Here is a 47,756-nt window from a genome sequence, read left to right as displayed (position 1 = left end):
TGGCCCTCGTCGGGCAGCACCCTGGCCAGGATCGGGCCGACGGCCCCGAGCAAGGCCGGAAGGAGAGCGACGAACTCCATGGTCAGGCACCCTTCTCATGTTGTGGCGGACGGCATCCCGCAGCCACAGCCACCAAGATTCGGCAGGGACGGCCGGCCTGCCGGTGATCGGCGCCAGCGGGTCGGGGCGCGCGGGCGCGATCGGTGTCGCGCCGATCGGCGCGCGCACCGGCTCGCGGTCGCCCCGGCGGGCGTAGACGGCGCCATAGGCGGCTAGCGCGGCTTGGTCGCGCTCACCCTGGCGGCGGATGAGGATCGAGCCGGGCCGGTCCCACATCAGGAAGGCCTCGACCGCGCGGGCAAGGTCGCCGGCATTGGCCAGCCGCACGACGCTGGAATGCGCGAAGTTCGGCTGGCCGATGTTGAAGCACAGCGAGCAGCAGGCGTCGAAGAACGGCTGCGGCACCGGCTTGGCGAGCGCGGCGCGTACGGCCGCGACGTAGGGCTCGAGGTCGGCGACGCGGGCGTGCACCCGGCCGCCGTCGCCGGGCGCGATCGCCCCGCGGGTCACGACCGAGGTGACATGGCCCGGGATCGTCGCGGCGGCGGCGTCGGCACGGGTGGTGAAGGTCAGGCTGTCCGGGTTCTGGACCCGGCTCTCGACCGCCGCCACGCGCGGCCCGAGGTTCTGGCTCTCGATCGCGGACAGGCGCGCCAGGGCGTCGGTCGAGACCGGATCGAGGCTCAGCGCATCGGTGAGGTCGCGCACGACGATCACCGCGATGTCGGTCAGGCCGTCGGCGCCGAAGGTCTGCACGAACGGCCGCGCGTAGACCGCGTTCGGCGGCGCCGCGATCAGCACCGCCGCGCCCGGGCTCGCCGCGAAGGTGGTGGCGACTTCCTGCCGGCCGGCCGAGGCCAGCAGGTCGCGCAGATCCTTGACCACCGTGAAGGCCCGCGCCCCGGGCAGGACGTTCTTGGCTTGGTCGAGCCACGCGATGGCGAGGCGCACGGTGTCGTTCGAGGGGTCGGAGGCGTCGGCGCGGCGCCGGACGACGAACCGCGCCCGGTACACGCGGCCGGGCTCGACCGGATACGCGACGCGGCTGCCGATCACACTGGATCCGCGCACCCGGGCGACGCTGCCGTCGGCCCCGAACGCCAGCGCGTCCGCGGCGAGCCGCGGCAGTGCGCCGGTGTCGCCGCCGAGCTGCGCCGCGTCCGCGACCAGCGCGAAGGCGAGGCCGCCCTGGCCGGGCCGGTCGGTGCGGCCGGTATAGGCGAGCTCGGCGCCCGCCGCCCGAAGCGCGGCCGACGACACGCCCGCCTGGAGCGCCTCGACGCGATCGAGCGGGGCCTTGTCGGCGGTGGCGGCGTTCGCGGTGGCGGAGGCGATCGACCGCACGTCCTGGCCGACGGCGGCGGCGGCGCGCTGGGCGTTGGTGGCGAGGCCCTGGAGCGACGCATCGAAGCCGTTGCTGTTGGCCGCGCCGCCCGACATGGCGACGCCGATCGAGGTCATGTTGCCGACGATCTGGGCGGCCAGCGTCGCCATTGCACCCTGGGCGCGGGAGGTGTCGGCCGCGAAGGAAATGACGAGCGGTTCGGCCATGCGAAGGGTCTCCGGGTCGGGGCCGCGGATATCTGCGTCGATCGGGTTGTGCTTCGGCGCGTTGTCGCGCGGGCGCTCGACGGTGGCGGGCGCTCACCTGCCGAACTCGATTGGCAAGAGTCCGCTAAGGGTGGATTTCAGCCGGTCCGCTTCCGAGCAGTGATAGCGCCGACGCGGACATCATCTGTAGACCGCCCGGTGCGCGTGGTCGCTATACGCACAGCCTGCACCAAACCGTCCACGTCACTTGCTGCACGGTTCACGCCCTACCTTCAAATGCATGAAAAAGAAGGAACATAAGGTATAGCAAGAGGAGCTTCACGTGCTAACGCTGAGCCTGATTAGCTTGAATGTAGGCGCGTGCGGCCAGGGACGATAATGGACGGCTGAATAGAAAACCTTGTACCTGCCCGCAGCCTTCGCGACGTACAAGCTCCAGCTGCTCTGCGGTCTCGACACCCTCGGCGACAATGCCCATACCGAGACGTTCGCCGATACTGACCACAGCCCTCACGATAGCCGCCGCGTCAGGGTCGGCGATGTCGCGGATGAATGATTTATCGATCTTGATTTTGTCAAAGGGGAAGCGGCGTAGGTAGCCCAACGACGAGTACCCCGTGCCAAAATCGTCCAATGCGACGACGATACCGAGGGATCGCAGTCTATGAAGGCAGGCGATCACAGCATCTCCGTCCTGCATCAGAACGCTCTCGGTCACTTCCAGTTTGAGGCGATTGGCTGGCAGGCCCGTGTCGGCAAGTGCGGTAAGTACCGCTTCCTCCAAACCGCTTCGGAACTGCACGGCAGATACATTGACACCGACAAGGAGTGTCTCTGGCCAAGTCAACGCTTCACTACAGGCCTCGCGCAACGCCCAAGCGCCCAGCGGCACGATCAGGCCGTTCTCCTCCGCCAGCGGGATAAACTCCCCGGGCGAGACGCCGCCGCGAACGGGGTGCTGCCATCGCATCAGCGCTTCCAAGCTGACCACGGCTCCGGTGGTGGCGTCCACGACTGGTTGGTAGACGAGGTAAAACTCACCGCGCCGAACCCCCTCCTTCATATCGAGCCCGAGTTGACCGCGACTTGCAACACGTGCTCCAAAGTCAGGGCAGAAGATACGGTACGTGTTGCGCCCCTCAGCCTTAGCTTCGTAAAGCGCCATATCGGCCCGCTTGAACAGTTCGTCTGCATCCCGGTCGCGCTCTGTGGCGATCGTTAAACCGATGCTCACACCAACTTCCACGATTTGCCCGTCGAGGTGGATAGGTGCTGCCACGGCGGCTATCAGCCGCTCGGCGACAACATCCGCGGCACAGGGTTCGTCGAGATAGGTCAAAACGATCGCGAATTCATCGCCGCCGACGCGAGCGACTGTGTCATAGGGGCGCAGTACGGATCGCATCCGCACAGATACTTCGCGTAGAAGAGCATCGCCCGCTGGGTGACCCAAACTGTCGTTGATCGCCTTGAAGCGGTCGAGGTCACAGACGAGCACGGCAGTCGGGCTGCGCGTTCGCGCTGTTTGGGCGATGGCTTGATCTAGACGATCGTGGAATAACGCGCGATTGGGCAATCCGGTCAAAGCGTCGTGCAAGGCTAGGTAGTGGATCCGGTCCTCTGCTTCCCGACGCACTGACACATCGCGAAGAACGGCAATGTAGCCGGAAAGACTGTCCGCATTTCCCTCATGAAGCCGGCTCACGGATGCTTCGATCCAAACGTGGTGGCCATCTTTGTGCTTGTACCGAACGCAACAGGTTGGTCGCTCATCGATGCCGGCCAGCACCTGCGTCCAGTGCTCGGCGAAGATGTGAGTATCGTCGGCGTGAATCAGGTTGAATGCCTGTGCGCCAATCAGCTCCTCGGGCGTGTACCCGAGAATATTCCGTACCGCGGCTGAAACGTAGGTGCGACGCATGTCCACGTCGCAGAGGACGAAGATATCATTTGCGCTGTCGGCGATAAGGCGGAAGCGACGCTCGCTGTCAACCGCCTGCCGTTGCGCACGATGTGTCACGTGATGTGCGATCCGCCCGCGCAGGGCAGCTTCAATGAAAACAGCAAGATCGGAGAGGCGTTCCCGATCCTTTGCGTCGAACACCGCCCGCGGCACGGTATCGGCCACGCACACGGTCACCTTATTCGCCGCGCCATCGTCGAGTGAGATCGGGACGCCGGCATAGAAGCGGAGGTGCGGTTCGTCCGTGACGTATGGGTTACGGACGACGCGATGATCGGCCAGGGTGTCGAGGATGACAAGGGGGATGTGTTGCTGTCCGACAGCTGTGAGCGCACAGAGTGCGTCAGAACGTGACGATGAATTGAGCGACAAGCCCTCGCTGCCTAGGAGAAACTGACACGCCTCGTCGAGCCGCGACACATATGCATAGCGAACACCGAAAAGCCCTGCGGCGACGCGGCAAATGGCGTCGAGCTGCGGGTCGCGAGGCGAGGTACGCCAATTCGCACTGTTGGCGGTTTCAGAGGACGCACAGGGACGCTGGGCCATCGACATCTCAACCCGATTGAATTGCACCCCCATGTTCGAGGAGAACGTTTAACAATCTACGGCATGTATAAAACCGAGATACAGAGTCTATTCGACTCGCGCATCAGACCATTTGTCGCTGTATGGAGTTGCCCCCATCAAACCGGACACGGGACTGGTTGCATCTGAGCACGGATGAACTCACGCGGCGAGCGCATGGCGAGCCCGCGATGGGGATGGTGTTCGTTGTAGTCGGTGAGCCAGGCGCCGATCCGCGCCAGGACGGTGTTGGCGTCGGGCCGGGGTTGGACGCGGGTATAGTCGCGCTTGAGCGTCTTCACGAACGCCTCGCTCACCCCGTTGCTCTCGGGCGAGCGCACCAAATTAACTGCTGTTGATCACCCTAGTGCTCTGACGCGTTCACTTCGTTCATGCGAGTGAGCACTAGTTCTTTGGGTTTCCATCATTTTTTCCGGACTCGGCTGACGCCTCCGTCTGGATTGATGCACTAGGGTGTCGACCAGGGTCATCTCGTCCACAACCCGATCGCCACGTTCGAGCGCGCCTACCGGTCGGATCGCTCCGATCAGATCTGGATGCCCGAGCATGTCGCGGCCTTCGCCGAGGCGGCCACGCCTGAGATCTGGCTCGCGATGATGCTCGCGCTCCATACGGGCCAGCGGCAGGGGGATCTCCTGGCGTTGCCTTGGAGCGCCTGGGACGGACGCGCGATCACGCTGCGCCAGGGAAGAGCCGGCGGCTCATCTATCTACCGGCGACGCGCGCCTTGAAGGCTGCGCTCGATGCGGCGCCGCGCAGGGCTACGACAATCCTCGTGGCAGTTCGCGGGGCAGCCTGGCGCAAGCGCCGATACCACGCGGTATGGAGCGAGACGTTCGCGGCCGCGCGGATCACGGAGGACCCGCACCTCCACGATCTCCGGGGACGGCAGTGACGATGCTGGCCGAGGCCGGTTGCACGGTCCTGGAAATCGCAACGATCACCGGGCACAGCCAAGCGCACGCTCAAAAAATCCTGGACCGCTATCTCGCCTGCATGCGCAGCCTCGCCGAGTCAGCGATCGCGAAGCTCGACGATCACCGCCGGATCCGGGACAGTTTGCAAACGGACCTGCAAACGGCGTGATGTGCGGTTCCGGAAAGACCGCTAAGCCGTTGAAGGTAATGGTCGGAGTGGCCGGACTCGAACCGACGACCCCCTGTCCCCCAGACAGGTGCGCTACCGGGCTGCGCTACACTCCGACGCCCCATGGGCTCGGCGCTCTTAGCCGTCGCGCAGCGCCTGTGCAAGTCCTTCGCGCGGTCTGGCCCGGGGCCGGAAGCGCTGGCGCTCCCGGCTTGCGGCCGCTACGGGGTGCGCGCGTCCCCGACAGCACTGACGGTTCATGACCGACCGACCGATTGCCTTCGATCTCACGCGCCTGGTCACGCGCCTGCGCCACGCGAGCCCGTCCGGAATCGATCGCGTCGATCTGGCCTATGCCCGCGCCTACCTCGGTCGCGACAGCGTCGGTGTCGTCTCGACGGCGGCCGGGCCGCGGATTCTGGATCGGGATCGCGCGCGTGCGATCGTCGAGGCGGTGGCGGCCGGATGGGTCGAGGATTGCGAGGCGCCAGACGATCCGGTCTATCGGCAATTGGCATTGCGCTGCGGCGCGTCGGCCGTTGCGCCCATTAACGAGGTTGCGCGGGCCGGCACCGGGGCACGGCGCCGGATCCAGGCCCGGACAGCGGCCGAGATCGCGTTGCGCGGCCGAACGGTCGATGCGCTCCCTCGGGGCGCACTCTATCTCCATACGTCGCACCTGCGCCTGGACGATCCCCGGCGCTTCGACTGGCTCTACACCCGCCGGGACGTGCGCAGCGCCTTCTTCGTTCACGACCTGATCCCGATCACCCACCCCGAATACGGCCGCGCCGGCGAGGCCGACCGCCACCGGGCGCGCCTGCGCACGATCGGGCGGCACGCCGCCGCCATTCTGGTGAACTCCGCCGATACCGGACATCGCACCCTGGATCACCTCGCCGCCGAGGGCTTCGGCCGGCCGCCGGTGGCGGTGGGCCATCTCGGCGTCGAGCCCGCCTTCGGGCGCGTGGGGCCGCGCTTCCAGCCTGACCGGCCGACCTTCCTGGTCTGCGGCACCATCGAGTCGCGTAAGAACCACCTGCTTCTCTTCCAGATCTGGCGGCATCTGGCCGAGCGGCATGGGGCGGCCACACCCCGGCTGATCGTGGTCGGGCGCCGGGGCTGGGAGGCGGAAAGCGCCATCGATATGCTGGAGCGGTGCCCGGGCGTTCGCGCGCACACCATCGAGGCGACCGGCCTGTCCACGCACGGCCTTGCCGCGCTGATGCGCAGCTGCACCGCGCTGCTGATGCCGTCCTTCACGGAGGGCTACGGGATCCCGCTCGTGGAGGCCGCCGCCTCCGGATTGCCGGTGGTCGCCTCCGACATCCCGGTCCACCGGGAGATCGCCGAGGGCTTCGCCCTCTTCTGCGATCCCCTCGACGGTCCGGGCTGGATCCAAGCAATCGAATCGCTGGCGACACCGGCCTCACCGCTGCGGTCCGACCTTGCCGGCCGCCTCGATGGATACAGGCCGCCGAGTTGGGTCGCCCATTTCGACGCTGTGGGGCCGACCCTCGCGGCGCTCTGAGGTCGATCGCGCTCGGCAGGCCCTGGACGCCAAGTTGCACGGGTCGGGCCTGACGAATATGGAAAAGCATCAGTCCGACAGACTGACGAATCTCAGGCAGAACGGAGATCCTGCCGATGCAGGTGGTCGACCTCGATCGCGATGCGGTCAAGCGCGGGCTTGACGACGGCTCGATGCTGGTCATCGATGTGCGGGAGCCGCACGAATACAGCGCCGGACATATCCCCGGGGCGGTCTCGCATCCGCTTTCCAGCTTCGATCCACAGGCCGTCGCCGCCCTGGTGGCCGAGGATGGGCGGCAGCCGGTCTTCTCCTGTGCCTCGGGTATCCGGTCGGTTCATGCGCTGATGGCGGCGCAGCAGGCGGGCCTCGATATCACCCGACACTACAAGGGCGGCTTCAAGGATTGGTACGGCGCGGGCGAAACCATCGAGTAGCCTGCCGGATCAATCCGGCCTCCGGGGCCGTCATGTGCGCGGGCGCACAAGCAACATCGTTGCTTGCGGGTTACGGCGCGCTGGCGGCGGAACTATCGTCAAGCTCGGCGCGACCGATGGTCGGCCTATGGACAGCAGGACCCGATGCGCAGCCGGCTTCTCAGCCTTCTCACCGTGCTCTCCGGACTGGCCGTCGGCCTCGCCGCGGGGCCGCTTTCGGAGCCAGCTCACGCCCAGGCGCCGGGCGGCCCTCCGCCGAAGGTCACCGTGGCGAAGCCCGTGGTGCGCCAGATCATCGAGCAGGACCAGTATACCGGCCGCTTCGAGGCGATTGATTACGTCGAGGTTCGTGCCCGGGTCACCGGCTACCTCGAGAAGATCAACTTCGTCGACGGCCAGACCGTGAAGAAGGGTGACGTTCTGTTCGTCATCGACCGCCGTCCCTACAAGGCGGCCCTGGAGCAGGCCCAGGCGGCTGTGGCCTCCGCCAAGGCGCGCCAGTCCTTCTCGCAGACGGATCTCGAGCGTGCGCAGACCCTGTCGCGCAGCGGCAACATCTCCGAACAGGTCACGGACCAGCGCCGGCAGGCTTCGCAGACCGCCCAGGCCGACGTCGACAGCGCCCAGGCCGCCCTCAACAACGCCCAGCTGAACTACGACTTCAGCGAGGTGAAGGCGCCGATCAACGGCCGGATCAGCCGGCGTCTGGTCACCGAGGGCAACATCGTCAGTGCCGATCAGACCATGCTGACGACGATCGTGTCGCTCGACCCGATCTACTTCAGCTATACGGTCGATGAGAAGGCGTTCCTGAAGTACCAGAGCAGCCTCGGCATCGGCATGGGCCAGACCCAGCAGGGCAAGGGCGTGCCGATCCTGATTGCATTGTCGGGTGAGCCCAAGCCGACCCGCAAGGGTACGCTCGACTTCGTCGACAACCGCGTCGACAACGCCACCGGCACGATCCTGCTGCGGGCGACCGTCCCGAACGCCGATTTGTTCATCAAGCCCGGTCTGTTCGGCATCGTCTCGATGCCGGCAACGAAGTCGTTCGAGGGGGTCATGATTCCCGACGAGGCGGTGGCCGCCAATCAGGACAAGCGGATCGTCTACCTCCTCGGGCCCGACAACGCGATCCAGCAGAGGGACGTGGTGCTCGGGCCGAAGGTCGATGGCTACCGGGTGATCCAGTCGGGGTTGAAGGGCGACGAGCTGGTCGTGGTCAACGGCACCTCGCGGGTGCGGCCGGGCGTGAAGGTGACGCCCGACACGATCGAGCTGCCCCCGAGCAAGACGTGAGCCTGACCGGCTCGCCAGGACTGCCTTCGCGCGCGCCGAGCGGCGCGCCCCGCACCGACGACGCAGGGCCCCGTCCGGGAGACCGGCGGGCCTCAGAGGTTTGACCGATGCGTTTCGCCCATTTCTTCGTCGACAGACCGATCTTCGCGTCCGTCACGTCGATCGTGTTCCTCATCCTCGGCTTCGTGGCCTACGAGAGCCTGCCGGTCTCGCAGTACCCCGAGATCGTGCCGCCGACCGTGACGGTGCGCGCCTCGTACCCGGGCGCAAACGCCGAGACCGTGGCCGCCACGATCGCGACGCCGATCGAGCAGGAGGTCAACGGCGTCGACAACATGCTCTACATGACGTCGTTGTCGACCAACGACGGCAACATGCTGCTGACCGTGACCTTCAAGGTTGGCACCAACCTCGATATCGCCAACGTGCTGGTGCAGAACCGGCTCTCGGTGGCCCAGCCCCGCCTGCCGCCGGACGTGCGCAACCTCGGCGTCACCGTGCGCAAGGCCTCGCCCGACCTGATGCTGGTCGTGCACCTGCTCTCGCCGAACAAGACCTACGACCAGAACTACCTCGCCAATTACATCTACCTGAACATCCGCGACGAGCTGCTGCGCCTCGACGGCGTCGGCGACATCACGATCTTCGGCGGTAACGAATACGCCGAGCGGATCTGGGTCGATCCCAACAAGCTTGCCGCCTACGGCCTCTCGGTCACCGACGTCACCACGGCGTTGCAGGAGCAGAACGTCCAAGTGGCGGCCGGGCAGCTCAACGGCCCGCCCGCGGCCAAGAGCGAGGCGTTCCAGCTGGTCGTCCAGTCGCAGGCCCGCTTCAAGACGCCCGAGCAATTCGCCGAGGTGATCATCAAGGCGCAGGACGGGCGCCTCGTTCGGGTGAAGGACATCGCCCGCGTCGAGATGGGCCAGAAGGACTACACCACCAACTCCTACCTCAACGACACGCCCGCGGTGGGCATCGGCGCGTTCCAGCGGCCAGGCACCAACGCGCTGGACGCGGCGGCGTCGGTCAAGAAGGTGATGGAGACCGTCAAGAAGAACTTCCCGCCGGACGTCGAGTACCGCATCGCCTACAACCCGACCGAGTTCATCGAGGAGTCGATTCACGAGGTCTACAAGACCCTGTTCGAGGCGGTCGGCCTCGTGGTGATCGTGGTGCTGGTGTTCCTCCAGAGCTGGCGGACCGCACTGATCCCGGTGATCGCGATTCCCGTGTCGCTGATCGGCACTTTCGCGGCGATGGCGGCCTTCGGTTTCTCGCTCAACAACCTGACCCTGTTCGGGTTGGTGCTCGCCATCGGCATCGTGGTCGACGACGCGATCGTGGTGGTGGAGAACGTCGAGCGCAACATGGCCGAGGGGCTCTCCGCGGGAGACGCCGCCCACAAGACCATGGACGAGGTCGGCGGAGCGGTCATCGCCATCGCCCTGGTGCTGGCCGCGGTGTTCGTACCGACCGCGTTCATCCCGGGCATCTCGGGCCAGTTCTACAAGCAGTTCGCGCTGACCATCGCGGCCTCGACGCTGATCTCGGCGTTCAACTCGCTCACCCTGTCGCCGGCGCTCTGCAAGCTGCTGCTGGTGCCCCACCATGCCCGTAAGGAGCCGAAGTTCTTCCTGACGCGGTTCGTGGCTTGGCTGGCGAACGGCTTCAACCGCGCGTTCGACGCGACCTCGAACGCCTATGGGCGGACCATTCGCGTCCTGACCGGCGGGATCGTCGGTTTGGGCGTGATGCTGCTGATCTACGCCGCGGTGATCGCCGGCACGCTGCACCTCGCGCAGACGACGCCGACGGGCTTCATCCCGGACCAGGACCAGGGCTACCTGATCGGCGTCGTGCAGCTCCCGTCCGGCGCTTCCCTCGACCGCACGACGGACGTGATCCTGCGCGCCGCCAAGCAGGCCCGCACGGTCGACGGCGTGGCCAATGCGGTGATCATCGCGGGCTTCGACGGCGCGACCTTCACCAACACCACCAATGCCGGCGTGATGTTCCTGACGCTCAAGGGCGCGAAGGAGCGTGCCGAGACCGGACGCAGCGCTGGGGCGATCACCGGCGACGTGCTGAAGGCTACCTCGGACATCCAGGAGGCCCGGGTGATCGTGATCCCGCCGCCGCCCGTCCGTGGCCTCGGCAGCGGCGGTGGCTTCAAGATGCAGATCGAGAGCCGGCAATCGTCGGAGATCGGGCCGCTGATGGCCGCGGCTGGCGCGGTGATCGGTCAGGCGAACCAGAGCTCCGACGTGCAGCGCGTCTTCACGACCTTCGACAACTCGACGCCGCAGCTCTTTCTCGACATCGACCGCACCATCGCGCGGATGCTGAACGTGCCGCTCGCCAACGTGTTCTCGTCGGTTCAGGCGGATCTCGGCGGCACCTACGTCAACGACTTCAACACCCTGGGCCGCATCTACCAAGTGCGCTTGCAAGGCGACGCCGCCTTCCGCACGTCGATTCAGGACATTTCCCAGATCAAGGTCCGCTCCTCCACCGGCGCGCTGGTGCCGATGGGCACGCTCGCCTCGGTGCGCGACGTGACGGGACCGCAGATCGTTCAGCGGTTCAACCTGTACTACTCGGTGCCGGTGCAGGGCGTGGCCAAGCCAGGCATCTCGACCGGTCAGGCGCTCGACGCCATGGAGGAAATCGCCAAGAAGAACCTGCCCGACGGCTATTCCTACGACTGGACTGAGATCGCCTATCAGCAGAAGGCGGCGAGCGGCACGGCGGGCGCGGTCTTCGCCCTGGGCGTGCTGCTGGTCTTCCTCGTGCTCGCCGCGCAGTACGAATCCTGGGCCCTGCCGCTCGCGATCCTGCTGGTGGTGCCGACCGGCGTGCTCGCGGCGCTCGCAGGCGTGCAGTTCCGCGGTCAGGACAACAACATCCTGACCCAGATCGGCCTGATCGTGCTGATCGGCTTGGCTGCCAAGAACGCGATCCTGATCGTGGAATTCGCGCACGACATCGAGCAGCGCGAGCATCTGAGCCCGGTCGACGCGGCGGTGGAGGCCTGCCGCCTGCGCCTGCGCCCGATCCTGATGACCGCCTTCGCGTTCATCCTCGGCACCCTGCCGCTGGTGATCGCCACCGGCCCCGGCGCCGAGATGCGCCAGGCGCTCGGCACGGCGGTGTTCTTCGGGATGATCGGCGCGACCTTCTTCGGCCTGTTCCTGACGCCGGTGTTCTACGTGGTGATCCGCCGCTTCTCGCTCTGGCTCGGCCGGTTCCGGAAGAAGCACACGCACGGCGATCACGGGGACGCTGCGCCGGCCCACGGCTGACGCGCCGCTCCGGCTTCTGGAAGCCGCGTCCGATCCGCCAGGATCGGGCGCGGCTTTCGCGCGACGGGAGGACCTGTCCGGTGTAGAGGCTGGCGGCATGCACGCCCTCGGCCGTCTGTTCCTTGGCGCCCTCGCCCTCGTTTTCGCCGTTCCGGTTGGCTGCGCCGTCCTGGTCATGGCGCTCGTCGTCGATCCGGCTGCGCAGGCTTGGCTGACCGGCGGCGCGCTCGCCGGCCTCGACATGGCCCTGTCGGACCTCTCGGCCGGCCTGCCGCCGGAGGGACTTGTCCTGTTCATTGCAGGCCTTGCCCAGGCGCTGTTCGTCCTGCTGGCCGTGCCGCCGGCCTTCGTGGGTCTCTGCGGAGAGGTCCTCGGGCGGCGCGGCCTGATGTGGTACGGCGCCGGCTGCGGCGCGCTGACCGCTGCTCTCCCCTGGCTCACCCGCGGCGTGCTTCGCTCGGGCGAGGCCGGCCGCAATCCAGGTCTCCTCGCGGCCGAAGCGCGGCTGACCCTGATCCTGTTCGTGGTCGGTGCGAGCGCCGGCCTCGTCTACTGGCTGATCGCCGGTCGCCGGGCCGGCCTCGTCCGGGACGATCGCGCGAGGGAGGCTGCCTGAAGCTGTTGTCGCGGGACGCCGTCGACCAAGTTCGCTTGGCCGCCGGTATCCCGCCGCGCTACAGGAAAGGCGCCCAGCCCCGGATTCCGATGCTCGCCCTGCGCTCCCTCGCCTTCAACATCTGCTTCTATGCGCTCACCACGGTGCTGGCGGTCGCCGGCTTACCGACCCTGGTCTCCGGGCGGGCTGTGATGCGGCTGGCTTATCTCTGGGGACGGATCACCCTCTGGCTGCTGCAGACGGTCGCTGGCACCCGGGTCGAGTTCCGCGGACTGGACAACATTCCCCCGGGGCCGATGCTGGTGGCGGCCAAGCACCAGTCGGCGCTCGAGACCCTGGCGCTCTGCACGGTTCTGCCGAACTTCGCCTACATCCTGAAGCGTGAGCTGCTCTTCATTCCGCTGATCGGCTGGTACCTGTCGCGCAGCGGCATGGTGGCGATCGACCGTTCCAAGGGCGCGCGGGCCATGAGTCTGATGAACGCCGCCGCCGTCGAGGCCATCCGGCAGGGCCGCCGGCTGATCATCTTCCCGGAGGGGACCCGTCGTTCCGTGGGGGCCCCGCCGGCCTACAAGCAGGGCCTGTCGCACCTCTACACCGCGTTGCACGTCCCCTGTCTGCCGGTCGCGCTGAACACCGGCTTGTTCTGGTCGCGCAACAGCCTCGTCCGGCGGTCGGGGACCGCGATCATCGAGTTCCTGCCGATCATTCCCCCCGGACTGCCCCGGCAGGAGTTTCAGGTCCTGGTCCAGGACCGCCTGGAGGCGGCTTCGAGCGCTCTGGCCGATGGAGCACGCCACGGCCTCGACGCTGCGGCGCATCCGGTTCCGGACGCCGAGTCCACACCGTTCCGATCCCGTCGCTGAACCGTCTGCGCGTCGCCCGCCACACATGATCCCGGCTTGTGGATAACGGGCATCATCCCCACATCCTTTCCTAGGAACGTCGCCCTTGACGGCTGTGGATATCGCAGGCTAGGTTGGAACAAATGGCGAACAGAAGAGCCCTGTCCTGGTCGGCCGCGCTTCGCGACCTGAAGGACGATCGCACCCGGAGGCAGGATGTGCGTGAAGAACGCCTCAAGACGAATGCAGGCCTGCGCGGCGCGCCTGCGCTGCCGCTCTCGGCTTGGCGGGGCCGCTCCGGCCGGCGCTACGTGGTCGGGGTTCATCCGGCCGGGGGCTTCGATGTCGACGAGATGGCGGAGGCCGTGGTGATCGCCGTGCGCCGCGACGATACCGGCATCGCCAAGATGGTGTCGGTTGCCACCTCGAAGGAGAGCCCGCGGGATCACCTCTGCCGGACGTGGCTGGAGCGTGTCCGCAACGGCGGTGCCACCGAGATGCATGTGCATCGCCTCGCCGATAGCGAGGCCGACCGGATGGCGATTGCGGACGATTTGAAGGCGGATACGGTGGAGCCGGCTCAGGTCTGAGCGCGGGGCCGACGGGTCCCTCCGTGCCGTTCGATCCGCGTCGCCGTCGGTCCGGGTCGCCGTTGCCCCAGTTTCGCCCCTTGCGTGGCCTCATGGCGGGGTCGTGACGTCCCTGTAGGGGATCGAGGCGGGAGCGGAACGCATGGTGCAGGATCGGACACAGCCGGAGCATGCGGCGCAGACGTACCCGCGCGGCGACAGGCGTCGCTCACGTCTCGGGCTGTTTCTCCCCTACATCCTCCTCACCCTCGTGGTGGTGGCTTGGTCGATCGGCTGGTTCTGGATCCGCGGCCGGGCGGTCGGTGAGATCGACGGCTGGATGGCGCGGGAGGCGGCTGCGGGCCGGAACTGGGGGTGCGCCGACCGGACCGTGACCGGCTATCCCTTCCGCATCGAACTGCGCTGCAGCGCCGTGACCCTGGACCGCTCGGACGGCCGCTTCCGCCTCGGGCCGACGACCGCGGTGGCGCAGGTCTATCAGCCACGCCTCGTGGTGTTCGAGAGCGCGGGTCCGTTCCACGTCGAACAGGGTGGGTTGACGGGTGACGCGTCCTGGCGGGCCCTTCAGGGCAGCTTTCACGGCGCGTCGGATGGATTCACCCGAGCGTCGGTGGTGATGGACGACCCGAAGGTCGCGGTGACGGGCGTGCCGACCGGACCGATCGACGTCTCGGGGCAGCATCTGGAACTGCATGCCCGGCCCGATCCCGGCCGATACACATCCGAAGGCGCCGTGGATCTCAGTCTGCGCCTGACACGGGCGGAGGTCCCACAATTCGACGTGCTCACCGGTACGCAGGATCCGGCCGACCTCGTGCTGGACGCGGCGCTGTCTCAAGCCACGATCCTGCGCACCGGGCCCGTGCCGCGGGAGCTGGAGCGCTGGCGTCAGGCCGGCGGAACGCTGGACATTACGGGGCTCTCCCTGGCCAAGGGCCAGCAGCGCATCCAGGCGAAGGGCAGCCTCGCCCTCGACGCGGCTCACAGGCCGGCCGGACAGCTCAATCTCCGGGCGGCGGGGATCGATACGCTCGTCGGCAGCATCGTGGGACAGCGCTTCGGCTCGGAACGCGGCGCCCTCGTGAGTCAGCTTGTCGGCGGCCTTCTCGGATTGAGCCGTCGCCCGCAGCCCGATGCGCCGGCCGATGCGGCACCGCTGAAGGATCTGCCGCCGATCCGGCTGGTCGACGGCAAGGTCGTCTTCAGCGGCTTCCCGATCCCGAACGTCTACCTGCCCGCCTTGTATTGAGGGCTCCGACGCTACGCGCATGCTCCCGGCATCCGGATCGGCTATAAGGCGCCCATGGCTTCCGCGACCGCTTCCCAAGCCCGCATCAAGATCTGCGGGCTCAGTACCGAGGACACCCTGGACGCCGCCCTGGCGCTCGGGGTGGATTGGATCGGCCTCGTGCATTTCCCGCGCAGTCCGCGCCACGTGAATCTTGCCCGCGCCGCCGCCCTGTCGTCCCGCGCGAAGGGGCGTGCCGAGCGCGTGGTCCTGCTGGTCGATCCGGACGATACCCTGTTGGCCGACGCGATCGTGGCGATGGATCCCGACCTGATTCAGCTGCATGGCCGGGAGACGCCAGAGCGCGTCGCGGCGATCCGCGCTTCGACCCGCCGTCCTGTGATGAAGGCGCTGGGCCTCGCGACACCGGCGGATCTCGCGCCGCTTGCAGCCTACGCAGCGGTGGCCGACCGCATCCTCTTGGACGCCAAGGCGCCCGTAGATGCGGCGCTACCCGGCGGCAACGGCCGGCGATTCGACTGGACGATCCTGGCCGACCGCGACCTGCCGCAGGGCACGATGCTCTCCGGGGGGCTCGACGCCGACAACGTCGCCGAAGCCCTCTCACGGACGCGGCTCGATGCCGTCGACGTCTCCTCCGGGGTCGAAGCGGCGCCGGGGATCAAGGATCCCGAGAGGATCGCCGCCTTCGTCGTAGCCGTGCGGGGAGCGCGCTGAGTTTACCGGGGCGCCGGCAGCGCCGCCCGGCCGATATTCGGGACCGTGTAGGGGCCCGGCGTCTCGCTATCCGGCGCGTAGGTGCGCAGCCGTGTCGCTTCACGCTCGTAGCGCACGGCCTCCCGACGGTGATAGCGGGCCTGCGCCCGGGTCTTGCCCTGGCCGAGCCAGGTGAAGATGCCGCCGACGATGATGCCCAGCGCCACCGCCCCGAACAGGATCGCGTAGAGCGGCAGATCCACGCTGAAGACCGGCGCATCGACGTTGAACGGATCGAACGAGAGCCGGACCGGCACGCGATTGGCCACCGCCAGCAGGATCACCAAGGCGGCGATCGGCAACAGCACGAGGCTCTTCAGGAAACGGATCATCGCGCTCAGGGCTCCTTGCTACTCTGCGGCCGAGGCGGTCTCGCCGATACCGGCCGCGTTGAGGCGCTGGCGCATCTCCTTGCCGGTCTTGAACACGGGGATCGCCTTCTCGGACACGGCAACGGCCTCACCCGTGCGTGGGTTGCGTCCCCGACGCGCCTCGCGGCGCTTGACCGAGAAGGCGCCGAAGCCGCGCAGCTCGACCCGGTCGCCGCGGGCCAGCGCATCCGAAATGGTGTCGAGGATCGCGTTGACCAGGATCTCCACGTCGCGCTGATAGAGATGCGGGTTCTGCTCGGCGATCTTGAGGACGAGCTCCGACTTGATCATGGCGTTTGAGTCTTCTCGCGGGATCGGGGCGGGCGCTGTGTCGACGGCCGTTCAGGGTTCGGGGCGCCAGAGGGCGAGCAACCCGCCGCGGGCGGCCTGCGCCTCCGCGCCGACCATGCGAAGATGGCTCGCCACGCCCTCGAAGCCGAGCAGATCCGCGCCGATCCCGGCCGCCGACCAGAGCGAGAAGTCGCTCTCCGATTTGGGCTTCCAATCCTTGACCGGCAGATCCTTCGTCACGCCCCGGGCGCTCTCCAGCCAAGCGACCGCCTGACGCTCGCTGCCGAGTTCGTCCACGAGCTTCAGGGGCACACTCTGGCGGCCGCTGAACACCCGACCGTCCGAGACGGTCTTCACCTGGTCGGCATCCATGCCCCGCCGTTCGGCGACGAGACCTTTGAACCACGCGTAGGTATCGCCCACCACGGCCGCCAGGGCGGCGCGCGCCTCCGGCGAAGTCGGCGTGAAGCCAGACGGTTCGGCCTTGAGCGGCGACGACTTCACCGACTCGACCTTGACGCCGACCTTGTCGAGAAGGCCCGACACATCCGGGTACTGGAAAAGCACGCCGATCGAACCGACGAGGCTGGTCTCCCGCGCGACGATGTGGTCGGCCGCGATGGCGGTGATGTAGGCGCCGGACGCGGCCGTGCCGTCCACGAAGGCGACGATCGGCTTCTTGGCGGCGAGCGCCCGCAGGTTGCGGAAGATCTCCTCCGAGCCCGTCGTCGTGCCGCCGGGCGAATTGATCGAGACGATGACGGCCTTCACCGCATCGGCGTCGCCGACCCGCTTCATCAGCTTGGCGGTGGCCTCGCTGCCGGCGATGAAGCCGGAGACCGAGATGCGGGCGATCTGGGGCTGGACGGCGAAACCGCCCTCCGCGCCGGTACGGACGCGGTAACCCAGGGCGCCGACCGCCACGATCAGGCCGCCGATGCCGAGCACACGCCAGAGGGACAACCTTCGGCGAAGGCGCCGCCGGTCAATCAGCAGTTCGGCGTCGGCTGCCATGCTGTGCCTTCCCTGAAGCCCCCGGGCCGGCCCCTCGACGGGGTGCGGGAGCCACGCCCCGCGCCGGGCAAGTCCTTGGTTTCGTTCGGCTCACCCGATCCAAACCGGGTGAGGCCGGTGTTCTAAGCATTTACCGCGAGCATGGATACGGGGCGCGCAAAGAAATTGCGGTGCCGCAGGCCAACCGTGAAGGCGGAGCTGTCGCAGGCCGCCTCGCAGCTGAGGATCCGACCTGTTTCCCGGCGATCTGCGCCCGCAGGCGGCAGGTCGTCGAGGCGCTGGAGACTGAGCGCGGACTCACGGTGCCGAACAGCGTTTCCGTGCGGGTCGCCATGGCTGGCGTAACCCGTTGCCGCTCGGCAAACAGATCGTAGAGGATCTGGCGCGATACGCCTCCGCGCACAAAAAACCCGCGCAGGACGCGGTCCCACGCGGGTTCGAGATCTTGGATCTGCCGCCCGAACGGGCCGGGCGGCAGGCGTCAGATGCTCACTCGTCGTCGGTGCGCTTCTTGTTGAACGCCGCACCGAGGATGTCACCGAGCGAGGCACCCGAATCGGCGGAGCCGAACTGGGCCATGGCTTCCTTCTCCTCGGCGACCTCGAGGGCCTTGATCGAGACCTGCACGCGGCGGGCCTTCCGGTCGAACTGCACGACGCGGGCGTCGAACTTCTCGCCGGTGGCGAAGCGCTCGGGGCGCTGGTCGCCACGATCGCGGGCGAGCTCGGCCCGGCGGACGAAGGTGGTCATATCGGTGTCGACGATCTTCGCCTCGACGCCCGAATCCTTCACCTCGGTGACTTCGCAGGTGACGATCTGACCCTTCTTGATCTCGCCGGCCTCGGCGAAGGGGTCACCGCCGAGCTGCTTCACGCCCAGCGAGATCCGCTCCTTCTCGACATCGACGTCGAGAACCTGGGCGCGGACCATGTCGCCCTTCTTGAACTCCTCGATGACCTGCTCGCCGGGACGGTTCCAGTCGAGATCCGACAGGTGGACCATGCCGTCGACATCGCCTTCGAGGCCGATGAACAGGCCGAACTCGGTCTTGTTCTTGACCTCGCCCTCGACCTCGGAGCCGACCGGGTGCTTCTCGGCGAAGCCCTCCCAGGGATTCTGCAGGGTCTGCTTGAGGCCGAGCGAGATGCGGCGCTTGACCGGATCGACTTCCAGGATCTGGACCTCGACCTCCTGAGAGGTGGAGACGATCTTGCCCGGATGAACGTTCTTCTTGGTCCAGCTCATCTCGGAGACGTGGATCAGGCCCTCGATCCCCGGCTCCAGCTCCACGAAGGCGCCGTAATCGGTGATGTTGGTCACGCGGCCCTTGAGCTTGGCGCCCTCAGGGTAACGGGCGGCAATGCCCTCCCACGGATCGGCGAGCAGCTGCTTGATGCCGAGCGAGATGCGGTGCGTCTCGTGGTTGATCTTGATGATCTTGACCTTGACCGTCTGGCCGATGGTGACGACCTCGGACGGGTGGTTCACGCGGCGCCACGCCATATCGGTGACGTGCAGCAGGCCGTCGATGCCGCCGAGATCGACGAAGGCGCCGTACTCGGTGATGTTCTTGACGACGCCGTCGATGACCTGACCTTCCTCAAGGTTGGCCACCAGTTCGGAGCGTTGCTCGGCGCGGCTCTCCTCGAGCACGGTCCGGCGCGACACCACGATGTTGCCGCGGCGGCGATCCATCTTGAGGATCTGGAACGGCTGCGGGGTGCCGAGCAGCGGGGTGACGTCCCGGACCGGGCGGATATCGACCTGCGAGCGCGGCAGGAACGCCACGGCGCCGTCGAGATCGACCGTGTAGCCACCCTTGACCTGGTTGAAGATCGTGCCGGTGACGCGGTCGTTGTTCTCGAACGACTTCTCGAGCTTGACCCAGCTCTCCTCGCGGCGCGCCTTGTCGCGCGAGATGACGGCTTCGCCGAGCGCGTTCTCGATGCGGTCGACGTAGACCTCGACCTCGTCGCCGACCTTCAGCTCGCCTTCCCGGCCGGGACCGGTGAATTCCTTGAGGGCGACACGGCCTTCGGTCTTGGCGCCGATGTCGATGACGGCCACGTCCTTCTCGATCGCGACGACGCGACCCTTGACGACGGACCCTTCGGTAATCTCGTGTTCGAGGAAACTCTCCTCGAGAAGTGCGGCGAAATCGTCGCGGCTCGGGCTATGCCCCAGAGCGGTACCTGCGGTCATTCCATCTCCTGAACGGCCTCCCTCGGAGGCCCGTTGCGCCGGCGGCTCGCGTTGCAGGCACCCCTGTCCGCCGCGGCCCCACCCTGCATTTCCCGGGAGAGGCGACCGGTCCCAGAGGGATCGGCTTGCCGACGCGTCGATACGGATGACGAGGGCGGTCTATCCGGCGGCTCGGCGTGCGCGCCGAAAAGACGAGCGCGCGAGAGCGGGTCCGGTAAGACCCGCGTGCCATACAGCAACACCGTCAAGAGTTCAACCGAACCCGCTGATGCCTCGGATGGCATGGCGCGACCGCAGCCGCGTCTCAGGCTTGCCCGCTTGGACGGGAGCGCGGTACCTCTCCCGCGCGACGGATAAAGCGTGACGGATCCATTGGCGACCAGGGGCGGGTCGTTGCCGGCCGCGTTTGGGCAACGGCTTACACGGAGGCGGCAGCGCATGCTTCGGAGTGTTGGCGATGTCCGGGCTGCACTGCCCTCTACGAGAGGTATATCCGCGCGGCGTCTCGTAACCGAACTGTTCGAGGCCTGACCGCTCGATGCCGACAACTTACACCATGCCGATGGAGCTTTTGGCGCGAAAGCTCGACAGCTGCGCTGAGCTGACCGATTCGGACCGCGCCGCAGTCCTGGGCTTGTCCCACACGGTGCGGGCCCTGCCGGCGCGCCACGACATCGTCCGCTTCGGCGAGCGACCGGGCCAGTGCTGTCTGGTGCTGCAGGGCTGGGTGTCGCGCTACGCCGCGTTGTCGGAGGGCGAACGGCAGATCCTTTCGTTCTACATTGCCGGGGACATGCCCGATCTGCAGAGCCTGCATCTGCATCGGATGGACCACCACCTCGCGACACTGACTGCGTGCACGATCGCGTTCGTCACCCACGACGAACTTCATCGCGTCTTCCGGCACCATCCGAATCTCATCGGCATCTTCTGGCGGGACACCCTGATCGACGGCGCCCACTATCGCGAGCGGATCACCAGCCTCGGTCGGCGGCAGGCCCTTGGCCGCGTGGCCCACCTGTTCTGCGAACTGTACCTGCGCCAGCGTGCGATGGGTCTCACGAGCGGCTTGAGCTGTCCCCTGGCGCCCAAACAGGCGGAGCTGGCTGACGCCCTGGGCCTGACCAGCGTTCACCTGAACCGGGTTCTGCGGACGCTGCGGACACGCGGTCTCGTCACCCTTGGCGGAGGCGTCCTCACGATCGAGGATTGGGACGAGTTGGCCGCGGTAGCCGAGTTCGACCCGACGTTCCTGCACCAAACCGGATATCGCACGCCCGCAAGCGAGCCGGCCGAAACGGTCTGACGTAGCGCGTCAGGCGGCCTCAGGCCGCCTGGGCCAGGGACTCCGCCGTCGCGAGAACCTCGTCGGTATGGACGTCGAACCGCGCCAGAAGCGCCGCGCCGAAGCTCGTGGTCAGGGCGCAGTCGGTCGCGTCGCGCCCGCGGGCCATGACGATGCGACCGATGCGGGGGCGGTTGTGGCGGGCGTCGAACGTGTACCAGCGCGGCCCGGACGGTCCATCGAGATAGACCTCGAACCAGGCGGAGAAGTCCATCGGTGCGGGGTCCTTGGGCACGCCGATGTCGCCGAGATAGCCGGTGGCGTAGCGGGCCGGAATGTTCATGCACCGGCACAGAGTGATGGCCAGATGGGCGAAGTCGCGGCAGACGCCCTCACGCTGCATGAAGCCATCATGGGCGGTGCGGGTGGCGTCGGCACGCTGGTAGTCGAAGCGCAGCCGCTCGTGCGCGTAGTCGACGATCGCCTGGACGCGAGCCCAGCCCTCAGGTGTGGAGCCGAACAGCGACCACGCGGTTTGGGACAGCTTGTCGGTGTCGCAGTAGCGCGAGCCGAGCAGGAACATCAGTACGGCGTCCGGCAAATCCTGCACCGGGATCTGCCGCGCCTCGGGCTCCACCACATCCGGCTCGCCCGTATCGGCGATCGTAAAATCCGCACTCATCGTAATTCGGCCGCCCGGGGCGACGATCCGGGTCGACACGTTCCCGAACGCGTCGACGTTCTGGTGGGCCGGAACCGGCGGGTCGAAGGTGACCACCTCCGGGGTGATCAGGTCGGGACGGCGCTCCGGATGCACATGCAGGAGCAGGTTCATCGGCGTCGGGCCGAACGTGTCGAAACCGATCGTGAAGCCGGTGCGGATATGCATTCGCGTAGACCGTATTGGGCGTCGGCACGACGCCAAGCAGGACAGGGTAAAACAGTATAAGGTTCTAGAAAGCTCGAAGCTTCGACTGGTTCCGCCCTGGCGTGCTGTTTCGGCTGCGGAACTGCCGGCCTGCTCGGCGCACCGCCGATGCCGTGGGTCGAGGACTTCGGCATTTCGGGGACTGACACGGTCCGCTCCGGCATTGCCGATCAGCCACCGGGCTTGTTGCATCGCACTGGACGGACTCGTATCCGTGCCGAGCAGCCATCAGGGCCGGCGGCCGTCCCGTCGCCGTCACCCATTGCCGAACGATCGATTGCGATGACACCCGAAAAGCTCTCCCTGCCAAAGGACAAGATCCGGGTCCTGCTGCTCGAAGGCATCAACGACAGCGCCGTCGCGCTCATGCGCGCTGCCGGCTACGCCAATCTGATCCGGCTGCCGAAGGCGTTGGACCGCGAGGCCCTGCACGAGGCGCTTCAGGGCGTGCACATGCTGGGCATCCGCTCACGCACGCAGCTCGACGCGGCGGCGTTCGAGGCGGCGGACCGGCTGCTGGCGGTGGGCTGCTTCTCGGTCGGCACGAATCAGGTGGATCTGGACGCGGCGCGCCACCGCGGCGTCCCGGTGTTCAACGCGCCGTTCTCGAACACCCGTTCGGTGGCCGAACTCACGATCGGTGAGATCGTGATGCTGCTGCGTCGGATCGTGCCGCGTTCGGTGGGCGCTCATGCGGGCCGCTGGGACAAGTCGGCGGTGGGCTCCCTGGAAGTCCGCGGCAAGACCCTCGGCATCGTCGGCTACGGCAACATCGGCACGCAGCTCTCGACGCTCGCCGAGGCCATGGGCATGCGGGTCCTATTCTACGACCACACCGATAAGCTGCGCCACGGCAACACCGAACCGACCAAGACGCTTCACGACCTCCTCGCCCAGAGCGACGTGGTCTCGTTGCACGTGCCGGAGACCGAGGCCACCAACAACATGATCGGCGAGGCCGAGATCCGGGCGATGAAGCCCGGCGCGATCCTGATCAATAACGCCCGCGGCACCGTGGTCGACCTTAATGCCGTCGCGGCGGCCCTGCGCGACGGTCATCTCAAGGGTGCGGCGATCGACGTCTTCCCGGTGGAGCCCGGGTCCAACGCCGACGCGTTCGTGAGCCCGCTCCAGGGGATCGAGAACGTGATCCTGACCCCGCATATCGGCGGCTCGACCGAGGAAGCTCAAGAGCGCATCGGCTCCGAAGTGGCGCGCAAGCTGATCGACTATTCCGACATCGGTTCGACGGTCGGCGCCGTGAACTTCCCGCAGGTGCAGCTTCCCGCTCGGCCGACCGGCACGCGCTTCATCCACGTCCAGCGCAACCTGCCCGGCATGCTGGGCCGACTGAACGACGTGTTCTCCCGCGGACACGTCAACATCGCGGCGCAGTTCTACCAGACGGATGGCGAGGTCGGTTACGTGGTCCTCGAGACCGATGCTACCAATGCGGATGCCGAGGTGCTGCTGACGGAGATCCGGGCCATCCCGGGCACGATCCGCGCCCGTTTGCTCTACGAGCGGCGCTGAGCACGGTTCTTACACCGCCATCGATCATATCGATGCTGCGTGGATGAACGCGCGCGGTGTTGCCGCGTTCGTCTTGCGCGGTCACCTCGGCCGCGGTTCAAGTAGAACGCGGCCAATACGGGTCGAGTGGTCGTCCGGCGGAGGATTTGCGGTGACGAAGCGTGTTTGGTGCGCCTGGGCCGGCATCGGGTTCGCCCTCGCGGCTTTAGCCGCGATCCCATCATCCGCTTCGGCGGATTGCCTGCGCCGGGTCTACAACCGATCGAGCCTGGTTCTGGTGGCACGTCAGGATGGCGGCCCGCCCGCGGTGCTTCTCCCGGGGCAATCCGTGACGATGCGGCTCGCGCGGCCGGGCCAGATCGATCTCGCGGCGTATTGCGGCATCCCGCAGGCCGGCGGGGCGCCGGTCGAACAGCAGACCTTCGACTATGAGGCGGTACTCGACCGCTGCTTCGTGCGGTTCGGCGGTGATCTCTTCGTCCCGCAGCTGGGACGTGGCTTCATCGGCCTTCAGGGCACCGCGCCCTTCACCGTCAACAACCCACAGCAGGGCGATATCGTCCTGGGGCCCTCGGCGCAGCCGGCCTGCGCCGTCCCCGGAGCCGTGCTGAACCGGCGTGGCTGATCGTTAGAGATAGTGGCGGAACACCACGCCTCCGCCCTCGACAGCGTCGGGGGACGGGGGTGTCGTCGGTCCGATGATCGGGCTGAGCAGACGCAGTCCGATCAGACCGAGGGCGGCGAGGACCGGGGCGACGAAGCGGAACGGGCGGATCAACATCAGCGCCTCCGTGACGCACGCGCTGGCCCGGGGATATGTCTCGCCGACATGTCCTGCCTGCACCTCCGGCGTGCTGGGAGAACATCGCACGGTCGCTTCGCACCCGAGGTGCAATTGCGCACATCGATGGCGGCTGGGCGTGAAGCGGCATCCGCACGTCAGGTCTTTGTTACGGCTGGCCGCTTGCGTCGACGGCATCCCTGGCGTGTGCGGCTGCGCCCTCTTATGCTGACGGACTGGGGAGCCGTCCGCGACATGCGGCATGGGACGCGGCATGGGCAGGAACGACGCGCTCTCCAGCGAACCGACTGCGTGAACGAGGACGCGCGTATGCTGAACCAGGCCGGTACTTCGATCGTACGAGGCGATCTCGGCGTCGAAGAGACGATCGAGTCCGACAATATCGTCCGCTGGGATGGGGAGAGGCTCTACGTCGAGCAGGACGTCTTCCACAACGGCCAGCTGGTTCACCGCAAGTACCGTCGCACCGTTACCGAGCCGGTGGCCCGGGCGCTCTGGACGATCATCAACCGCGCGAAGCAGTGAGCCGCGCACACCACTCTGCGCCGCGCGTCGGTTCGGCCTGACTGGGACGCGCGGTGCCGCAACGGACGGTGAACGGACGTCGTCAAGCCTGATCGCTTCGTCCGAAAGCCCTTTGTCCGTGTTGCCTCGGATCCAGCTGTCTCCGTCGCCTTCAGCGGCTGCGCGGAGACAGCTTCGCATTCTGTGCTCGTTTCAAGATGCAGAGTGTTTCGGGCGTTTAAACCTCGAATCGATTGATCACGGCGTATTCGCGCGGTTCTGCTTAATTACGCCGATCCAAGAGCAACGGCATGCTCAGGCAATGACCGACGAGCTTACGTTACATTTGCCGTCGATTTAATGTTGCTTTCGCGTTTTGGTGTAAATTAATTCGCAACGTACTGCTTAGCCATAGATAAAAATATTTCATCTCAAGTATTAATCAATCGCTGTCCAATCGTTGTCTTCAATGCGATCATCGCGCTGACGCTCACATTGGCCATGTGGGAGATCGCATCGCTGCTCTGGGGCGCCGGATATCTGGATCATGGCGCGATCCAGGAAGCCGGTCATCCGATCGAGGGGCTGGGCTTCGTCCTGATCGGCTGGGGCGTGGTGCAAGAAGAGCGCAACGGCATGAGCCGGCTTCTCGGGGGCGGAACGCGCAGCGAATCCGTTCACGCTGCGGGCATCGATGCCGTGTGCCACTACGCCGGCTTATCGTTGCTGGTGCTCGGCCTGATCGCCGAGATTCTCGTCCAGTGTGGAGGTTCCCAGCTACATCATAAAGACGGATGGGCTCGCACGCGTCGTCCTCACGGTCGGAGATGCGTTCCTCATGTCGGGGCTTGCCGCGTTGATCCGGCTCTCAGCACGCCTCGCGACGCTTCGGAACTCCAAACCGGCCGCGAGTTCCGATGTGGCGATATCCGTGGCGCGATCACACGACCACTGACCTGACCCCGTCGCTCTCCGCCTGCCCGAATGCCGGTTCCGCACAAGAGGGCACGTTACGGCGGAAGCTGCGAGCGAGGCCGGATGGCCGCGTACCTGCGCGCCGCTCTACGCAGCAACCGCAGGCGCCGTCTCCACGAGGGCGAGCTTGGGCGGGGCGAGCAGGTCCAAACGGTCGTGCGCGGTGTCGAAGGCGGCCCGGATCGTTGCCGTCGCATCCTCGACGGCGACGAGAACCGCCAGCTTCTGCGCACTCGCGCGATCGGCCAGGCCGCGTGCCGTCGCGACCAGGGATTGCTCCAGGTTCAGCAGCTCGGCTTCCACGTCCTGCCCGGCCCCGCGTGTCGCGGCCGTCAGGCGTTCGAGGACAGCTTGAAGGGCATGACGCAAGACAAGCGTCCGCACGCGCTCCTGCAGGAGCGCCCGTTCGTCGATCTTCATCGGAGTCTGTCCGTGTTCCGGGAGCACGGTTAAGTTGTCATACCTTGGCTGCCCATGCAGCCACCTTTTTGCAACAGCGAAACCGGCTCGGCCATCGCAGCGTAACTTGGCGTCGCGCGGTGTCTTCGAGGCTGCGCCCGCCGCGTTTCAGTCAGTCTTCGACCCGAACGGCGTGCCGCGCAGGCGGCGCCGACATGAACGTCGTCAATAGGGCGTTCCGCGCTGGCGCCGCGCGCCGAGCGCCTCCGCCTACCAGGTCAGCTCGTCGAGAAAGCGCCCTGCAGAGGCTTCGAGCCGCGGTTCACTGGGGGTCCCCGCCTCCGTGATGGCATTCTGCAGCCGAGGAATGGGCAGCAGGGCGGGGATGCTCGGCATGCCCATCTCGGCCAGCATGGCCCGCAGCGGCATAGCTGCGCGGACGCCCCCGAACGCCCCGGCGGAGTAGCAGCAGATCGCCGACGGCCGCCAATAATACTCCTCGAGGAAATGATCGAGCGTGTTCGAGAGTGCCGGCGGTACACCGTGGTTGTACTCGGCCGTCACGACCAAGAAGGCGTCCGATCGCCGGTAGAGTATGGCGAGCCGTTCCAGTTCATCCGGCGCGGTACCGGGTGGGTATTCCTTGTACATTCGGTCGGGAAGCGGAAGCTTCAGCTCGGCCGGATCGACCAGGGGGGCTTCATGACCGCGCGCTTCGAGCTGCGCGATCAAGTAACGCGCCGCCCGGATTCCGATGCGATCGCTGCGAACGCTGCCGAGGATAACGGGCACGGTGAGGGGCATGACGACCTCCGACTACGCCGATCACGCCAGCGACAGGCGCGTCACTCCAGGCTGCTTCAACCTGGAAATGATTCAGGCCTTCGAGCTCGTCAGTGCGGAAGCCGCGATGCCGACGGGGCCGCCCATGGCGTAGGCGGCGATCGCCTTCGTGACGTGCTGCAGGAGGGATTGCAGACCGTCGCCCGTATCGCCGCCGGTCGAGGATCCGCCCGTGGCAGCACTGGTGTCCGCGGACGCGTCCGTCGCGTCAATTGACGTTCCGGCCTGCCCGGCAGCGTCCGGCTCGGGCGGAGGGGCATGGTGTCCGTGATGATGATGGACCGGGGCCGAGCTCGTCGCGGCCTCGCCCGCATCCGTGGCGCCGGATGTCGACGTCGCGTTGTCCGCGTCCGACCCTGCCGTCACGCCGGTCTGCAAGCCCATCTGGCTGAAATCGGATTGCAGCTGGAGGAGTGACGCCATCAGGTCGCTGGACAGAGGCGGGCTCGTGGCGGCGCTGCTCGTCGGCGCGGTGGTGCTGGCGCCTGTACCCTGGGTGCTGCCGGTGTCCTGACTTGCCGTGCTGTAGCCGCTCGCGTCGATCGGCTGGATCCCGGCCGCACGCGCTTGCCGCAGGGCGCTGACGAGGTCGTGCCTCAGAGACGTTCCCGATACCGCGTTCACCGACATGCTCAGCCCTCGAACCGTTGCTGCGATTCTGTCAGGCATGTTGCGTTCCAGAAATTTGCTTTTGATTTCAGGCCCGTATCCAACCGCCAGGGCGGCAGAATCGGCAGCGCGGCAAATCTTGCCGGCCACGGAGACCCAACCGGCATCGACCCGACACGGTCGGGCCCACCGCGCGTCGGCGAACAAGGGCAGGTGGGCGAAGCAAGGGATCGGGGACCGGTTTCATGTCGGACCTGCCGGACGGCGTTCCGCCGGACACGAGGGTGCGCAGTCACCGCGATCCGTCGCTCCACAGCGATGAGCGCGGGTTCGATAGCAAGAACGTGCAGACCGAGCCGTATCAGGATTACGTGGGCAACTGGCAAACCGAGGCCGAAATCCCTCCGGATGCGGACAGAAACACAAGCGGCCTTGCGCTGTGTGGCGGCGAGGCGCGATCCAGAGGCGGTGCCTTTGCACGACCCGTGCAGGGCCGACTCAGGATACTGGGTTCGCGTGCAGGCCGGGAAGGACGCTGTCCGCCCGCTTGGCCGCTCGCCGAACCGTCGCGTCGGACTTGCTCGCCTTAGCGCGGTACAACGCGGCATCGGCGGCGGCCATGAGCGGATCGAGTTCGAGCGAGCCCGGCGGCGCGGTCGCGAAACCGATGCTGGTCCCGACGCGGACCTCCCGACCTTGGATGAGATACGGTTCAGCGATTGCGAAATCGATGCGCTGGGCGAGATGCGCGGCCTCATCCGGCTGCAGAATCGGTCCCTGGACGATCACGAACTCGTCGCCTCCGACCCGGGCGACCGCCGCCTTGGCCGGTACGACGGCCCGCAGCCGATCCGCGATCGCCTGGAGGAGCTCATCGCCGGCCGCGTGTCCATACTGATCGTTGACCGGCTTGAAACCGTCCAGATCCAGGCAATGCACGGCGATCGCGTTCCCGCCCGCCTCAGCAAGCACGGCGCGGAACGCCTCGCGCAGACCCAGGCGGTTCAGCAGACGCGTCAGCGGGTCGTTCTTCGCCAGCGTCGCCATGTCGTGCCGCAGGATGATCTGCCGCCGCGTGTTCAAATAGAGGTACCGGATCGTTTCGAGCCCGCCGCACAGGAAAACGGTGAAGACCGTCGCGATCGCGATGCTGGTCGAATCGCCCCGGGCGGCCGATGCCAGGATGGCGGGCACGGTCGCGATGCAGATAGCGATCCCCGCGATCCGGGGCCTGAACGCGGTGCGCGTCACCGCCCCTGAACAGTACCCGAACACGAGGCCGGTCACGAGGACCGGGAGCGCGGGGTCGGCGGCGAGGAACCCGCACGCTGCGACGCAGCCAATCTGCAACGCGAACCCGAAGGTGAACGCGGCGTTCACGATCTCCCACCGGGCGGCGCGCTGGCGGTCCCACGGGCGATCCCGCAGGGCGCGCTGATGACGCCGTTTGACCAGGCACTTCGAAGCGCCGATCAGCGTGCCGGTTGCGGCAATGACCCACAAGACCGGAGACTGGGCTTTGAACGCGACGAAGCTTGCAACGCCGCAATAACTTGCCGCCATGATGGCGGCCGGAAACAGACCTGTCGCGAGTTCATCGACGAGGGCGATGAACAAGCTGTCTGTTTCGGACCCATAACCGAATCGGCGCGACATCGCCTGTTTATCGCGCTTCTACCGCAAAGATTGAAGCCGTCATCGCCAGCGGATCGGCTCACATCGTCGACCGGGCACGGCGTTCCCCCTCAGGCCGCCGGCTGTCCGATCCCCTGATTCACGGGGCCCAGCCTCATGCGGCCGCGAACCCAGGCGTGACGCGCTCGGTTGATCGGCCGGTCCCACAGCATCCAGATGGCGACGCTGACGATGAAGACCACGCCGAGCGCCAGGAGGGCGTAGGGCAGCCGCTGCAGCGGCGGAAGTTTGCCAAAGTTGTTGTGGACGAAGATGAAGGCCGGCCAGTGCATCAGATACACGATATAGGACAGGTCACCGAAAGCCCTATCCAGCTTGGACGACTTCACGTGAACTGTCGATAGCGCGAGCGGAACCGCCGCCAATGCAAGAACCAAGTTGAAGACCGGATTGTAGACAAAATTGGCGCCCGCATTGCTCCCGCCCAGGATCATGTCGCGCAGCGCAGGCACGCTCAGGCCCAGGCCCAGCATTCCGACGGTGAGCCCGGCCGAAGCCAGGGTCAGGGCCCGCGGGGGAACCCATCGCGACCGGGCCGCAGCAGCGCCGATCATGAACAAGACCAGGATCTGTGGAAGCGGTTCCGTCATCACGGCGCCGCTTCTATAATACAAAATCGCGACGGAGATCGCCGACCAGCAAACCAGACCGCCGACCGCAATGCGGCGATCGACTTTGTGGAAGAGCAGAAAGAGAAGTGGGAACAAGATGTAAAACTGAAGTTCGATGTCGAGCGACCAGGCCGGAACGATCGGCAGTTGCGACAGATTTCTGTAGCCGATCACGAAGAGACTGGATGCGATCGCTGCGAATTCGGTGGGAATGAGACGGGGATACAGCGCGAACGTAATGGCGGAACACAGGAGGAACGTCGGGACGATACGCCAGAATCTTGATGTCAGGAATGTAAAATATTTATTCCGCGTGTAGGAGTATTGCTTCTCCCACATTACGTAAATCCAGTAGCCGCTTAGTACGAAGAACAAGCATACGGCAGCGTCGCCGAGGCTCAGCCGGCTGAAATGCTGCACCACGACCACGAGGGCAAGGCACAAGCGGAAGAAACCTGGAAATAACAACGTGCGACTCTTCCGCTTCGGGGATTAGTGTCTATAATGTGGGACCTATGGTCTATATGATATGAAATGATAATACAGTCCAATTCGCTGGTGTAATCTACCGACTGGCACATTGGTACCGTCGCCCATCCGTTCACGGGGCGGCATGAAGCGGCTGGGCTGAGGTGGAGGTCGCTGGGCGAACAGTCCTGCGGAACGCGAGGGCGGGCGAGTGCGTGTGGCACGCCCAAGCCCTACGCTTCAGGGCCGCCAATCCATCAGGATGTCGGCGCCCTGATCTACGTCGCGCGGATCCGCAGCATGAGCGAAATCTGCTGCCAACGACATCGCTTGAGTGTTTGGAAGTTCAGTGGCTCCCCGAGCAGGACTCGAACCTGCGACAAGGCGATTAACAGTCGCCTGCTCTACCAACTGAGCTATCGGGGATCACGGTCGCGTCTCTACACACCGCAGCTGTCGGACGCAAGGGGTTTGATGACGATCCGTGCATGCACGTCGGCATTCTGCGTCGCCGCACGGCCAAACCGACCTCGGAGTGTACACGCCTCGCCAGCCCTGCGTGCGTATGGTGCCGGCAGCCTCCCGCATGGGACTGACGCCACAAACCCGAGGCGCCCCGTGGCTTGGTTCCAAGATTCACCCCCCCCCGGTGGGTCGACTGTCTTCGCATCGTCCAAGCCGCCGCCCGCATCGTTCGCCGAATTGAGCGACTATGCAGAGTTCGCGACCGCAAGTTTGGGTTGCGCAGAGTGATGCAATCACATCACACGATAATATGTTGGTCTTGATGCCAATGATTTAAAATACATCTCCTGCATGTACGCCTGATGACCATGATGAGACAATTTTTTCTGTCTTTGCCGGCTATGCTCAACTGTGTTGTCGTCTGAAATACGTTATGGCTTCCCTGATTCAGCCCTCCAGCGGAAGCGGCCTCGCCTCAATGCGTATATCCCTCGGCCTCAAGCTCTCGGTCGTCGTCGGTCTCCTGGCCGTCGTTGGCGTCGGGATCGCGCTGTTCGCCCTTCGCCAGTCCGCTCTGGAGCAGGAGCGCGCTGCCGAAACCGACAAGATCTGGAATGCCGGGCTTCAGGCCGGCGCGCTCGGGCAGGCGATCGAGCATGCCGTGGTCCAGGCGACGGCGCTCTTCACGTCGGAGGACGTGACAGAGGCCCGGACACGCCTGTCCGCGCTCCATGAGGCCCTGGCCACCGTCGAGCAGGTGCGCGTGCCGTTCCTCGCTGCGATGGAAGATCAGCTTCCGGAGGATCGCCGCAGGCGCTTCGATCTGTTCGTCAAGGAATTCATCGCCTATCAGAATGATACCGCCGAGCTGGGCCTCACCGTCTCGCCCAGGGCCGCCCTCATTCAGGCGACCGACGAGGCGACGGTGAAGAACCGCGAGCACATGGTCGCCGAAATCGGCCTCCTGGGACGCGAGGTGCTGAACCGCCTTAACGCCCGCCGCGCCGCGGATGCCGCGGACCGACGGCAGGCGCGGATCACGCTGATCTCCGTGCCCGCGCTGGCCCTCGCCATGGGGCTGCTTGCCGCGATCGGGATCATCGTCACGCAGGTCCGGCATCCCCTGCACCGGCTGAAGGCCAGCATGACGGCGCTCGCGGCCAACGACCTGGAGCCTGCGATCCCGTTCACGCATCGCCGTGACGAGATCGGAGAGATGGCCGGGTCGATCGCCGCCTTCCAGAAAGCGCTGATCGAGAAGAGTAAACTCGACGCCGAGGCCCAAATCCGGCGCGATCGCGACCGCTGCCGGGCTGAGACATTGGCGGCGGCAACGCACGACTTCGAGGTCGAGACGCGGCGTGCGGTCGCCGATCTCGCGGGATCGGTCGAGGCGATGCAGGCGGCGGCCGATACGCTCTCGGGCAACGCCGGCGCCGTGGCGGCCCAGTCGACCGTGGTGGCGGACACCTCCAGCCAGACGGCTGGCATCGTCGACAGTATCGCAAGCGCGGCCGAGGAGCTCTCGGCCTCGGCCCGCGAGATCGAGGGGCGGGTCCGGAACACCAGCGAGATCGCATCGACGGCGCTGGCCGATACACGGGGTCTTGAGGAGACGGTCCGCTCGCTGTCCCAGGCTGCTGAGGAGATCGGCGCGGTCGTGACCCTGATCCGTGATGTTGCCGAGCAGACCAACCTGCTGGCACTCAACGCCACCATCGAGGCCGCCCGCGCGGGCGCCGCCGGTCGCGGCTTCGCGGTGGTCGCCGCGGAGGTCAAGGCGCTCGCCGGCCAGACCGCACTCGCCACCGACCGCATCACCGGCCAGGTCGGATCGATCCAGGGCGCCGCCGATCGGACGTCCAGCGCCATTGAGGCGATCGCGCAGACGATCGCCAGCATGAGCCTGATCGCATCCGAGGTCGCGGAAGCGACCGATCAACAGGGCAATGCCAGCCAGGAAATCGCGCGCGCCATCTTCAACGCGGCCGCTGACGCGCGAAGGGTGTCCGAGAGCGTCGCCGGCGTCCGGGCCGCCGCAGCCTCCAACGACGTCCAGGCCCGCCAGGTGCGCGGCAGCGCCGCGCGGGTGAACACCGGCACGCACAACCTGCAGCAGGCAATCGAGACCTATATGCTTCAGGTTCACGCCGCCTGACACCGCGGCCCAGAAAGCGGCGACGGGCGTTCGGGACAATTGGAAAGGAGAGCCGCAACCCCCATGCCGGTCACGGTGTCCGGTCCAAGGCCGACAACCATACGGCCCGCGATGGCGCAGGCCGCGGATGAGAATCGTTGTCGGATAGGAAGATGGAGGCCTCGCCCGGAATCGAACCGGGGTGCAAGGATTTGCAGTCCTCTGCGTAACCACTCCGCCACGAGGCCGTACCGACGGCGCGCAGGCGCCGTACGGAGCTTGGCGGACAGCTCCGGGTGCGCGTCTCTAGCAGAGGTCGGCGGTCGCAGGCAACGGCTTCGACGCGGTCGTTCCGAAGGATCGTCTCAGCTCTGCCAAACCCGCGGCATCGGCAAGCCGCGATAGAGTGTGAGAAAGCGGGCTGTCAGCGTCCGCAGGGGACCGACGCCGCGCGCGAGGGCGCGCACCACGACATGCCCGTTCCAGGCGCTCGCCGCGGCCTCGATCCCGGACTGATCGCTGTCTGCCAGGAGGGCGCGCGCTTCATCGAGGCGTGCTTCGGCCCCGTCGGAGACGTCGAGCAGCGTCGCGCAGGCGCTCGCGCCACCGCCGATCGCCGGGCGGGCCAGGAGGTTGCTGATCGGGCCCTCCAGCAGGAGGTTGTCGGCGTAGACGAGCCGGCCGGCCCGGCGCACGCGCCACGAATCGTGGAAAAGACCGGCGGTGATCCGCTCATTCCGGGCGGCGCGACCGAAGGCGACGATCTCTACGGCGAGCAGGGACGCTCCGAGGTCGAGATCAGCCTCGAAAGACCGGCGGATTCTGGCCTGATCGAACAGGATCGTCTCTTGCGGCAGCCAAGCGAGCCGAGCCCCCGCCCCCAGGCCCAAGCGGTTTTCGATATGGCTTACCGGTCCGTCAGAGCGATAAATCTTCTCGGCCGCCGTCGTGGTGAGCACGAGATCGGCCGCGGGTTCGAGGTTCAGCCCGATCGAGAAGGTATCGCCGCACGCCACACCGCCGGCCGTGTTCACCAGCACGGCTTCCAGGGCACCCTCCCCCCGGGGGAATCGCAGACGCGCGGGACCCGCCTCCGACAGGTCGAGGATCCGCGTCTGGCCACGCGTGCCTGCCGGTCCGGCCCGAAGGTGGACGCGGCCGTTCGAGCGCTGGCGTGCCGGCGCCGTCCCGACAGCCCGGCCCGCATCCGAGAGAGAAATGTGCATCACATGCGCTCTGCCGGGTCGCTGGGCACTGCCTCGATCGGCACGGCCGGGCGATCGAGGATGCGGCGCCCGAACAGGCTCGCGGCTAACTCGACCAGCACCTTGGCGCTGCGGCCGCGCTCGTCGAGGAACGGGTTGAGCTCCACGATGTCCAGCGAGCGCACGAGGCCGGAATCGTGCAGCATCTCCATGATCAAGTGGGCTTCCCGGAACGTGGCGCCGCCCGGCACCGTCGTGCCGACACCCGGGGCGATGGCAGGATCGAGGAAATCGATATCGAAGCTGACGTGGAGGTGCGCGCCCTGTTCCGCGACCTGCGCAAGGATCCTTCGCAAGGGCGCGACAACGCCGAACTCGTCGATCGTGCGCATGTCGGTGACGCCGACGCGCCGGGCCGTGACCAAGGCTCGCTCGCCGGCATCGATGGAGCGCAGGCCGAACAGATGGACGTTGCTGGGGCTGAGCGCGGGCGGGGCCGGTTCGGTGAACAGGGGCGGGAAGCCCGCCTCGCCGCATAAAGCCGCGAGCGGCATGCCGTGGACGTTGCCGGAGGGTGAGGTCTCCGGCGTGTTGAAGTCGGCATGGGCATCGAGCCAAAGCACGAAGAGCGGCCGGCCCCGGCGGGCGCAGTGACGCATGACGCCGTCGATCGATCCGAGGGAGAGGCTGTGGTCGCCGCCTGCGGTCAGGGGCACCGCCCCCTGGTCGAGCGCGTCCTCGACGGCGCGCGACAAGGCACGCGTCCAGGCGGCCACGGCGGCGAGACCACGCCCTCCGACCGGCCCATCGGGCGCGATATCGCCGTGATCGGTGACCGAACAGCCGAGATCGGACAGGGCGCGGGCAAGGCCGGCGGTGCGCAGGGCAGCCGGTCCCATCACTGCGCCGGCCTCGCTGGTCCCAACCTCGATCGGCGCGCCGATCAGCGCAATGCGGCGATCCCCGCCGGAGCTGGCCTCGCTGGTCATCCCGTCTCCTTCAGGTCTCTGTACCCCTTTGCTCTAGCAGGCGGCGGGCCGCTCTTCGATGACGCATCGCGGACGCGACGGCGGAGCGGTCGGACATGGGGCTGGCCTAAAACCGATGGGCATCTGTTTGAGAACAGTATTAGGGCCGCGCAACACGGCACAGCAAATATTTCATCGATGATCTTGTGTTCGACGAGAATGGAAAATGGATCGGCACTATCCTTCGCCATACTGGCTCACCGTTGTGGAACTGTAATGCAGCCGGAAAGCGGCGAAGATTTATGTCTGTCACGGAAAATTAGAAACTTGATGCCATATCGGAGGGAATCGTGTCCAAATGAGATCTTGAACGAACATGACGTGGTTATCTCGGCTCAGCGTCCGTCTTCCCGCGATGATTATCGGCTTGGCATTGCTCAGCGCGACCGTCATGGGGGGCTTCAGCTGGTATACGGCGCGGTCAGGACTGATTGATGCGGCCCAGGAGCGTCTGCAACTGGCGGCGGCCACCCGCCGGGACGGCATCGAGCTCCTGGCGGATCGGATGCAGGCCGACCTGCTGGCCGTCGCGGCCCATCCCCAGATCGTGTCCAACTTCCCGGACCTGATCGAGACTCTCGATCTCGCGAAGCCGGAAACCGCCGCGCTCGTCGAGGCGTTCCGGGCGCCTCAGACAGTCGAGGCGCGGGTCGCGCTCGACGGCAGCGGGATGCCCGCAATGTACGCACGTCGGCACGTCAAGGTGCAGGAGGTGGCGCGCAAGCTCGTGGCCCAGCCGGGCTACGCCGATCTGATCTTCGTCGATGAGGGCGGCCGGGTCGTCTACACGGCCACGAAGGGCGCCGATTTCGCCAAGTCGATCGCGGATCCGGATCTGGCCGGAACCGGCCTTGCCCGCCTCGTCGCGCGGTTGAAGGCGGCCGAACCGGGCACGGTCCTGTTCGAGGATTTCGGCGCCTACCCGGTGGACGGTGTTCCGGCCGCTTTCATCGGGCGCACCATGACCAAGCGCGCCAATGTCGCCATGGGGACGGCACAGGCGGCGGAGCCGATCGGCGCCATCGTCATGCGTGTTACCCCAATGTTGTTCGACCAGACGCTCGCCAAGCGCGACGGGCTCGGCGAAACGGGTCAGATCTTCGCGGCCGGGGCTGATGGCCTCCTGCGCAGCAATCCGCCGCTGAACCCCGCGCTGAAGGCCGGCGGGAGCCTCGCGCAGCTCGGCCTCGCCGCTGCGCGCGTGAAGGCCGGCGGCACCCTCGCCTTTACGGCCGCAAATGGATCTCATCTCGCGGCGGCTTCGTCGCTCATCGTGCTGGGCGCACCCTGGACGGTGGTGGCGGAGCAGTCGGAGGCCGAAGCGACCGCGGCGGTCCGCGCCCTCTCGTCCACCCTGGTCCTGATCGGTTTCTGCATCCTGGCGGCGACGGCCGTACTGGGGCTCCTCCTGGCCCGTTCGATCGTGGCGCCGCTCGGTGCCCTGACCCGTGCGCTGAAGGCGCTCGCCGACCGTCAGGCGCTCGACGACGTGCCCGGCAGCAAGCGGCGGGACGAGATCGGCGACATCGCTCGCGCCGTCGTGACGATCCACGAGATGTCCCTGGAGGATGCCGCACAGCAATTGCAGACCCGCGAGGCGGGGCGCCTGCGGGAGGAGCAGAACCGGCGGGCCATGCTGCAGAACCTTGCCGACGGGTTTGAACAGTCGGTCGGTGGCATTGCGGGCGACCTGACGGAGGCCGTGTCGGCGCTTCAGAATGCGTCCGGTGCCATGCGCGTGGCGGTTGCCGGCACCTCCGAACGCTCGACCAGCGTCGCCGCTGCGGCGCGGCAGACGTCCGACAACGTCGATTCCGTCGCGGCCGCGGCCGAGGAACTCGGTGCCACGGTGCGAGAGATCGGTCGTCAGGTCGAGCAGGCAACCGGCCTGTCGGCCGCCGCTGTCGGCGAGGCCCGGCGCGCCGAGCAGACCATGACCGATCTCGCCACGGCGGCGACACGGATCGGCGATGTCGTCGGGATCGTCTCGACCATCGCCGGTCAGACCAATCTGCTGGCGCTCAACGCGACGATCGAGGCGGCCCGGGCCGGTGAGGCGGGACGCGGCTTCGCGGTGGTTGCCGCCGAGGTCAAGGAACTCGCCACCCAAACCAGCCGCGCCACCGATGAGATCGGGCGGCAGGTGGCCGCGATCCAGACCGTCGCCGGGGATGCCGTCTCGGCCATCCGGGGGGTCGCATCGCAGATCGAGGCCATGAACGAAGTGTCGACCGGCATCGCCGCCGCTGTGGACCAGCAGGGCGTCACCACCCAGGATATCGTGCGCAGCATGAGTCAGGCATTGGCCGGAACCGGCATGATGACGACCGACATTGCCGAGGTCGCCCGGGTTGCCGACGATGCCGGCCACGCCGCCGCATCGGTGGCACAGGCGTCGGACACACTGGCGGCGCGGGCGGAGCAGCTGCGCGGACAGGTCACCCAGTTCCTGGGCCACATCCGGGCAGCCTAGAAGCGGTCGGGATCGCGGCCCGTTTGATGCCCGACAGGCCCCCTCTCCCGTATCGGGAAGGGGGCCCGCGCTCGACCCTGAACCGGTGCCGACTGACCGAGAAATGTGAATCCGTAAGCCCGTGCTAAAGTGTGCGTCGGTGAGCGGCAAAAAGACTTCGGATCGAGCACGCCGGCAACGCGCCACACTCGGACAGACCTGATCGCTCACCTCCCTTTCCGCGCTCGCAGAGTTCGCTGGCACGGCACGGCAAACCGCTACGCCGCCTCGGCCGGGGCTGGCGCCGGCTTCCGCACCGCCTGCCCGGCGAAAACCTGTGCCGCGAGGGGGAGTTCGATGGTGGCGGCGAGACCGCCGGCGCGACCGTTCTCGAGGATCAGCCGGCCGTCATGCGCCTCCACGATCGCCTGCACGATCGATAGGCCGAGGCCGAAGCCCCGCGCCTCATTCAGATTGCGGGCCCGGTCGCCGCGAACGAAGGGCTGCAGCATCGCCTCGCGCTCCGCCTCCGGGATGCCCGGACCGGAATCGCGCACGCAGACCCGGACCCCGCGCTCCGACGCCTCCATGTGAACCTCCGCCCGGCTGCCGTATTTCACAGCATTGTCGACGAGGTTCGTCACCGCGCGCTGCAACTCCTCGGGTCGGCCGCGCACGAGGACGTGTCGGCTGCGGCCGACGCTCACCGGCGCGCCGATATCCGAGAAGTCGTCGCACACCGTCTGCACCACCGATGCGAGATCGACCAGGGTGAAACTGCTCGCGTCGCGGACCTGACCGTCGCGCACGAAGGACAGGGCCGCCTCGACGAGTCCGTTCATCTGGTCGAGATCGCGCAGGGTGGCGGCCCGGGCGTTATCGTCCTCGATGAACTCCGCGCGCAGGCGCAGGCGGGTGATCGGCGTGCGCAGGTCATGGCTGATCGCGGCGAGCATTTGCGTGCGGTCGTCGATCAGGCGGCGCACGCGCGATCGCATCCGGTCGAGTGCCCGCGAGACGGCGAGCACTTCACGCGGCCCGGCTTCCGGCAGGGCGACGTGATCGTCTCGGGCTCCGAACGCCTCCGCGGCACCTGCGAGCCGCTTCAGCGGTGCGGTCAGCGCGCGGGTCGCCCAGACGCAGAGCAGCGCCAGCGTCAGCGCGAGGAACACCACAGTGAAGATCAGGGCGCCCTGCCTGGGGGGGCGGAGCGGATCGTTCGGTAGCGTCGCCTGAAGCGTCGCGCCATTGGCCGTAACGATTCCGATATGGAGACGCTTGGCGGAGCGCTCCTGCTCCGAATCGTCGGCGGACAGGTCGATGATCGTCACCGGGCGCCCGGCGCCGTTCCGAAGCCGGCGGATGACCGGAAGATCCCGGACTGGCTCGGCTCCAGGCGGAGCCTTGCCGTCCCAGGCTTCGACCTGGATCAGCGGCAGGCTGCGCCCGCTGGCCAAGAGCGCCGGCCTTGCCGCCGGATCGACGGAATCGAGCAGCCGCGACAGCATGCCCAGGCGGCTTGCCGCGACCCCGGGCAACGCATCGGGATTCTGCGGTTCGTGCAGCAGCAGGAAAGCGGCCGTGGCGACCATATGGGCAACCGCGATTCCCGCCACCACGAGCAGCGCGATCTGGCCCGCGATAGTCGTTGGCCGCAATCGGGCGCGCAGCCGCTGCAGCACGCTCATGAGCGCGTGACCTCCGGCGTGAACAGGTAGCCACCGGAACGGATCGTCCGGATGAATTCGGGGTTGCGGGTATCGCGTTCGATCTTCTGGCGAATGCGCGAGATCAATACGTCGATGCTGCGCTCGAACGGGCCGGCGGCGCGCCCCTGCGTGAGATCGAGCAGCTGGTCACGCGACAGGACCCGTCCGGGCCGCAGGCACAGGGCGAGCAGCAGGTCGAACTCCGCGCCCGTGATCGCGATGCGGGCGCCCTCGGGCGAGAACACCTGCCGGAGGGAGACGTCGAGCGTCCAGCCCGAGAAGTGCAGACGGCGGCGGTCGTCCGTATCGGGCGCCTCGGCGGCGACCCGGCGCAGGACCGCGCGGATGCGGGCGAGGAGTTCGCGCGGATTGAACGGCTTGGCGAGGTAATCGTCAGCGCCGAGTTCCAGGCCGAGAATCCGGTCCACATCCTCCGACTTCGCTGTCAGGATCAGGATCGGGATCTGCGAGGATGCGCGCAGGCGGCGGCAAAGGCTCAAGCCATCCTCGCCCGGCAACATGAGATCCAGCACGATCAGGTCGATGCGCGCCTCCGCGAGCGCCCGGTCCATGTCGGTCCCGTCGCCGGCGATCGTGACCCGGCAATCGTTCCCGCGCAGGTAGCGCGCGATCAGGCTGGAGATCTCCCGATCATCCTCGACGACGAGGATATGGGGGGTCGCTGGTGCCGTCATTGCGACGGAGTCTGTGTGTGGTTCAGCCTGCATCATGAGTCTATCATGCCCCGAACCGGCGATTATTCGAAGATGGGTAGCGGAACCAATTTGTAAGCGCGTGTTTCCCTGCCCTGGCCGGAACGTTTCGGACAAAGATGCGGAGACGTTTCTTCCAGAATCCGATCGCGATATCCGACAGAGCCCCGACATTCTGAGCCCGATCGCTTCCGGTCCTGCGGCGAATCGTCGAGCCGGACTCCCAACGCCGCGGACCCCGGCTACCTCCTTGGTTCTGCGTTCGCCCAGCTTGACGGGTGAGGCCGCCAGCCGGACATCTTCGTGTCGAAGCCCATCAGCGACTACGCCCTCATCGGCGACACCCATTCCTGCGCGCTGATCGCCCGCGACGGCTCGATCGATTGGCTATGCTGGCCGCGCCACGATTCACCCGCCCTGTTCGTGAAGCTCCTCGACGACGAGAAGGGTGGTGCATGCAGCGTGGCGTTCGACGACCTCGATGGGTCGGAGCGGCGCTACCTGCCCGACACCAACATCCTCGAGACGACGTTTACGACGCGGACTGGGCGCGCGCGTCTGGTCGACGTGATGCCGGTCAATCCGCCGAGCCCTGAGCCCGATGAAGGCCCGGACGGCGAGGGCGAGAGCCGGCTGATCCGCATGCTCACCTGCGAGACGGGCAGCGTCACCGGGCTCTTCCGGGTTTGCCCGACCTTCGATTACGCGCGCCGCCCCTGCACGCCCAGCGTCGAGGGCGCGTCGGTGCTGTTCGAGGCCGGCGACTGGCGTCTGCGGGTCAACGCGCATCCGCAGCCCGCGGTGGTCGAGGGCCGCGCCGAGATCCGGTTCACCCTGGCCGCTGGCGAGACCGCATATCTGGTCCTCACCCACGGCGAGGACCAGCAGGATGCCTCGATCGACGACTTCGAAGGCGCGCAGCGCCGCCTGAAGAGCACCATGGAGTACTGGCATCGCTGGTGCGCCCGCAGCACCTACCGCGGGGCCTATCGGGAGGCCGTGATGCGCTCGGCCCTCTGCCTCAAGCTGCTGACATACTCGCCCTCCGGCGGCATCCTGGCCGCCGCGACCGCTGGCCTGCCCGAGGCCGTGCCGGGCAACCGCAACTACGACTATCGCTTCACCTGGATGCGCGATGCCTCCTTTACAGTGACCGCGTTCGTGATGCTCGGCTACGTGCGCGAGGCCTCGGAATTCCTCCGCTTCCTGCGTGAGCGGGACGGCTCCTATGGCCGCGACACGCGCCTGATGTACGGCATTGCCGACGGCATGCCACCCGAGGAGGAGCTCAGCCATCTCGCCGGTTGGAACGGCGTGCAGCCCGTGGTCATCGGCAATCTCGCCGAGGGGCAGGACCAGCACGACATCTACGGGGAATTGCTGCGGGCTCTGTGCATCTTCCTGGAAGCAGTCGACTACGACCCGCCCGAGAAGGTCAACGACCGCCTGCCAGAGGTGCTCGACAACCTGACGGCGCGGGCGATCCGTCACCGGCACGATCCGGACAGTGGGATCTGGGAATTGCGGACGGGGCCGCGCCATCAGGTTCATACGAAGGCGATGATCTGGGTGGCGCTGACCGACGCGGCCCGGATCGCCCGGAACATCAAGGGCATCCCGGAGGCGAAGATTGCCGAGTGGGAGCGCATCGCCGCCGAGGTCCGGGCTGAATATCTGGACCGGGGCTGGAGCGAGGAGAAGCAGGCCTATGTCGGCGCTTACGATTCGCATCACCTCGACGCGGCGGTGATGCGTGTCGTCCTGTTCGGAGCCCTCGATCCGCGGGATCCGCGCACGCGCGCGACCCTGGCCGCGGTGGAGCGGGAACTCGGCGCCGGCGACCTGATCTACCGCTACCGCATGGAGGACGGGCTCGAAGGCGACGAGGGCACCTTCACGGCCTGCGCGTTCTGGCGGGTCGGCTGCCTCGCCCTCGACGGCCGCACCGCCGAGGCCAAGGCCGCTTTCGAAAGGCTGATCGCCCGGGGCAACGATCTGGGGCTGTTCGCCGAGGAGATCGATCCGGCGACCGGCGAGCAGCGCGGGAACACGCCGCAGGGATTCTCGCACATGGCGCTGATCAACGCGGCGCTGCGCCTTGATGACACCATCGCCCGCTACGGCCTTGCGGACGCGGCCGATGCGCTGACGCGCCGGGCGGCCGAGTGAGCGACGCCGGCTGAAGGCGGGCCGACCACTGTCGGACCGCCTTCAGGCAGCGATTTTGGCTGCCTTATCGACCTCACCCTCCACGGCTGCGGGCGCCGCGGGACTGCGGCTGGCGCGGAACTGGTCGAGCAGACTATCTCCCAGGCTGCTCAACACGGCCTCCGTCGCGGCTTCGGCTTTCGGATCGGCAACCGGCGCCTCGGTCCGGTACCACGCGAGGATCTGGTCCGGCAGCGCGTCCAGGATCGCCCCGATCGGGTTGCTGGGCTCCGCAGACGACGGGGTCATCACGCCGGCAACGGCGGCTTGGGCAACGACGATCGGCGTGGCTTCGGACGCGGCGGCGAAGGCGGTCCGGCGCTGATCGTCCAAGGCGGCGCGCCACGTCGCATCCAACGCCTCGGCCTCGCGGCGCGCGGTTTCCCGCGCGACGGCCTCCGCCGCGATGGCGCGGGCGGCTTCCCGGGCCTCGTCGCGGGCGGCCTCGGCCTCGTAGCGATTGAGGAGCACGAGGACCGGCTGCATCTCGGCACCCGGCAGGCTACCGCAGGCCTCGATCGCGCAGGCGATGATCCGCTGCGACAGGCCGGTGCCCCGGACGGGCATCGCGCGCCGGGCGACATCCTGCCAAGCGGACAGCGCGGCCTGCATCGCCGGCAGCAGCGCGTCGGGGAGACCGGCCCGCCGGTGCAAGTCGGCGAAGCTCCGCGGATCGCGCATGGCCCGAGCCACGCCGGCATGGTCCTGGCCGGATAGGTCGGCGAGGGACGCGAGGGCGAACTCGGTCCGCCCGGACAGCACGGCGCGCAGGATCAGTCCGGCGGTCAGCTGGTGGCTCGTACGCAGATGCGCGACCAACCGGGCGATGCCGGCGGCCCCTGAGTCTTCGCAAACTTCGAGGGCGACGCGCTCGCCGACCTCGCGGCGCAGACGCTCGCAGCGTTCGCCTCCGAGCCAGCCCCGGTCGATCACGAAGCCGGAGAGCGCCTGCGCCACCGCGAGGCCGAGCGCGTGGCGCACCTCCGGCGGGAGGTCGGTCCGGCCCAGCAGGGCCTCGCGCAGATCGGCCTCCGCACCCCGGCGCTCGATCATGCGCAGCATCCGACCCGCGGTGATCTTGGCGGTCGGGTTGCGGACGAGCGCGACCAAGGTCTCGAGTTCGCCGATCTCCGCCAGCGCCCCGGAGACCGTGTGCGAGAGATGATGGCGGGCGGCGATCACGGCGCGCGTCGTCTCATCGCCGAGGGCGGCCGCGTCCACGAGGTCGGCGTCCGTCAAGACCGGCGAGCGCGCCAGGATCAGACGCGCCACCTCTGGCACGTCGCAGGAGAGCGCGACCACCAGCGGACGCGGCGTCCGCGCCGAGGCCGCACAGGTCTCCGCCAGGGCGCGCCGAACCACCGGCGAGGGATCGTCCAACAGGGTGAGCAGGGCGGTCTTGGCTTCCCAGGCCTCGTCCGCGGCGAGGTCGCCGTAGAGATAGGCCCGCGCCAGGACCGCGGCTGCCTCGGCGCGTCGGGACGCGGAAGCGTTCTGCGTCCGGGTCAGGAACTCGCGGATGATCATGGACCCCTCCGGGGTGCGAACAGGCTGTTCCTGACGGTGGCCGAGGAACCTTCCGCAGCGAGCTCAGCCGGGCGCCGCGGCGGCAGGGGCGGGTTGGCCAGCGCGCTGCCGGGCGGCGGCGCAGCGGGCGCGGCGAGCGCACCGGTCACGTCCGGATCCGGCTTCGGCGCACCCGTGAACGGATCTGAGCCGGTCCGGGGGAAGTAGGTCGGGGCAGCGTGCGCGGTCGGCTGGGCTTGGCTGCGCGCCTGCAGGTTCCGTGCGGCGGCATCCGAGGCGGCCACGCGCGGATCCGTCTGGAACAGGCTGCGCAAGTCGCTGGTGCCGCCGAAGGCCGTCGCGGCGCTCGCATACGCCGAGACCGCCTGCGGTGCCGCCGCCTCGCCCTGGCGCAGGCTTGTGAGGTCAGTGGCGGCAGTGCCCTGGGCGGCAGCGCCCTGGGCGGTCGCCGCGAGGCTGGCATACAGTTCGGCGGCGCTCCGTGCGCGGCCGGTGCGATCGTAGAACAAGGCGCGGTTGGCGGAAGCGGCTTCCGGTAGATCGAGGGCGGCGGCACGGGCGGGGAAGGTGCGCGCGGTCGCAATCAGCGCGGCCGCGCCCTTGGCGCCGAGCACGTGCGCCACGTAGAGATCGCCGGCGGTCGGTTCGCGGCCGAGCGCCCCCGAAAGCGTGTCGGCGTTCTGCTGAGTCAGGGCGCCGGCCAGCGTCGCCGAGACTTTCGGATCCCGGCGCAGGTCGAGGATGGCCTGCCTCTGCCCGGCATCCGGCACCGCGTAGCTGCCGTCTGCCTGCCGGGTGATGGCGTCGGCCTCGGCCTGCAGCCCGAGCCGCGGCCCGGCATTCTTCATGACGCCGAGCCACGTCTGCTCGATGAACTGGAACAGCCCCGTGGCCGACGAGGTCCCGGCCTTGGCGGCGGGATCGAGGGCGGATTCGCGCCGGGCCGTGGCGAGCAGGTAGTCGAAACCGACGCCGCTCGCCATCGCGCCATCGCGGATCGCCTGAACCACCGGTCCGGAGACGGCCGTGCCCGGCATCGCCCGCGCCGGGGGCGGCGGGCTTTCAGGTGGGCTGGATGGCGTGGTGAACAGGAACATCCGGGCGCGCACGGGGGCTGAAGACCCCCGGAATCTGCGCCCGCCATGGTAAACAAGTTCTCAATCGGCTTACGGAGACCCGGTCCGTTTTCAGGACGGCGAGAACTCGCCCGCGCCCTTCGGCCGGCGCATCTGGAAGCGCGTGTCCTGTGTCACGTGGAAATAATCGAAGTATCCGCCGCGCATGATCGGGTGCATCGCCCCGGTATCGACCATCCCGTCCTTCACGTAAGCCTCGTCGACGTAAATCGAGACCACTTGGCCGATGACGAGGAAGTTCTCGGCTTCGGCGCCGTCGAGCGGGGTCAGCGGCACGGTCTGCAGCCACCGGCATTCGAGGGCGGCCGGCGAGGCCGCGACCCGCGGCGGCCGCACCTTCTGCGAGGGCGCGGTGGCGAGCCCGGCGAAGGCGAACTCGCTCTCGCCGCGTGGCAGCGGCGCCGATGAATCGTTCATCCCGTCACGCAGGTCCCAGGTGGCGAGGCTGCACACGAACTCCGCGCCCTCTTCCGCGAAGGTCATCGCGTCCTTCCGGCCCGAGGACGAGAAGGCGACCATGTTGTCGGCCACCGCGTTGAAGAACGAGTAGGGCGCGAGGTTCAGCTTGCCGTCGCGGCTCATGGAACTGATCCAGCCGATCGGCCGCGGCGCGACGATGGCCTTGAGCGGGTTGTGCGGAAGCGCGCGCGCCGCGCGGGGAACGTCGAGATCGTAATGCACGGGAAATCTCCGAAGCGCTGACCGGCGAGGCCCGGGCAGCGGCATAGACGGGTCCATAACGCATCGGAGCGAGGGGAAGACGCCCACGAAGACAGATTCCGGAACCGATAGCCGACGATGAGCGACCTGGGCGCGCTTCGCTGCGCGCGCGATGACGGGTGGCAGCGGACAGATCGACTGCCCGACCGCCCCTCAGAGATACGTCACGATCTCGTCGAGCACCGGGCGAGGCCGGTCGGAGGGCACTTCGCGCGCGCGGCCGATATGGACGAAGCCCGCCAGCTTCTCCGAGGGCGCCAGACCGAGTGCATCCAGGATGCGGCGGTCGTAGGCCAACCACTCGGTCAGCCAGGATGTCGCGAACCCGGCCGCGTTGGCGGCGATCACGAGGTTCATGGTGGCGGCGCCGACGGACAGCACCTGCTCCCAGTCGGGAATCTTCACGTGCGGACCGGCCCGCGACACCACGGCGACCACGACGGGGGCATGCGCCAAGCGGGCGCGCTCCTGCGCGAGGCGCTCCGGCGTCGCGTCCGGATTGTCGGCCGCGAAGGTCGCCGCGATGGTCTCGCCGACCCGGTCCCGCGCCGCCCCTGCGATGACGATGAAGCGCCAGGGTGCGAGCTTGCCGTGGTCCGGCACGCGGGACGCCGCCGTCAGGATCGTTTCGAGCTGAGCCCGATCGGGTCCGGGCTCGTCCAGCAGCATCGGCGGCACCGAGCGACGGGTCTTCAGGAGTTCGAGAGTGGCGGTCATGCGCGTCGTCCCAGGTTCGCGATGGCGATCGGATGTGGCATGCGCCGGTCGCGCCGGGAAGTGCGGCCTTGCCGTCGCCATGGTCGCGATGCAGAGGCAGGAACCATCCGCCGGGCGGAGGAAAGGGATCCGATCGATGCGCACGAGGCTGGCCGCGATGGCGTTGGCGATTCTCGTCACGGGATCCGCGCTCGTGCCCGCCCGCGCCCAGCAGAATCCGCTTCAGAACCGTTTTGGCGGTCCCCTGCCCTCGCCGTCGATCACCACGCCGGATCTGCCGCCCACCCTCCCTTCCGCCGAGCCGGACGCCCCCCTGTCCCTGTCAGCGCTGCTGTCGGGGCCCGGGATCCCGCTGCGCCAGGGGCTTGCGTGGCGGATCTACGAGGAAGCCAACGACGGTGTCCGGCCGTCGATCGTGGCCCGTTCGACCGAGGCCGAACCGCGCTTCGTCCTGCCTGCCGGCACCTACACGGCGACCGTGACCTACGGTTTTGCCAGCGCGTCGAAGCGGATCGTCATGGCGGGCCAGCCGATCACCGAGACGCTGCGCGTCGCGGCCGGCGCGCTGAAGCTCTCGGGCGCGGTCGGCGACCAGAAGATCCCGCCCGGCGAGGTGTCGTTCTCGGTCTTCGTGCCGGTCGGGACCAATTCCGAGGGCCGGCTGGTGCGCGGCGGCATCAAGACCGGCGAGGTGCTGCGGCTGCCGGAGGGCACCTACCACGTGGTGTCGATCTACGGTGAGTCGAACGCGATCCAGCGCGCCGACCTCCGCGTGGAGAACGGCAAGGTGACGGAAGCAACCCTCAACCACAGGGCCGCGACCGTGACCCTGAAGCTCGTGGCGGCGCCGGGTGCGGAAGCGTTCGCCGGCACCGCGTTCTCGGTGCTCACGCCCGGCGGCGACACGATCCGCGAGGCCATCGGGGCCTTCCCGCAGGTGACGCTCGCCGAGGGCGACTACGTGCTGATCGCCCGCCACGACGGGCAGGTCTATACCCGCGAGTTCAAGGTCGAGAGCGGGCTCGACCGGGACATCGAGGTCGTCGCCAAGTCCGGGTGAGCCTGTCCCGGGCCGAGATCTGCGCGGGCCGAGACTTGCGCGGGCCGAGACTTGCGCGGGCCGAGACTTGCGCGGGCCGAGACTTGCGCGGGCCGAGACTTGCGCGGGCCGAGACTTACGCGGGCCGAGACTTGCGCGGGCCGAGACTTGCGCGGGCCGAGACTTGCGGGGGCCGAGACTTGCGTGGGCCGGGAGTTGCGGCGGTCGAGACTTGCCGGGGCCCAGACTTGCGCGGGCCGAGAATTTGGCGGGGCGGGAATCTCTAGGGTCCGG

At 67.5% G+C, this 47,756-nt stretch carries 41 protein-coding genes, 3 tRNA genes and 1 pseudogene; 20 read left to right on the top strand and 25 right to left on the bottom strand.

Annotated elements, in window-relative coordinates; translation table 11 throughout:
- The 3 genes and pseudogenes from MKK63_RS21545 to MKK63_RS21535 all read right to left on the bottom strand — a co-directional run.
- Positions 1-1,611, bottom strand: a 1,611-nt coding sequence (locus tag MKK63_RS21545; RefSeq protein ID WP_244005434.1) for a glycoside hydrolase family protein, incomplete at its 3' end; no start/stop codon positions are given.
- Positions 1,612-1,936: 325 nt separating this feature from the next.
- Positions 1,937-4,123: a putative bifunctional diguanylate cyclase/phosphodiesterase gene (locus tag MKK63_RS21540; protein ID WP_244005432.1), complete on the bottom strand. Its 2,187-nt coding sequence runs from the start codon at positions 4,121-4,123 to the stop codon at positions 1,937-1,939.
- A 137-nt stretch (positions 4,124-4,260) separates the two neighbouring features.
- Positions 4,261-4,482: pseudogene (locus MKK63_RS21535) on the bottom strand (integrase core domain-containing protein); the annotation flags it as partial.
- Between the two features lie 216 nt (positions 4,483-4,698).
- Between MKK63_RS21535 and MKK63_RS21530 the strand changes: the two are divergent.
- Both MKK63_RS21530 and MKK63_RS21525 read left to right on the top strand, forming a co-directional pair.
- Positions 4,699-4,893, top strand: coding sequence for a hypothetical protein (locus MKK63_RS21530; RefSeq protein ID WP_244005430.1), 195 nt, complete (start codon positions 4,699-4,701; stop codon positions 4,891-4,893).
- A 166-nt stretch (positions 4,894-5,059) separates the two neighbouring features.
- Positions 5,060-5,248: a hypothetical protein gene (locus MKK63_RS21525; protein ID WP_244005428.1), complete on the top strand. Its 189-nt coding sequence runs from the start codon at positions 5,060-5,062 to the stop codon at positions 5,246-5,248.
- Between the two features lie 39 nt (positions 5,249-5,287).
- Here the strand turns inward: MKK63_RS21525 and MKK63_RS21520 are convergent.
- A tRNA-Pro gene (locus MKK63_RS21520) sits at positions 5,288-5,364 on the bottom strand.
- 143 nt (positions 5,365-5,507) lie between these two features.
- Between MKK63_RS21520 and MKK63_RS21515 the strand changes: the two genes are divergently transcribed.
- The 9 genes from MKK63_RS21515 to MKK63_RS21475 all read left to right on the top strand — a co-directional run bounded on the left by MKK63_RS21515 (position 5,508) and on the right by MKK63_RS21475 (position 15,837).
- The gene (locus tag MKK63_RS21515) at positions 5,508-6,779 is read left to right on the top strand and encodes a glycosyltransferase family 4 protein (RefSeq protein WP_244005426.1); all 1,272 of its coding nucleotides are present in this window, start codon (positions 5,508-5,510) and stop codon (positions 6,777-6,779) included.
- Positions 6,780-6,895: 116 nt separating this feature from the next.
- Positions 6,896-7,216 carry a rhodanese-like domain-containing protein gene (locus MKK63_RS21510; RefSeq protein WP_244005424.1) on the top strand — a complete coding sequence of 107 codons (321 nt, stop codon included), beginning with the start codon at positions 6,896-6,898 and terminating at the stop codon, positions 7,214-7,216.
- Positions 7,217-7,360: 144 nt separating this feature from the next.
- Entirely contained in the window at positions 7,361-8,515 is a 1,155-nt protein-coding gene (locus MKK63_RS21505; protein WP_244005423.1) for an efflux RND transporter periplasmic adaptor subunit, read from the top strand.
- Positions 8,516-8,622: 107 nt separating this feature from the next.
- Positions 8,623-11,820, top strand: a complete 3,198-nt coding sequence (locus tag MKK63_RS21500) for an efflux RND transporter permease subunit (RefSeq protein WP_243920791.1) — start codon at positions 8,623-8,625, stop codon at positions 11,818-11,820.
- Positions 11,821-11,917: 97 nt separating this feature from the next.
- Positions 11,918-12,436, top strand: a complete 519-nt coding sequence (locus MKK63_RS21495) for a hypothetical protein (RefSeq protein ID WP_244005420.1) — start codon at positions 11,918-11,920, stop codon at positions 12,434-12,436.
- An 89-nt stretch (positions 12,437-12,525) separates the two neighbouring features.
- Positions 12,526-13,302: a lysophospholipid acyltransferase family protein gene (locus tag MKK63_RS21490; protein WP_244005418.1), complete on the top strand. Its 777-nt coding sequence runs from the start codon at positions 12,526-12,528 to the stop codon at positions 13,300-13,302.
- 122 nt (positions 13,303-13,424) lie between these two features.
- Positions 13,425-13,871 (top strand): hypothetical protein, encoded by a 447-nt coding sequence (locus tag MKK63_RS21485; protein ID WP_244005416.1) that lies wholly within the window; start codon positions 13,425-13,427, stop codon positions 13,869-13,871.
- Positions 13,872-14,013: 142 nt separating this feature from the next.
- Positions 14,014-15,120: a DUF2125 domain-containing protein gene (locus MKK63_RS21480; protein ID WP_244005414.1), complete on the top strand. Its 1,107-nt coding sequence runs from the start codon at positions 14,014-14,016 to the stop codon at positions 15,118-15,120.
- Positions 15,121-15,174: 54 nt separating this feature from the next.
- Positions 15,175-15,837, top strand: coding sequence for a phosphoribosylanthranilate isomerase (locus MKK63_RS21475; RefSeq protein WP_244005412.1), 663 nt, complete (start codon positions 15,175-15,177; stop codon positions 15,835-15,837).
- Positions 15,838-15,839: 2 nt separating this feature from the next.
- On the opposite strand, the gene MKK63_RS21470 is transcribed toward MKK63_RS21475, so the two are convergent.
- The 4 genes from MKK63_RS21470 to rpsA form a co-directional block, all read right to left on the bottom strand.
- Entirely contained in the window at positions 15,840-16,208 is a 369-nt protein-coding gene (locus MKK63_RS21470) for a LapA family protein (protein ID WP_244005409.1), read from the bottom strand.
- Between the two features lie 18 nt (positions 16,209-16,226).
- Complete coding sequence (locus MKK63_RS21465) at positions 16,227-16,538, bottom strand: integration host factor subunit beta (protein ID WP_244005407.1); 312 nt, start codon at positions 16,536-16,538, stop codon at positions 16,227-16,229.
- Between the two features lie 51 nt (positions 16,539-16,589).
- Entirely contained in the window at positions 16,590-17,552 is a 963-nt protein-coding gene (gene sppA, locus MKK63_RS21460; protein WP_244005405.1) for a signal peptide peptidase SppA, read from the bottom strand.
- A 489-nt stretch (positions 17,553-18,041) separates the two neighbouring features.
- Positions 18,042-19,754, bottom strand: a complete 1,713-nt coding sequence (gene rpsA / locus MKK63_RS21455; protein ID WP_244005403.1) for a 30S ribosomal protein S1 — start codon at positions 19,752-19,754, stop codon at positions 18,042-18,044.
- Positions 19,755-20,316: 562 nt separating this feature from the next.
- Between rpsA and MKK63_RS21450 the strand changes: the two genes are divergently transcribed.
- Positions 20,317-21,060 (top strand): Crp/Fnr family transcriptional regulator, encoded by a 744-nt coding sequence (locus tag MKK63_RS21450; RefSeq protein WP_409564537.1) that lies wholly within the window; start codon positions 20,317-20,319, stop codon positions 21,058-21,060.
- 19 nt (positions 21,061-21,079) lie between these two features.
- Here MKK63_RS21450 and MKK63_RS21445 read toward each other — a convergent pair whose 3' ends face one another.
- Complete coding sequence (locus MKK63_RS21445) at positions 21,080-21,928, bottom strand: transglutaminase-like domain-containing protein (protein WP_244005399.1); 849 nt, start codon at positions 21,926-21,928, stop codon at positions 21,080-21,082.
- 321 nt (positions 21,929-22,249) lie between these two features.
- Between MKK63_RS21445 and serA the strand changes: the two genes are divergently transcribed.
- Both serA and MKK63_RS21435 read left to right on the top strand, forming a co-directional pair.
- The gene (serA, locus tag MKK63_RS21440; protein ID WP_244005397.1) at positions 22,250-23,500 is read left to right on the top strand and encodes a phosphoglycerate dehydrogenase; all 1,251 of its coding nucleotides are present in this window, start codon (positions 22,250-22,252) and stop codon (positions 23,498-23,500) included.
- Between the two features lie 151 nt (positions 23,501-23,651).
- Complete coding sequence (locus tag MKK63_RS21435) at positions 23,652-24,125, top strand: hypothetical protein (RefSeq protein WP_244005395.1); 474 nt, start codon at positions 23,652-23,654, stop codon at positions 24,123-24,125.
- Positions 24,126-24,128: 3 nt separating this feature from the next.
- Here MKK63_RS21435 and MKK63_RS21430 read toward each other — a convergent pair whose 3' ends face one another.
- Positions 24,129-24,281, bottom strand: coding sequence for a hypothetical protein (locus MKK63_RS21430; RefSeq protein WP_244005393.1), 153 nt, complete (start codon positions 24,279-24,281; stop codon positions 24,129-24,131).
- A 330-nt stretch (positions 24,282-24,611) separates the two neighbouring features.
- Between MKK63_RS21430 and MKK63_RS21425 the strand changes: the two genes are divergently transcribed.
- Both MKK63_RS21425 and MKK63_RS21420 read left to right on the top strand, forming a co-directional pair.
- Complete coding sequence (locus tag MKK63_RS21425) at positions 24,612-24,827, top strand: hypothetical protein (RefSeq protein ID WP_244005391.1); 216 nt, start codon at positions 24,612-24,614, stop codon at positions 24,825-24,827.
- Positions 24,828-25,307: 480 nt separating this feature from the next.
- Positions 25,308-25,766, top strand: coding sequence for a hypothetical protein (locus MKK63_RS21420; RefSeq protein WP_244005389.1), 459 nt, complete (start codon positions 25,308-25,310; stop codon positions 25,764-25,766).
- Between the two features lie 102 nt (positions 25,767-25,868).
- Here MKK63_RS21420 and MKK63_RS21415 read toward each other — a convergent pair whose 3' ends face one another.
- The 6 genes from MKK63_RS21415 to MKK63_RS21390 all read right to left on the bottom strand — a co-directional run bounded on the left by MKK63_RS21415 (position 25,869) and on the right by MKK63_RS21390 (position 30,832).
- Positions 25,869-26,201, bottom strand: a complete 333-nt coding sequence (locus MKK63_RS21415) for a hypothetical protein (RefSeq protein WP_244005387.1) — start codon at positions 26,199-26,201, stop codon at positions 25,869-25,871.
- A 249-nt stretch (positions 26,202-26,450) separates the two neighbouring features.
- On the bottom strand, positions 26,451-26,984 hold the full coding sequence (locus tag MKK63_RS21410; RefSeq protein ID WP_244005385.1) for an NADPH-dependent FMN reductase: 534 nt from the start codon (positions 26,982-26,984) through the stop codon (positions 26,451-26,453).
- A 72-nt stretch (positions 26,985-27,056) separates the two neighbouring features.
- Positions 27,057-27,782, bottom strand: a complete 726-nt coding sequence (locus MKK63_RS21405; protein ID WP_244005383.1) for a cell wall anchor protein — start codon at positions 27,780-27,782, stop codon at positions 27,057-27,059.
- Positions 27,783-28,130: 348 nt separating this feature from the next.
- A complete protein-coding gene (locus MKK63_RS21400; RefSeq protein WP_244005381.1) occupies positions 28,131-29,288 on the bottom strand; it encodes a GGDEF domain-containing protein in 1,158 nt (385 codons plus the stop codon).
- 89 nt (positions 29,289-29,377) lie between these two features.
- Positions 29,378-30,382, bottom strand: coding sequence for an acyltransferase family protein (locus MKK63_RS21395; RefSeq protein WP_244005379.1), 1,005 nt, complete (start codon positions 30,380-30,382; stop codon positions 29,378-29,380).
- A gap of 374 nt (positions 30,383-30,756) precedes the next feature.
- Positions 30,757-30,832 (bottom strand) — tRNA-Asn (locus MKK63_RS21390).
- 517 nt (positions 30,833-31,349) lie between these two features.
- Here MKK63_RS21390 and MKK63_RS21385 point away from each other — a divergent pair.
- The gene (locus MKK63_RS21385) at positions 31,350-33,029 is read left to right on the top strand and encodes a methyl-accepting chemotaxis protein (protein ID WP_244005377.1); all 1,680 of its coding nucleotides are present in this window, start codon (positions 31,350-31,352) and stop codon (positions 33,027-33,029) included.
- Positions 33,030-33,182: 153 nt separating this feature from the next.
- On the opposite strand, the gene MKK63_RS21380 is transcribed toward MKK63_RS21385, so the two are convergent.
- The 3 genes from MKK63_RS21380 to rocF all read right to left on the bottom strand — a co-directional run bounded on the left by MKK63_RS21380 (position 33,183) and on the right by rocF (position 35,202).
- Positions 33,183-33,256 (bottom strand) — tRNA-Cys (locus MKK63_RS21380).
- Positions 33,257-33,373: 117 nt separating this feature from the next.
- Complete coding sequence (locus MKK63_RS21375; RefSeq protein WP_244005375.1) at positions 33,374-34,234, bottom strand: urease accessory protein UreD; 861 nt, start codon at positions 34,232-34,234, stop codon at positions 33,374-33,376.
- Positions 34,234-35,202: an arginase gene (rocF, locus tag MKK63_RS21370; protein ID WP_244005373.1), complete on the bottom strand. Its 969-nt coding sequence runs from the start codon at positions 35,200-35,202 to the stop codon at positions 34,234-34,236. The genes MKK63_RS21375 and rocF overlap by 1 nt, the downstream gene beginning before the upstream one ends.
- 355 nt (positions 35,203-35,557) lie before the next feature.
- Between rocF and MKK63_RS21365 the strand changes: the two genes are divergently transcribed.
- Entirely contained in the window at positions 35,558-37,714 is a 2,157-nt protein-coding gene (locus MKK63_RS21365; protein ID WP_244005371.1) for a methyl-accepting chemotaxis protein, read from the top strand.
- 257 nt (positions 37,715-37,971) lie between these two features.
- Here the strand turns inward: MKK63_RS21365 and MKK63_RS21360 are convergent, their stop codons facing one another.
- A complete protein-coding gene (locus MKK63_RS21360) occupies positions 37,972-39,381 on the bottom strand; it encodes an ATP-binding protein (protein ID WP_244005370.1) in 1,410 nt (469 codons plus the stop codon).
- A complete protein-coding gene (locus MKK63_RS21355; RefSeq protein ID WP_276081381.1) occupies positions 39,378-40,133 on the bottom strand; it encodes a response regulator in 756 nt (251 codons plus the stop codon). Before MKK63_RS21355 ends, MKK63_RS21360 begins: the two co-directional genes overlap by 4 nt.
- A 285-nt stretch (positions 40,134-40,418) precedes the next feature.
- Between MKK63_RS21355 and MKK63_RS21350 the strand changes: the two genes are divergently transcribed.
- The gene (locus MKK63_RS21350) at positions 40,419-42,284 is read left to right on the top strand and encodes a glycoside hydrolase family 15 protein (protein ID WP_244005366.1); all 1,866 of its coding nucleotides are present in this window, start codon (positions 40,419-40,421) and stop codon (positions 42,282-42,284) included.
- A 42-nt stretch (positions 42,285-42,326) separates the two neighbouring features.
- Here the strand turns inward: MKK63_RS21350 and MKK63_RS21345 are convergent, their stop codons facing one another.
- The 4 genes from MKK63_RS21345 to MKK63_RS21330 all read right to left on the bottom strand — a co-directional run bounded on the left by MKK63_RS21345 (position 42,327) and on the right by MKK63_RS21330 (position 46,423).
- On the bottom strand, positions 42,327-43,850 hold the full coding sequence (locus tag MKK63_RS21345) for a DUF2336 domain-containing protein (protein ID WP_244005364.1): 1,524 nt from the start codon (positions 43,848-43,850) through the stop codon (positions 42,327-42,329).
- Positions 43,847-44,947 (bottom strand): lytic transglycosylase domain-containing protein, encoded by a 1,101-nt coding sequence (locus tag MKK63_RS21340; protein WP_244005362.1) that lies wholly within the window; start codon positions 44,945-44,947, stop codon positions 43,847-43,849. Before MKK63_RS21340 ends, MKK63_RS21345 begins: the two co-directional genes overlap by 4 nt.
- Before the next feature lie 90 nt (positions 44,948-45,037).
- Positions 45,038-45,667: a flavin reductase family protein gene (locus MKK63_RS21335; protein ID WP_244005360.1), complete on the bottom strand. Its 630-nt coding sequence runs from the start codon at positions 45,665-45,667 to the stop codon at positions 45,038-45,040.
- Positions 45,668-45,859: 192 nt separating this feature from the next.
- A complete protein-coding gene (locus MKK63_RS21330) occupies positions 45,860-46,423 on the bottom strand; it encodes a nitroreductase (RefSeq protein WP_244005357.1) in 564 nt (187 codons plus the stop codon).
- A gap of 136 nt (positions 46,424-46,559) precedes the next feature.
- On the opposite strand from MKK63_RS21330, the gene MKK63_RS21325 reads away from it, so the two are divergent.
- Complete coding sequence (locus MKK63_RS21325) at positions 46,560-47,483, top strand: hypothetical protein (RefSeq protein ID WP_244005355.1); 924 nt, start codon at positions 46,560-46,562, stop codon at positions 47,481-47,483.
- The last annotated feature ends 273 nt before the right edge of the window (positions 47,484-47,756 follow it).

Origin of the sequence: Methylobacterium sp. J-088 (assembly GCF_022829295.1) — a bacterium.
Lineage (GTDB): Bacteria > Pseudomonadota > Alphaproteobacteria > Rhizobiales > Beijerinckiaceae > Methylobacterium.
The sequence above is the reverse complement of the archived record's forward strand: the minus strand, read 5'-3'. Positions and strand labels throughout refer to the sequence as shown.

Bases quoted from the DNA above. Each gene is read 5' to 3' on its own strand.
- MKK63_RS21540 (WP_244005432.1), bottom strand. From the start codon at position 4,123: ATGGCCCAGCGTCCCTGTGCGTCCTCTGAAACCGCCAACAGTGCGAAT.
- MKK63_RS21530 (WP_244005430.1), top strand. From the start codon at position 4,699: ATGCCCGAGCATGTCGCGGCCTTCGCCGAGGCGGCCACGCCTGAGATC.
- MKK63_RS21525 (WP_244005428.1), top strand. From the start codon at position 5,060: ATGCTGGCCGAGGCCGGTTGCACGGTCCTGGAAATCGCAACGATCACC.
- MKK63_RS21515 (WP_244005426.1), top strand. From the start codon at position 5,508: ATGACCGACCGACCGATTGCCTTCGATCTCACGCGCCTGGTCACGCGC.
- MKK63_RS21510 (WP_244005424.1), top strand. From the start codon at position 6,896: ATGCAGGTGGTCGACCTCGATCGCGATGCGGTCAAGCGCGGGCTTGAC.
- MKK63_RS21505 (WP_244005423.1), top strand. From the start codon at position 7,361: ATGCGCAGCCGGCTTCTCAGCCTTCTCACCGTGCTCTCCGGACTGGCC.
- MKK63_RS21500 (WP_243920791.1), top strand. From the start codon at position 8,623: ATGCGTTTCGCCCATTTCTTCGTCGACAGACCGATCTTCGCGTCCGTC.
- MKK63_RS21495 (WP_244005420.1), top strand. From the start codon at position 11,918: ATGCACGCCCTCGGCCGTCTGTTCCTTGGCGCCCTCGCCCTCGTTTTC.
- MKK63_RS21490 (WP_244005418.1), top strand. From the start codon at position 12,526: ATGCTCGCCCTGCGCTCCCTCGCCTTCAACATCTGCTTCTATGCGCTC.
- MKK63_RS21485 (WP_244005416.1), top strand. From the start codon at position 13,425: ATGGCGAACAGAAGAGCCCTGTCCTGGTCGGCCGCGCTTCGCGACCTG.
- MKK63_RS21480 (WP_244005414.1), top strand. From the start codon at position 14,014: ATGGTGCAGGATCGGACACAGCCGGAGCATGCGGCGCAGACGTACCCG.
- MKK63_RS21475 (WP_244005412.1), top strand. From the start codon at position 15,175: ATGGCTTCCGCGACCGCTTCCCAAGCCCGCATCAAGATCTGCGGGCTC.
- MKK63_RS21470 (WP_244005409.1), bottom strand. From the start codon at position 16,208: ATGATCCGTTTCCTGAAGAGCCTCGTGCTGTTGCCGATCGCCGCCTTG.
- MKK63_RS21465 (WP_244005407.1), bottom strand. From the start codon at position 16,538: ATGATCAAGTCGGAGCTCGTCCTCAAGATCGCCGAGCAGAACCCGCAT.
- sppA (WP_244005405.1), bottom strand. From the start codon at position 17,552: ATGGCAGCCGACGCCGAACTGCTGATTGACCGGCGGCGCCTTCGCCGA.
- rpsA (WP_244005403.1), bottom strand. From the start codon at position 19,754: ATGACCGCAGGTACCGCTCTGGGGCATAGCCCGAGCCGCGACGATTTC.
- MKK63_RS21450 (WP_409564537.1), top strand. From the start codon at position 20,317: ATGGAGCTTTTGGCGCGAAAGCTCGACAGCTGCGCTGAGCTGACCGAT.
- MKK63_RS21445 (WP_244005399.1), bottom strand. From the start codon at position 21,928: ATGCATATCCGCACCGGCTTCACGATCGGTTTCGACACGTTCGGCCCG.
- serA (WP_244005397.1), top strand. From the start codon at position 22,250: ATGACACCCGAAAAGCTCTCCCTGCCAAAGGACAAGATCCGGGTCCTG.
- MKK63_RS21430 (WP_244005393.1), bottom strand. From the start codon at position 24,281: ATGTTGATCCGCCCGTTCCGCTTCGTCGCCCCGGTCCTCGCCGCCCTC.
- MKK63_RS21425 (WP_244005391.1), top strand. From the start codon at position 24,612: ATGCTGAACCAGGCCGGTACTTCGATCGTACGAGGCGATCTCGGCGTC.
- MKK63_RS21420 (WP_244005389.1), top strand. From the start codon at position 25,308: ATGTGGGAGATCGCATCGCTGCTCTGGGGCGCCGGATATCTGGATCAT.
- MKK63_RS21415 (WP_244005387.1), bottom strand. From the start codon at position 26,201: ATGAAGATCGACGAACGGGCGCTCCTGCAGGAGCGCGTGCGGACGCTT.
- MKK63_RS21410 (WP_244005385.1), bottom strand. From the start codon at position 26,984: ATGCCCCTCACCGTGCCCGTTATCCTCGGCAGCGTTCGCAGCGATCGC.
- MKK63_RS21400 (WP_244005381.1), bottom strand. From the start codon at position 29,288: ATGTCGCGCCGATTCGGTTATGGGTCCGAAACAGACAGCTTGTTCATC.
- MKK63_RS21385 (WP_244005377.1), top strand. From the start codon at position 31,350: ATGCGTATATCCCTCGGCCTCAAGCTCTCGGTCGTCGTCGGTCTCCTG.
- MKK63_RS21375 (WP_244005375.1), bottom strand. From the start codon at position 34,234: ATGCACATTTCTCTCTCGGATGCGGGCCGGGCTGTCGGGACGGCGCCG.
- rocF (WP_244005373.1), bottom strand. From the start codon at position 35,202: ATGACCAGCGAGGCCAGCTCCGGCGGGGATCGCCGCATTGCGCTGATC.
- MKK63_RS21365 (WP_244005371.1), top strand. From the start codon at position 35,558: ATGACGTGGTTATCTCGGCTCAGCGTCCGTCTTCCCGCGATGATTATC.
- MKK63_RS21360 (WP_244005370.1), bottom strand. From the start codon at position 39,381: ATGAGCGTGCTGCAGCGGCTGCGCGCCCGATTGCGGCCAACGACTATC.
- MKK63_RS21355 (WP_276081381.1), bottom strand. From the start codon at position 40,133: ATGATGCAGGCTGAACCACACACAGACTCCGTCGCAATGACGGCACCA.
- MKK63_RS21345 (WP_244005364.1), bottom strand. From the start codon at position 43,850: ATGATCATCCGCGAGTTCCTGACCCGGACGCAGAACGCTTCCGCGTCC.
- MKK63_RS21340 (WP_244005362.1), bottom strand. From the start codon at position 44,947: ATGTTCCTGTTCACCACGCCATCCAGCCCACCTGAAAGCCCGCCGCCC.
- MKK63_RS21330 (WP_244005357.1), bottom strand. From the start codon at position 46,423: ATGACCGCCACTCTCGAACTCCTGAAGACCCGTCGCTCGGTGCCGCCG.
- MKK63_RS21325 (WP_244005355.1), top strand. From the start codon at position 46,560: ATGCGCACGAGGCTGGCCGCGATGGCGTTGGCGATTCTCGTCACGGGA.